Here is a 57,088-nt window from a genome sequence, read left to right as displayed (position 1 = left end):
CTTGCCAGAGTACTGGTAAGTATAAGGTTTGGTGTTCAAAGCTATGACGCAAAACCAACCCGACGTTCTCTACGATTTTTTGGCAGTAGTCTGCGCCTTTTCTGCCTTCCCAATTGGTTTGCCAAAATCCTAAGAGGATCTCTAGATGAAGATCTAAATTCTCTGCGTTGACCTGAGTCAGGTGGAACTCGTTGGAGCTTTCAACTTTTCTCAAGAGGCGTCTGATTTTCTGTCGAGTGTTGGAGCTGACGACGGTTTGCAGGTACTGTTCCCAGTCGTCTGGCAAAGCGATGTACGGAACAATGCTATTATCGATTTGATCTACTAAATCGCTCAACTGTTCCTGTTGTGCCAATTCAAAGGCTTCTGTGGAGAACTGATCCAGGAACCGACTCATTCGACCTTTGCTCGTTTGAATATTTTCGACTTCAAAAATAGACCAAGTTTCCTGCTGTTGCTGAAAGAATTGGGCAAAGGCAGAAGTGACTGCTGCTTCGTATTCTGGCAAGCAAATAAACCCAAGATGCTCTGAATCTGCAACTCCCATCATCGACAGACGACTCTGGAGCCAGCCTTCGGGATGTTCTGCGATCCCAATTTCTAGCGGAAAAAATGCCACATACTCTGAAGTCGGGGCAGTTGATTTTGCCGCTAATATAAACCACGCGGCACGGGAATGGCTGCGCAATTTTTTCATCAGCACACCAGATAGCCAAGTCCAAGACAAGAAAAATTGAGCTTCAGAATCGGTTTTGTATACGGAGTCCCAATGGTTTCTGATCGTTTGAAACGTTTCAAAATTATCAATGATCTCAATTTCGATGTCTTTCATACTGAACTCTTTGGCAGATGTAAGGTGACGCAGTTGCAAAAAATCTCCTGGGTGAAAGCGGCCAAGTATCGCTTTCAAGAGCCAGGAGATTTGTGAACTATCAAAAGCTAAAGTGGAAGAACCCAGGTTTGCAAGTATGAGGTTGCGGCGATTCCGAAATGGTAGAAAACGTAAGCTCCAGCACGCTGAGAAGGTTACACAACCATTTGGGTTCCACAACACTCACTCAATTTCTAGTCTTTGCCATAGCCCTTGCCATAGTCTTTGCCATAGACCTTGCCGTAGTCTTTGCCATAGACCTTGCCGTAGTCTTTGCCATAGACCTTGCTATAGACCTTGACGTAGACCTTGCCGTAGTCTTTGCCATAGCCCTTGCCGTAGTTACTTCCGCCTACTAAAGTGTTTGCGGATTCAGCTTGCTCTAAGTAGTTCAAGTCGTTAATAATCATTTAGATTTCTCTCCCGAATCAAAAGTGATTTTTGTTAACTGCTTTAGTCTTGACGCGTCGAACTATACTTGGACTTTGGACAAAAAATTTCTTTTCTTAAAGTGTAGAAAAAACCTGGATTGTTGCGGCGGCGACCGCGCTTACACGAATGATGTGCTAAAATTTCTTGCCCTCAGGCGCCTGTTCTCTAACAACTACCAATAATTAAGCATGTAATACAATCTATCTAAAGAAGTATAAAAATTTTGGTTCTTCAGTATATGGGATACCAAATACGTCTGTAAATCAGCTTGAAACCATTGCTGGGCAATAATAAAAGTCTTATTCTTAGCGTTTTTGGCTTGATTATGAATTGATGTTAAAACTGCCTGTAAGTCCTGATTATCAATGTATTTTACGGACTTTAGACATCGTAATGTTTTAAATTTAATTGTCAAGTTAATTGCGGGTTTGACTGCTTATACTTATTTGTTTTAACAACCATTTCTTGATATCTACCCCCAAGACTTACCTGCTCAACATCCTGCTATTTTTAGTTAGTCGAACTTACATTTATTTATTAAATCCAAAATCCAATATTCGGTCATTAGTCATTTTCGCTTATCACGAAAGACAAAGGACAATAGACAAATGACGGTGGACAGAGGACAAAGGAAAAATGAGCAATGTATTTCGGGAATTTCTGCAAAAAGTAGGCAGCGGAAACCACACAGCCGAGAATTTAACTCGCGCCCAAGCAGCCACCGCTATTAAAATGATGCTGCTGGGTGAAGCGACACCAGCCCAAATTGGAGCCTTTTTGATTGCTCACCGAATCAAGCGTCCTACGGGAGAAGAGTTAGCTGGAATGTTGGATGCTTATGAAGAACTGGGGCCAAAACTGCAACCCATAGCCTCTGGGCGACCAGTGATCGCTCTTGGCATCCCCTATGATGGTAGGACACGCACAGCACCAATTAGTCCGGTAACAGCTTTACTACTCGCCGCAGTGGGACAACCAGTGGTAATGCATGGTAGCGATCGCCTACCAACTAAGTATGGCTTACCTCTGATAGATATTTGGCAGGGTTTAGGAGTCGATTGGACTACCTTACCCCTAGCAAAAACTCAACAAGTATTTGAGCAAACGGGAATCGGCTTTATCTATCTACCTCAGCATTTTCCCTTAACTACAAGTATTTGGGAGTACCGCGACCAACTTGGCAAACGTCCGCCGTTGGCGACAATGGAGCTAATTTGGTGTCCTTATGCTGGGCATGCTCACGTAATTGCAGGGTTTGTCCATCCGCCGACAGAAGGAATGTTTCAGATAGCTTTAGGACTGCGGGGAGTAACAAAATTTACATTAGTCAAAGGATTGGAAGGTAGTTGCGACTTACCACGCGATCGCACTGCAATCATCAGCTTATCCTCATCTGTAGCACCCCAAGAGGTAGAACGATTGCACCTCGTACCGCGTGATTACGGCTTTACTACCAAGAACGTACCCCTTGGAACTACTGAAGAACTGGTGGCGGATATTCAAGCGGTTTTAGCAGGTAAACCAGGTGAATTAATGCAAACAGCCTTGTGGAATGGCGGATTTTATCTCTGGCGGAGTGGTATTTGTTCAGATATGGCAGAGGGTTTAGCTAAAGCAGAAGAATTATTAACCAATGGTATAGTAGCAGCTAAACTCCAAGAACTGAGCCAGGTAGTAAATTCAGTATCAGCAGATATAGCCTTTAGGGTGTCAACGACTTCTCCAAAATAGACTTTTGTTGCAACCAATCTTTACCTACTTGGATACTGATATCCGAGCCAAGGTTGCCAGTGCTTTCCACGCGCACTTCTCCAAATCCCAAAGTGTTGCGAATTGATTCGGCACTGTCACCATCTCCTTGTTGGGCGACAATGTGAGTTACATCTAGAGGTTCACCCCATGCCTTGGCGACATAGATATTGCGATATCCAGATTTTTCCAAGGCTCTAATTAACGGTTGGAGGTTAGAGCGATCGCCACCTGTACTATCTTGAATTGCTACACGCAAAGAGCGGGGGTCGGTCGCAGTCGCCAGCTGTTCCTGTTCTGACTCCAAACCAAAGTGTTGAGCCATCAGTTTCGCAATACCATCTTTGTTGGGCAACCAATAGCTAGCATCAAACTCGCCTTTTTCGCTAAAGCGACCTGGCAGCATTAACATTTGCATATTAGAGCGATTTGTCCGCACCCCAAAACCCATTAGCGCCACTAACTCTTCAACTGTCAAGTTGGTATCAATGTGTTCTTTGACGACATCAAGAACTTTAGGTAATTGAGCAACAGTAGCTGGGTTGAGTGTTTGCTCCATCAAAGCGCGGATGACCATTTGCTGGCGCTGAATCCGACCAATATCACCGAGTTCGTCATGGCGAAAACGCAGCAATTGTAGTGCCTGATCGCCATTGAGATGCTGCTTACCCGCCTTCAAATTGATGTACAAGTGCTGAGAATCATCTTGGTATTTCATATCTTTAGGGACGTAAACAGTCACGCCACCCAAAGCATCAATCAGCTTGGCAACTCCCAAAACATTAATTCGCACATAGCGATCAATTCCCGCCCCTCCTAAGAGATTACTGACAGTTCTGGCAGTCAAAGCTGGCCCACCTTCAACATTGGCGGAATTAATTTTTTTCACTCCATACCCCTCTATTTGTGTGCGGGTATCTCTGGGAATGGAGAGCATATTTATTTTTTTCGTCTCTGGATCAAATTTGACCAAGAGCATCACATCAGAAAGACCATCAAAAGAGTTTACTTGGGGTAGGTATTTGAGATTTTTGGTATCTTCAGGAGGGTTTTGGATATCTGGGGGAAGTACACTCATTCCCATCACCAAAAGATTTACCGGACGAGTTAATTCTGAAAATCGCAGTACACCTCCAGAAATGCGATCGCTATCAAAGGCCGCCTCATCCTTGGGAGTTAGCTGGGCTTGTTGCAAAGGCGTACTGGTTAAAGATACCGCCAAAAGTGCCCCCGCAGTTGCTGACACCATTGCAATACCACTCATACCTACCCAAAACCACAGCCAACGTCCTGATGTCGATTTCTGGGAAATTTTTTTACTAGACTTTGAGGCTTTTCCCGACTGGTTTTCTTCCGCCGAACTTCTTTGAATGGTCACAGACTTCCTCACACTTACTCACTAATCAAATTCAGTAATTTTGCAGACTAAAAACACCCAAACAAATCAACCCATAATAGCTAACTCTTAATTATCAGTGCTAACTTTTTTAATGTAGTGTCAACCACAACACTTATAGCAGCATTTATTCTTTTTTTGGGACAACCTGGAGATGTTTTACTGAAGTATGGCAATAATAAACTGGATTTGACTAGATATATAAATAAATAAGCCATAATTTTTCCAAAAATCAGTAAAAACACCGACAAATTATCACCCTAAAAAATTAAGATAAATACTTGCCAAGCACTCGTTCTGCTAAATTACTAAACCCTGGTAAACGACCAGATTTGCCCTGCATTAGACGCAAAATCAACCAAACACTTACTAAAAAGTAACCTGACGTGAGAAAGCTATTGAGGATAAATAGACGTAGCGGAAAAAAATCTGAAGTTGCTGCTCCGGTAGCTAATAATAGATAACTCAACAACCAAGTAAGTGCCAAAGTAATAGACAGACGACTAATAGCAAGTTGTTCCCGACTACCCTGGCCCCGATAGAGCGTCCACAAGGATGGAAAAAAGCCGACGATCGGAACTAAATGTAAAAGCAACTGTGTTTTGGGCATTGGGGATGGTGGGGTCCCCTCTGGGGATAAGGGGTAAGGGGCATTGGGCATTGGGAATGGGGCATGATTATTCTCCCCCTGCTCCCCTGCTCCCCTGCTCCCCTGCTCCCCTGCTCCCCTGCTCCCTTGCTCCCCTGCTCCCCACTCCCCATTCTCTTTTGGTTCAAAATTCTTCATTGGGGTTAGTCTAACTCCTAAACTAGAAGGATGAATAAGACTCATATAGTTAGAGATAATAAGCTGTAAAGAAAAATTTCATTTAGTTCTATTCCGCAATCAGCTCAAAATGCAGACACGTAAGCTACTCGACTGGTGGCAAACATTCACTCCAATAGCGCGAATCGGGGCGATCGCGCTATTCGCTCCGCTGCTAGTTATCAATGGTTGGGCAATTTCGGTATTTTTCAATTATTTCCATTCTCTCATAGTCATTTTAGTCGGAGCCTCAGTGCTAGCATTTCTGCTCAACTACCCCGTGAGCTGGATGGAGCATCATGGTGCTAAGAGAGAGCAAGTTGCTATTTTAGTATTTCTCTTGGCTTTATCGATTTTATTGGCGTTGGGTGTGACACTTTTTCCCCTGGCTCTTACCCAAGCTCAACAACTGGTGGCGCGTTTACCAGAGTTAATTGACTCTGGACGCTCTCAGTTAATGATATTAAACGGAAAAGCTGAGACTTTTGGCTTACCGATTAACCTCGATGCCCTGGTGGTGCAAATCAATGATCGCGTCAAAGGACAATTACAAGCGATCGCAGGACAAGTTTTAAATCTGGCTGTACTCACAGTTACTAGTCTGCTAGATATTCTCTTGACGATGGTTTTGACTTTTTATCTTTTACAGCATGGGGGTGAACTCTGGGAAAGTTTAGTCGAATGGCTACCTAATAAATTTCGTGAGCCTTTCTCTAAAACAGTCCGCTTAAGCTTTCAAAATTTCTTCATCACCCAGTTGATTCTATCTACCTGTATGGCTTCAGCCCTTATTCCTACCTTTTTGTGGCTGAAAGTGCCGTTTGGATTGCTATTCGGACTAACTATTGGCCTGATGGCTCTCGTCCCCTTTGGCGGTTCTGTAGGCATCGCCCTGACTACACTATTGGTAGCGTTGCAAGATTTTTCAATGGGTGTGAGAGTGTTGATCGCAGCGGTAATTGTACAGCAAATTCTCGAAAACTTAATTGCTCCCCGAATTTTAGGCAGTTTTACTGGTTTAAATCCAGTTTGGATTTTAATTTCGGTCTTAACAGGGGCAAGAATTGGCGGATTGTTGGGTGTAATTGTGGCAGTACCTACAGCTGTTGTAATTAAGACTGCTTTAAGTGCCTTGCGTCCTGTTACCGGGACAAACGACAGCGCCATTGGGGAGATAACTGCATCCGTTCCAGCAAATGAGTCCTCGAAAGCTGACGCAAACAACACTTTGAGCATTTCTGAAGCAACATTGCCTTAATACAAGAAGGCAGGAACAGGAAGTGTATCATCAGTTATTTATCAGGAACGGTAAGGGGCAAGGGAAAGGGTAAAAAGCTATTGCTCCTATGGTAGGGGACTATTATCAACCTTTTACCCTTTACCCCTCTTATTTATTAAATTCTGTTGCAAGCGATTGTTTAATATAAAAATTTTCCAAATACCGTGAAAAGTCAGTCCTTGCCACAAGACATGAATGCCAATTGGTGTTTTGCTTCAATGTTCTAGATAGCTTTCAAGCTTTGTCATACCATTTCTTTGTGAGGCTGCGCCAAACTCTCTTAACTTCTTCTTTCTTTCTTTCTTTCTTTCTTTGTGTCCTTCTCTTACGAGACGCTGCGCGAATGCGTCCTTTGCGGTTCGTTTTTCTTTCTTGTATTTAAGTATGGTTTAGCGCATCTTCATACAGAATTGGTATCACTTCTGTCTCGCGACCATAAAACATTAACGCATCCATAGTATTGTCCCAATCCTGTTGGAAATTTGTCTTTCGGGTTTCTGACTCTTGACTTAACTCCAATAACTTGAGTGTTCTGAATTAAATACAAGCTGAAGAATAGAGCATAAACATCATCACTAACCCAATTACAGAAGCTTTTAATCATAGAAGCAACAACTGCCTATTATAATTTTCAAGAAACTCAATATGGGCGATCGCTTTCAAGCAGTTGTCTTTGCTCTCGATATACATAGGATTCACATGAGTACAATCACTACCAAAGACGGTACGCAGATATACTACAAGGACTGGGGAACAGGGCCCACAGTTATTCTCTCGCACGGCTGGCCGCTTAATGCTGATAGCTGGGAAATCCAAGCGCTGTTCCTGGCATCGCAGGGCTATCGCGTCATCACCCATGATCGCCGTGGGCATGGCAGATCAAGCCAGCCCTGGAATGGTAACGAGATGGACACCTATGCCGACGACCTCGCTACGCTGATCGAAACGCTTGACTTGAATGGTATTACTCTAATCGGCTTCTCCACGGGTGGTGGTGAAGTCGCTCGCTATATCGGTCGCCACGGTACAGCACGGGTAGCCAAAGCAGGGCTGATTTCCGCAGTTCCGCCACTGATGCTGAAAACAGAGTCCAATCCTGGCGGACTACCGATCGAGGTTTTCGACAACCTCCGTGCTGGTTCTATCGCCGATCGCTCGCAGCTATATAAGGATCTTGCTAGCGGCCCGTTTTTTGGCTTCAACCGCCCAGGTGCAAAAGTCTCACAAGGTCTAATCGACTCTTTCTGGTTGCAGGGGCTGCAATCAGGACACAAAAGCGCACTCGACTGTATCAAAGCGTTCTCTGAGACGGATTTCACCGAGGATCTCAAACGGTTCGATGTGCCAACCCTGATTATCCACGGTGACGATGACCAGATCGTGCCCATCGCGGCTGCGGGGCTGGCTTCAGCTAAGATCGTCAAGAATGCCCGTTTAGAAGTCTACGAGGGCGCACCCCACGGTCTCACTAATACTCATGCAGACAGGCTCAACGCCGATCTGCTGTCGTTCCTCAAGGGGTGACACCGAGCCACTGATTTAAAACATCAATGTCGAAGACCCGAACGGGTGCGTTCTCGTTTTTTCGCAACCCGTTTCGGACAACTCTTTCAAACTCAACAACTACAGCACTCATAATCATGAAAAAACTAGAAGGGAAAATTGCAATTGTTACGGGTGCATCCAAAGGAATCGGTGCCTCTATTGCCAAACATCTGGCAGCCGAAGGTGCGGCAGTTGTCGTCAATTATTCATCTAGCAAAGAAGGAGCCGATCGCATTGTCGCTGAGATTGTCAGCGAAGGCGGTAAGGCGATCGCAGTACAGGCAAATGTTGCAAAAAAGGCAGAGATCGAACATCTTTTTGCAGAGACGCAGCAGGTATTCGGCAAGCTAGATATTTTGGTCAACAATGCCGGAATTTATGAATTTTCCCCAATCGAAGACATCACCGAAGAGCATTTCCATAAGCATTTCGATCTGAATGTGCTGGGATTAATCCTCACCTCACAACAGGGAGTAAAGCACTTCGGATCGGCGGGTGGCAGCATCATCAATATCAGTTCGATCGTTAGCACGCTTGCGCCCGCGAACGGCTCGGTCTATAGCGCCACTAAAGCGGCAGTCGATGCCGTCACGAAGTCACTAGCCAAAGAACTGGGTTCACGCAACATCCGTGTTAATTCCATCAATCCTGGCATGGTGGAAACGGAGGGCACGTACACAGCAGGAATAACTGTAGCCAAGAGCGAAGACCGCCAACAAACTGAAGCACACACCCCCCTTGGCCGCATTGGACAGCCACAGGACATCGCACCTGCCGTCGTCTTTCTTGCGTCCTCCGATTCAGCATGGATCACCGGCGAAACGCTGTACATATCGGGTGGACTTCGTTAGGCATTTGGCGCAGTTCGTTTAACTCATTTGACTGTAAACAAATTTCAGAATGTGAGTCGATTCTTTCCTTGTCTGTTGCCGGAGGAGCGCTGATGGTAATCCCAGCTAACCACTTACTTTTCGCTCCTCCACACAGCAACTGCTCATGGCTTTATGTCTATCGTAGATGTAGAGCCAATTTCTTTATTAAAGATAGACTTTTCTCAGCACTTACATAATTCACGCCTTGAGAGTACAGCCTGAAATGGACTCTGCAAGAATTGCTATTTGCTGAGTAAATTGGGATATAGATGCGGAAAATTTTTCTGTGTAAACTTGACCAGCAAATGGTAATGAAAAACTATTATCAAGATTTTTTAATTCGTGATTGGGTGAAAAGCGATCGCACAAGAGCCGCTGAAGTGATCAGTTATGTATTATCAGAATACGGTCTGGGTTGGGAACCAAACGGTGCTGACCGAGATGTGCTGCGTGTAGAGGAATGTTATTTAGCTACTGGGGGAGAGTTTTGGGTAATTGAACACCAAAGTCAGTTAGTAGGTACAGGAGCATACTACCCCATACACCGAGGCGAAAAAGCTGTAGAAATCCGCAAAATGTATCTTTTGCCCAGCATCAGGGGTTTGGGATTAGGGAAATATTTGTTACAACAGCTAGAAGCAGCGATCGCAAAGCGTGGTTTTCAACAAATTTGGATTGAAACCGCCAGTGTTTTGGTGGAAGCAGTCAAGCTGTATGAAAGCAACGGCTACACTCCAGCAACAGGAGTAGAAACAACAAGATGCGATCGCGTGTATGTTAAGTCATTGGTCAATGACTAATGACTAATGACTAATGACTAATGACAAAGGACAATTCTAAATGCACGCTTGGATTAAAAATCTCACAGGCTTACTCAATCTTTTTCTCCAATCCCATTGCCCTCTATGTCAACGCGCAACTTCCCAAGAATTCTGTCAGAACTGCACCAGACAACTGCAAAAATGTCAACGTAAAGACCCGATTTCTCTATGGCAAGAGCCTATACCTGTGTTTGGCTGGGGGGAATATGGTGGCCCGGTGAAACGAGCAATTGCAGCGATGAAATACGAAAATCAACCCCAAATAGCTCGTCCTTTGGGTCAATGGTTAGGGGAAGCATGGTTGTTAAATTCACCGAGGCGAGATAGCCAGCCTGTAGTAGTTCCTATCCCACTCCACGCTAGCAAACAAAAGCAACGTAAATACAATCAAGCCGCACTGATAGCACAAAGTTTCTGCGAAATAACCGGATTAAAATTGAAACTAAACGGTTTAGCAAGAGTGCGAGAAACTGAAGCGCAGTTTGGTTTGTCGGTATCTAAACGAGAAAAAAACTTGGATAAAGCTTTTGCTATTGGGCAAGAATTTCGCCATCGTCCTCCAAATGTCCCAGTGCTGTTAGTGGACGACATTTATACTACTGGTGCTACTGCCAGGTCTGCTGTGCAAACACTTCGTCAGTATGGAATTGTGGTCTTAGGATTAGTAGCTGTAGCTACTGCCGTCAAAGACGGATAAATTAAGAAGCAATAGGCAAGCTTTGACAGATAAGTACATAAATTGACCAAATTACCCTATTTTTGTAGAAAAATTGCTTGAAATGTATGAATAAAGTTTTGGCGGCAGGTTTAAAACAACTCATCATCATTCCTGCCACATTGCTGGCAATAGGCATTAGTACCAGCGCAGCTTTTGCTCAAAATAAATTGTATAGTCCAATTCCTTTATCTAACAGTACTGAACTTTCCGATAGCCTGTCTGACAAAGACATTCCCACCGGTCAAGGTGGGTTTGCCCGTGATTACACAGTGAAGTTGCAGAAGGGTGATAATTTAGCAGTTGACCTGTCATCAGAAAACTTTGACAGCATCATTACACTGCTGGCACCTGATGGTTCAACTCTGGCAGAAAATGATGATGGCCCTGATGGTAGTAGCAATTCCTTACTCTTTACTCGCATCGTGGAGACAGGGAGTTATGTGATTCGTGTCCGGTCTTTTGGGGAAACTGGGGTTGGGGCTTTTAAACTCAAGGTGACAAAGTTGCAACCGATTAAATGAAGTGGGCATTGGGCATTGGGCTATTAGTTATTAATTCTTTTCTCCCCCTGCTTCCCCTACCTCCCCTGCTCCCTCTGCTTCCCCCTTCCCCCTTCTTCCCCACTCTCTTCATCTTAAAAAACGGTCAATACACAAAGAAATAGGGCTTCAGTCCACTCAACGACTGCGCCGTAAGTATCTCCAGTGTGTCCACCTAATTTGTGGTTGAACCATGCACCAGTTAAAGTGGCGATCGCACTTCCAACAACTATCATTGTCAGTGCGAGAAATAGCTGCTGTTTATCTATTAGCCAAAGTAAACCACTCAAACTAAACAACAACAACAATCCCGGTAACAAATCTTTGTAAGAACGAATGGCTTGTTTGTGAAATGCGCCTTTACCAGTTGCTTTCAAATAAGGATATCGCGCGATCGCTAGTTGTTGTCCCCAACGTCCCCAGCCACAAGCAGCCATCAGCAATAACCAACGGCTTTCTGGCATATCCGCTAAAGCTGTTATTTTCAGTATCACCAAGGCGATCGCAGCCATTGCCCCAAAGGCTCCTGTAGCACTATCTGCCATCACCTCCAGTCGCCGATCTGGGTCGCCCACTGCCAAACCATCGGCAGTATCCATTGCCCCATCTAAGTGCAATCCTCCAGTTATGGCAATCCAAACACTTACTACCAAAGCACTACGAGTTAGCACGGGCATCCCCAGATAATCCATCCCCGTATCCAGTAACCCTAAAATTCCCCCAATTATCAACCCAACAAGCGAAGCAAGACGTGCCACTCCCTGAAAGTCCAATCCGTTTAAATACGGTAGTGGAATACTTGTATAAAATATAATACTAGCTGCCAGCTTTAACAGCAGCTTTTTCCACCACTGTTGCTGTTTCGTCATCTGAATTACATTAATTTTTGGTAAATTGCTGGATAATAGTCATAATTTCGGTACAACCGATATCAGTAGACTTTAAAACTTTAAATAAGATTTACTTCTATTAAACATTCTCGTTGAAAATTTTGTTATGCTGGTCTAAGTGGTAAACAAATAATTTTGAGTATTTTTTTATACAGAAACGAGTAACTTAGGAAATTAAAATTCCATCAGGGAGCAAAATTTGTGTTTTGTATTCGTTAACTAAAAACTTACTCCAAATTATTAGACGATTGCCCCATAAAATTGATATTTTTTTAAATGTAGGGAGTAAACAAGCTATTCAATTATGACAGTTTAGCTATGTTGTTGCTCTCCTTAGCTCAATCGCAATTTTCCTATGAGTCACCATCTACCCGACACCAGGATACCAGCTCCGTGCATTATTAACACGGGCATCATTGTGAATAAGCTCGACATCCGGCGATTGCTGGCAGATTTAGGTCGAGTCCACTACATCTACACCCAAGAAGATAAGGTACTGAGCGAGGGTGAAGGGGATGTGATGGAAGTTTTTGCCAATCCGCAAAGGTCTACCTTAGTGGCTAACCGCGCGCTATATCTGAATGTTTGTAGTTTTGATTACTTGGAACTAAAACAGTCATCGCAACAAGAAACCTACTTCGATTTGATACAAGAAGGATTGTGTCTGCGGTTGATTCCCCGATCAACCCCTTTACAAGAGCGACGAGAGCGAAGCTTCAATGTCAGCGCTATAGAAGCGATGATGGAACAAGTACTCTCAGCTAGGTGGGATGCAGAAATTGACGATGACTGTTCTGATTCTTTCTAAATAACAATTATTTAGAGTATATACTCGTAAAGTTGGTAACTAGGTTAGTAATGAATGCTTAAGTGTTCGCTAAAACTCAATTACCAATCTTGATGTTTGTTCATAATTTAGCCAAATAATATTAATTTTGCCCTAATACCATTTGGTTTTATGGCTGCTAGTACCGCAAGGCAAAAGTCAAAAGTCAAAAGTCAAAAGTCAAAAAGCTTTCATCTTAAGCTTTCTGACTGTAATGAAATGGTAGGTTTATTTCTGCCGCGTTGTACTAGTTATGGATTTCTGAAACTCTTTACCGATTAGTGTTTCACAATCCAAAATCTAAAATCTAAAATTCCAAATGGCATGAGTGCTAATTTTTCTTTTCAATGTCTTGCTTGCTGTAGTCAGACAAAAGCTAGAGCAGGAGTGTTTTTCACCCCTCACGGTCTTGTAGAAACCCCCAGATTTATGCCAGTAGGAACGCTGGCGAATGTCAAAACTATTACTCCATCTCAGCTACGAGATACTGGGGCACAAATGATCTTATCCAATACTTATCATCTTCACCTACAACCAGGGGAAGCGATCGTGGCTGGGGGTGGTGGGTTGCACAAATTTATGGGTTGGAACGGCCCAATGCTCACAGATTCAGGTGGGTTTCAGGTCTTCAGCTTAAGCGAGATGCGAAAAATTACTGAAGAAGGCGTAACTTTTCGCTCGCCCCATGATGGACAAATTATTAATTTAACACCAGAGCGCTCCATTGAGATTCAAAATACTTTGGGGGCCGATGTGATTATGGCCTTTGATGAGTGTCCGCCCTACCCAGCGACTCGCCAAGAGGTAGAAACTGCAACTGAGCGCACTTACCGCTGGTTAGAACGCTGCATAACGGCTCATCAACGCAGCGATCAGGCGTTGTTTGGGATTGTGCAAGGGGGCGTGTATTTGGATTTGCGTTGCCGTGCGGCGGAAGCTTTGGCTAAGTTGGATTTGCCCGGATATGCCATTGGTGGCGTGAGTGTGGGAGAACCGCCAGAATTGATGGCTGAGATTGTCAAAGTGACAGCACCGCTTTTACCCCCCGAAAAGCCGCGTTACTTGATGGGTGTGGGTACTTATCGGGAAATGGCGATCGCGATCGCATCTGGTATAGACTTATTTGATTGCGTCATTCCCACCCGCTGGGCAAGACATGGTACAGCGATAGTCCAAGGCGGACGCTGGAATTTAAAAAATGCTAAGTTTCGTGAAGATTTTACGCCATTAGATGAAACTTGCACGTGCTACACTTGTCAAAATTTTAGCCGTGCTTACATATCTCATTTAGTGCGATCGCAAGAAATTTTAGCTTATACCTTGTTGAGCATTCACAACATTACCGAACTAATTCGCTTTACGCAAAAAATTAGAGAAGCAATATTGAGCGATCGCTTTGTTGCAGAATTTGGTCACTGGCTCAACTCATCTGAATCGGCATCAGATGAGAGTGAAATTACAAATGACTATTGACCAATGATCAAGACTCAAACCATGTTAAGATACTTCTCAATTATGAAAGCTGTGTTGGATAGGTGGATTTAAACAAACATGGAAGCAGCACTTTTATTAGCAAAACTGCCAGAAGCTTACCAAATCTTCGATCCTTTGGTAGACGTTCTCCCAGTTATCCCCGTATTCTTCTTGTTGCTTGCTTTTGTTTGGCAAGCAGCCGTGGGATTTAGATAAGTTAATCTATTTTTCAATTTATAGGACAGGTACTCTACCTGTCCTATTTTTTTGCAGCGCTATGTTTTCTAAAGTTAATATTTATTAATATTTTGTAATGAATTATTATAATAAATAAGATGTTAATTAGTCCATGTCAATATGAAGCCTTGAAAGCCAAGCTTACAGTCAAGGAGGAATCAGTTATGGGTAATATCAAATTCGTTAAAGAAAATAAAGAAGTAGTGGCAGCAGATGGTGCTAATCTCCGGCTCAAGGCGATACAAAATGGTATTGACATATATACATTGATTGGCAAGATGACCAATTGTGGTGGTAATGGTCAGTGTGGTACTTGTGTTGTGGAGATAGTCGAAGGACTAGAAAATCTTTCCCCCCGCACAGATGTAGAAAACCGGAAATTCAAGAAAAAGCCAGAAAATTACCGCCTTGCCTGTCAAACTTTAGTGAATGGCTCAGTCAGCGTAGTCACGAAGCCTTAAGTTCTCAAATCTGTCATGTATCCAGTCAGTAGTCAAAATACTTACCAAAATTAAGTTTCCTCTCTACGAGACGCTACGCGGACATTTTGAATTTTGAATTTTGAATTGGTATAACTCTGTCATCGTTGATGCTATCCTAATGTTGTTGACTGGAAATTTAAGAGAGGCTTTCTTGCCATGCAAGTTAATGACCTGGGGTTCATAGCGAGCATTTTGTTCGTACTAGTCCCTGCTGTGTTTTTACTAATTCTGTACATCCAAACTGCTAGCCGCGAAGGTGGAAAAGATAGTTAAGAATTTGTGTATAAAATAAATAACCCCTGCACCAATAGTGTAGGGGTTTTTATTTATCAACTATCAATTTAGTGCTGTTAGCGTAGCCTGTGCTGGGTGCTGAATAGTAAAGACAAGACAAATCTTATTTCTTGACTATTTTGTGACAACAATTATTATACTCAGCACTGTTTACTTTAAGCGATTGTCCGCGCCAACAATACTGGACAAGTGGCATTGACTCGAACATAGTCAGACAAGGAAGATCCGATGAGCCGATCTATATCAACAAAACTCTTAGCGATCGATGGACGACGATCTGGAGAACCGAGCAATAATAAGTCTATATTCAACTCTTCTGCCAATCGACAAATTTCTTCACCAGGTTTTCCACTGCTGATATAAGAACGAGATTGGATGCCTTGTTTTTCAGCTTCTGCAACAGCAGCTGCTAAAACTGGATTTTTGTCTGAGTTAACCTTGGTTATTTCCGATTTTTTACCGCCAAAATCTGTACTAATATTTGCCAAAATTAATTCGCCGCCCGGAATATCTCGGAGTAAAAACAGTGCCAATTTCAAGCAGTTTTTTGCTGAGTCAGAGTTATCTATTGCCACCATAATGCGCTTAATTCTTTTAACATAAATGTCATCTTTTACCAGCAACATGGGGCGAGAAGATAGTTGGAAAACATACTGACTGACTGAGTTCGATAAAATCGATTGCAGCCGCTTCAGTCCGCGTGAACCCATAATAATCAAGTCAGCGTCGATTTCATCAGCTACTTGGCAAACCACATCTTTGGGGTCGCCTTCACGCAAAATTGAAGAAACTTGGCTAGGATCTAAGTTCAAGGTTTGAATGGCATTCGCCAGAATTTTGCCACCATTTTCCCATTTAGCTGTCATGGTAGCGGCAGTACTTTGTGCATGAACAACATGCAAAATTGTAACTTTTGCAGATTGAATTGAAGGGATTTCTTTCAGGGTTTTGAGCATTTCCTCTGCGTGTCCCAATCCCGATACAGCCAGCAAAATTCTTCTGATCATTTTACGTAATTTTTGTGAAGTTTACTTTTGTTTTCGCTGTTGGTACTTGGCTCTGGTCGGATTTTCACCACCTTGTTTGACAGCCTAGTTAGTAAGTTGGCACAAATAAACTTTGTTTTTTAGTATTTAACACTAAAACAAATGGCAAAGGATAAAAAACTAAACAAATATTTAAGTTTATTTGCACTTAGTTACTTAAACTTTCAACTATTAAGCATACTCTCAATGTAGCCCGATGAACTTAATAAATTATAATCTTAGTTATTATTTTTAATCTATGTTAATTTTTTTAATTAAAAGTTAGTTAAGTATTGCAAAGAAATGCCAAAATAACTCTTCAGCAAAATTGATTTAGTGTAATCTTTAACAGGCGATCGCTTCCGACTTGAATAGTCTACATTCCTGCTGAATTTCCCATATTCTCTACCTTTTTTAAGTGTTTTGCAATTTTGTTAACTCAGATAGGATTGTTATATCCAAACACCCGCAAAATGCGGGATAACAACATCCGAATTCGGATATTTTAATAGTCGGAATTATATTTAAGGCTATATTGAAACCCTCCAAATATAATCTGGAGGGTTTGTTTAATTGCTTGTGAGATTTGCTTAACTTAGATGTGCTCCTGGTTGTCCGTTTTGGACTACAAAGGAAGCTAGGGTTTTGACAGAGGCATTCAAGTCAACGATGCTTGATACAACGCGGTAGTCAGTTTGCCAGCGTTTTGGAGTCAGGTTGCAGCGGACGTATCCTCGGTAAGCACCGTCAAAGAACTTAGTATGGGGATTGTTGCTTAGGGAAGCTTGAGCTGGAGCGATGAATGCCGTGGGAAAATCAGATGTAATTGAGGTTCCTACAAACTCAGTGCCTACAGTTGGTGAGTTTGGGTTATTGAAATCAAGCTTGAGGTCGTGTACCCAACTAGAATGGATGTCTCCACTAATTACCACTGGATTAGAGGGTTGGCGCTGGTTGAGAAAACTCAAAAGCCGATTACGTGCAGCCACGTAACCGTCCCACTGATCTAAATTGAAGACACCGACACCTGGACTACTATTGAAATTGTACTCGGCTAGCATGGTCTGTTGAGCAATCACATTCCAGCGCGATCGCGATTGGTCTAACCCTTTTCGTAGCCACTGCTCTTGTTCTGAGCCGGTCATGGTAGCATTTGTATCAAAAGCTTGGGGACAGCGAGGCTTAAGTCCGTCATCACAAGGTTGATTAGTGCGGTATTGCCTGGTGTCTAAGACGTTGAACTCAGCTAAATTACCAAAAGTCAACCGCCGATAAAGCAGCGCGTCTGGGCCCTTGGGCAATGAAGACTGACGTAAGGGCATGTGTTCGTAGTAAGCCTGGTAGGCATTGGCTCGGCGTTTTCTAAAAGCCTCTTGGGTTTGGTTATCTTCCGGGATTAAGTTGGCGTAGTTGTTGTCAACTTCATGATCGTCCCAAGTGACAATCCAGGGAAAAGCCGCATGAGCAGCTTGGAGATTCGGGTCAGTTTTGTATAGGGCGTGGCGATCGCGGTAGTCGGAAAGAGTAATGATTTCTGGACTATTATGCTGGCGGGGCCCACCAGATTGTGGCCCGTATTCATAGATGTAGTCACCTAAATGAACCACAAGGTCAAGGTTTTCCTCAGCTAAATGCCGATAAGCCGTATAGTAGCCATTTTGCCAGTCTTGACAGGAGACAAAAGCAAAGTTCAGTTGTTGGGTATAGCTATAAAATGCTGGTGCTGTACGAGTCCGTCCAATGGGGCTAACTTCCTTACCTGCTTGAAATTGATACCAGTACCAATGGTCAGGGTTTAGCCCACGGACATCAACGTGGACTGAGTGTGCTAACTCTGGTGTTGCTAGTACTGTTCCTCGCCGCACAACCTGTTTCATGTTTTCATCAAGGGCAACTTGCCACCGTACTGGAACATTTACCAATAGCATTCCACCTCCAGAGAGTGGATTTGGAGCCAGTCGTGTCCAGATAACAACACCATCCGGCAAAGGATCGCCAGAGGCAACACCAAGACTGAACGGATAGCTAGAAAACCTTGAATTAGCCAATACAGGATGCCATTGGCTAGCGATTGTTAATCCCGTTAAGAATCCTGCACCCAATAAAAAATTCCGCCTTCTGCAACGATTTGCTAGGAGGCGCGTACCATCCATAAGTTCCATATTCACCCGTACCCAGATGTAAATACAGTTCAGTTGGCAAACTTAAGAAGGGTCAGTTGCGAAAAGCACAAATAGTAGTTTAAATAATTCGTAATTCGTAATTCGTAATTGCATTTTGTATGGGGATTTAGACCTAAACAAAATATGGCTGCTTCTTATAGAAACAGCAGATTGTAAATCGTCTAATAATTATGAATTATGAATTAGTAATTACTAATTATGTTGATTTGACTTGTCTCCTAATAGCTGCTCAACCAACCACAAAAAACTTACCAACCCAGGATCAAGCAGAAATTAAGATTGTGTTAAGTTTAAAATTGGATTGGGGTATTGGGAGAATTTTGTAGGACATTTAGATCCCAACCGAAACAGAACTGCCGCTATAGGCACTTTTGGCAAACCTTCTTCTAATTACGAATTACGTTAGCGTTCGCGTAGCGTCTCGTAGAGAAGCGGTAGCGAGTACTCGAGCGTCCGCAGGAGCGTTATTACGAATTACGAATTATTTAAAATCTGCCATTTCCCTGAACAATGTGCTTAACGGTGGTCAAAGTTTCCAAGCTGATAAATCCCCGACGATGACCTTTTTGGTTAGACATGCCGAGAAATACTGAATCTCCCCGGGAAGGGTTGCGGGAAAAACGCGGGGAAGTGTTGATGTAGGTAGAGGCACTGTTAACTCCCAAGGCAAACTGCCGACTTTCCTGGTAAGATTCAGTCACGATGGAGTCAGCATGACCACTGCTGTATTCATTAATCCAGGCGATCGCAGCCTCTAAGCTATCCACCAGTTTAAAAGCTACTGTCCTTGTTAAATAAGGGTTTCCCCATTCGCCTTCTTTTACCAGCTGCAACTGAGGAAAGGCTTGTACTAGTTCTGCATCCCCTTTAATTTCAAAGCCTTTTTCCATCAAGCTGTTCCATAAAACGGCTATTGATGATGGCAAGGCCTGACGATGAATTAGTACCTTTTCAATGGCGTTGACTTGATCGGGTTCACTTTGATGACTATTAAGAATCATCAAGCGCACCATTTCTAAGCTGCTATTCAGCGACCAGTAAAGGTAACAGTTACCCATCGCTGACTTTAAAACTGGGCAAGTTGACTGTCGGACTACCTGCTGCACTAAGCTAGAACGTCCGTAGGGAATCACTAAATTCACGTACTGGTCTTGGGTGACTAAATCCCGAATTGAAGCACCATGTTCTGCTGTGATCAGTTCTAGACAGCCCGGAGCTAGACCAACTTCTGCGATCGCATTTTGCAGTGCCTCAGCGATGGCGGCGTTGGAATGGCTAGCTTCAGTACTGCCTTTGAGAATTATACAATTGCCAGTTTTGATACAAAAACCCGCTGCGATCGCCCCTAAATCGGGAAACGCCTCATAAATAAATCCAATTACTCCCAAGGGCATTAACTGGGTATAACTCTGGGAATCTTCCAGTTGATAATCAGCGGTTCTGACGCGTCGCAGCGGATCTGATAATTCCCCCAACCGTTGTAAAATGTCTACTGTCATCTCTAGTCGTGTGGGAGTCAGCTTCAGCCAGTCCAATATCAACTCAGGCACTGCCATTTCCCGACTGGCTTCTAAATCCAAGGTATTGGCTTCTAGAATGTCGTCAAATGAGCGCTCAATCGCCTGTGCCATCGCCAATACTGCACGACTTCGGTCTGCTCCCTTTGTGAGTCCCAACTTTAGGGAAGCTTGATAGGCTCGTTGGGCACTAGTAATTGGTTCGGGGTGGTCATCCAAAACTTCAACAGTCATTGAGTTAACGTCTGTAGGTAAGCCAGACCATTAGTGCTGGTAAGATAGCCAATAGCACCGCCACCATTGCCCAAGCAATAATGCTGGAACCATTTGCCAATCGCAGTGCTAATGGCAGCCATATAATCACTAGCACGAAAATAATGCCCAGCGCTATAGGCAGATAGCTTTCTCCTAAGCGGGGATGGACAACATGCCAACTATTTCCCATCCAACGCCAAGCCCGTTTGTAGGGATAGGTGGTAGAAAGCTGTTCTAAGACATGACCATTATCTTCTACCACAAAGATTTGCTGACAGCGATCGCAACCAAATGCTTCTGTCAGCGTAATCGGAATTAACTGACCCCGGCGACGACAGGGACAGGGGTATTCGGTATTGAAATCGATTTTTTCGGGTTTTTGAGATTGCACAAGCGTTCTAATAACTTGAGCGTGTTTTACACGAACTGCGAGAATATAATACCTTAGAGGCTTCTGTCTTTATATACATAGAAAGGCGATACAAACATTGCCCTGATTAAAAATAGTAGATGCCGCTAACTTTAAGTATACTAGTTGCCAAATTAGTACAGAGTTATCTATTTGTAGTCTTTCCCCATAGCTGGCGATCTTGTTTAAAAACTTCCTTCTCTTCATCTGTCGCTTTCAAGGTAATGTGGTTGCGTTTTTGGGGATTTATTATGCTGACACACCTGGTACAATTTCAAGCATAGGTGGCGATCGCTCCTAAAGCAAATCTTTTGGGAAGGCTACCCTCGTAAACAACACACATCAACAAACCCGCTAATTTACCTTTGGGTCACTGTCACTATATATTACTATCAGTTCTCAAGGTTAGATCGGCATTATGTCCAATATCTACGGAGTTCACAAGCGTTTCCAGAGCGGGAATTGCTAAAATATCTATTGTAGTGTGTAACTCTTTGTCCAAATATATAAGGATTGTGGCTAATGTTGACTTACTTGTCCACATTTGGATGGGTTTACAAGAGTGCAGAGCTAATCTACAAAAACTTCAATGCACCCTAAAAACACTAAACCTCTTGGAATTATTAAATTCAAGAGGTTTTAGTTGGAAGCGGGTAACGCGATTCGAACGCGCGACATTCACCTTGGCAAGGTGACGCTCTACCACTGAGCTATACCCGCGATCATCACCCAAATAATAATATCTCAGATTTATCTGTAATTGTCAACCCCTTAATTCATTATGAGTGCTGAGTTTTTTATACTCATAACTCAGCACTTATAACTGAATTTAGCCCACTTCTTCTGACTCCACTGTTAAATTGCCAACGCTGGCACTTGGAAAAGAGGCTGGCAAAGACTGACTATTACGAGAATATGGCTCTGCCAGGTTAGAACGCAGTTGCCGCATCAGGCTAGCCATTTCTAAGGCATTCAGGGCGTAATCCCAGCCATGATTACCTTTTATGCCTGCCCGTTCTAGGGCTTGCTGCATAGTATCTACTGTCAAAATGCCAAAAATTACTGGCACCCCAGTTTGAAAGCTAGCGGCGGCAATGCCTTTAGAAACCTCTGAGGATACGTAATCAAAATGGGGTGTTTGTCCTCGAATGACTGCACCAAGACAAATTACAGCATCATAACGATGGGAAAGTGCTAATTGGCGAGCTACTAAAGGTACCTCAAAACTTCCCGGAACCCAAACATAGTCCACCTGATTACCTTGGGGATTAGGGTCTACACCGTGGCGTTTTAAACAATCTTGACATCCCTCTAGCAGCTTTCCGGTAACGAGGTCATTGAATCGACCAATCACCACTGCAAACCGCAAAGGCTCCGTTTGGGTAAAAGTTCCCTCGAAAACTGCCATGACTGCCTCTTTATCAACTATACTTCTGGCCAATATACATTTCTTATTTAAATGTAGAGGAGCAGGAAAGCACGGTCAGGATGAAGTTAGTAGGAAAAAGAAAAAATCCCTTGTTTCCCTTAACCTTTGACCTTGGCTTTTCTGCCCCTCTAGTTCTTATATTATGTGCTTGCGCCAGAGCGAAGCCGTCACCTACACGACAAAAAAGTTTAACAAACCAACTAAAAATACCAAACCAATCCAGACCCCAGAACCAACCCAGAGCAGTTTTTTAGATTCACCCCAATTTTGGGGAGTGGCGTAAGCAACCGGAACGCCCACAACTAGGACAAAAGACAACAAGACTAAACCTATCAAGGCAAATTGGAATATTATGGTCATTTTTGCTTCTCCCAATACAGCGAAATACTAAGGATAGAATATCCTAAAGGGCGACACTGACACTTTCTTATTATTTTTAAGCTAACAGAAATTGCAACATTTTTGTCATTTGTCCTTTGTCTAAGTACAAGTGACTAATAACTCTTAACTATGGATTTAATTCTTTGCCACACAACAGCAGATTTTGACGCATTAGGAGCAGCAGTAGGGTTAACGCGCCTACTATCGGGAAGCAAAATTGTGCTAACTGGCGGCTCTCATCCTCCTGTACGGGATTTTTTAGCATTGCATCGGGATGAATATTCGCTGATTGAACGCCGTTCGGTGAATCCAGAAAAAATTCGCTCTCTGACTGTGGTGGATACACAACAGCGCGATCGCTTGGGTAAAGCTGCTGAGTGGTTAGATTTACTTAGTCTAAAAGAGATTATAGTTTATGACCATCACTTAGGACAAGAATCAGATATTCCCGCGACCCGATCGTATATTGACTCAGTAGGAGCCACCACAACTTTAATCGTCGAGCAATTGCAACAACAGGAAATTTCCTTGACTCCTGCCGAAGCAACTGTAATGGCTTTGGGTATCCACGTTGACACTGGCTCTTTGACATATGACCAGTCCACACCACGGGATGCCCTAGCTTTGGCTTGGTTAATGGAACAAGGGGCTAGTTTATCAGTAATTTCCACCTACCGTGACCCCGGATTATCTCCGCAATTGCAGCAGCTATTAACTGAGGCACTGGAAAGTTTAGAATATCTCTGTCTACATGGATATACGGTTGCTTGGGTAACTCTGAAAACAGATGGTTTTGTGCCGGGGCTATCGAGTCTGGCATCGGAACTTGTAGAATTAACCGAAATTGATGCCCTACTATTGGCTAACGAGTATCCTTTAGGTGAAGGGGATTCACGGTTAACTGTAATTGGGCGATCACAAATTCCCAAAACGAATCTTAACCTATTATTCCAACTCTTGGGTGGCGGCGGTCATTCGCAAGCCGCATCGTTAAATCTGAGGGGAGTTGATTCGCAGGCAATATTAAAACAACTCCTTGACGGGGTAAAAGCACAAATTCCCCATCCCCTCACTGCTAGGGATTTGATGTCTTCTCCTGTCCGCACGATTCTGCCTGAAACCACAATTGCCGAAGCCCAGCGCATTTTATTACGCTATGGACACTCTGGTTTGTTTGTAGTCGATACTCAAGGGCAACTAGTAGGTATTATTTCGCGGCGGGATATTGATATCGCCTTACACCACGGATTTAGTCATGCACCAGTCAAGGGCTACATGACTAAGAATCTCAAAACGATTACACCAGATACGACATTGCCACAAATTGAGTCGCTGATGGTGACTTATGATATCGGACGCTTACCAGTGTTGGAAAATGAGCAGTTAATGGGCATTGTCACCCGTACTGATGTCTTGCGGGAATTACATCAAGAAAGAGATGAAGACCAAGAGGGAGAGCAAAAATTCAAAATTCAAAATGACGCTCTCTACGAGACGCTGCGCGAACACGGACTCGCTAACGCTGCGCTAACAAAATTTAAAACCCCTCTCAGGACTGAATTGCAAAATCGCCTTGCTCCACAACTGTGGCAATTACTCACTACAGCATCGCAAGAGGCAGAAAAACGGGGTTGGCATCTTTATCTAGTGGGCGGTGCGGTGCGGGATTTGCTATTAACAGAAGCAGTAGCGGGCACTTTGATGATTAAAGATATCGATCTCGTGGTTGATGGCTTTCATAAATCAGCAGATGTCGGTGCTGGTGTGGAATTAGCAAAGGCACTCCAACAACTTTACCCTATGGCTCGCTTAGAAATCCACGGGGCTTTTCAAACTGCGGCTTTGTTGTGGCACAAAGACCCAGAATTAGATTCTCTATGGGTAGATATTGCCACTGCTAGAACAGAATTCTATCCTTATCCAGCCGCAAATCCAGAAGTTGAGGCGAGTTCCATTCGTCAAGATTTGTATCGCCGAGATTTTACCATCAACGCCCTTGCCTTGCGCCTGACTTCCCCTCGTACTGGTGAATTACTCGATTTTTTTGGTGGATTACTAGATTTACAAGCTAAACAAATTCGGGTTTTACACGCTAATAGCTTTATTGAAGACCCCACCCGTATTTTTCGTGGCGTGCGCTTTGCCGTGCGCTTCGGATTTCAGATAGAATCGCAAACTGAAGAGTTTATCCGCTATGCCATCAACAGTGGTGTTTACGATCGCACTGCTCAAGAGAATAGCAGAACTCCAGCCCTGCAAACTCGACTAAAAACAGAATTAAAACACATCCTAGAAGCCACCTACTGGAAATCAGCTTTACAGTTACTCGATAACTTAGAGGCATTGCAATGCATCCATCCTACCCTGAAGCTAGACGCAGAACTCCTGCGACAATTACGTTTGCTAGAACGCTGTTTGCGGCGATTTGACCCGCAACCAACCCTCATTCATTGGGAAATGCGTTTAGAAGCGTTAATCGCCCATCTAGCACCACAATATCGGACGAAAGTAGCAAAAAATCTGCAATTGCAAGAAGATGCCATTAAACGCTTACAAAACTTGGCTTTTGCTCAAACTGAAGTAATGGAATCTTTACCTAAGTGTCAAAGTCCTAGTCAAGTAATGCAGTTGTTGCGACAGTACGATTTACCAATGCTGATTTTAATCGCTGTGCAAAGTCCGCGATCGCTTAGACATCAGATTTGGGAATATTTAACTGTTTGGGCTAATGTGCAGCCACTACTGAATGGCAATGATTTAAAGAAACTTGGTTACAAACCAGGGCCCCAGTATCGAAAAATATTAGATGATATGCTTGCTGCTACCTTAGATGGAGTAATTAAAGATCACAGAGAAGCTGAAGAGTTTTTAGCCAAGCATTATCCTCATTAATTTATATTTCACACATCTGGTTTTTATGCAAACACAAACACCGAAAAAATCCTACAGTCCAGAGGAATATTTACAACTAGAGGAGACATCAGAATCCAAAAATGAATATAAAGACGGGGAAATAATTCCTATAGCTGGTGGTACGACTAATCACAATGAAATTGCACGTAATTTTTACGCCAATTTTAAATTTACGATGCGGGGTAAAAATTACAAAATCTACATAGGTGATGTCAAATTGTGGATACAGCGTTATCGTATCTACACTTATTCTGATGTCATGCTTATTCAGGGAGAACCAATATATGAGGGAACTGGTACTACTACAGTCACCAATCCCATAATGATTGTGGAAGTATTATCTAAATCGACAGAGAATCACGATCGAACTAATAAATTTAGATTTTATCGTTCTATTTCGAACTCAAAGAATATATTATGATTAATCAATATGAATATTTTGTTGAGCAGTTTAATAAAAATGCTAAAGGGCAATGGGTATTAACTGAATACGAATCAGTAGATGCTGTATTATCATTAAAATCAATAGGTTTTCAAATTTTCTTCAGCGATATTTATCAAGGAGTTAATTTTGAAATAGAAGAATAATCATAATGCGATCGCAGTAGTCTAAATTGTATCTGGATCGATATTTAATTCCCGCAGTTTTGCTGCCAAACGTTCTACTCTTTCTTGCGCTTGTGCTTTTACTATGGTTTCTTGCGCCTGCACGATGGTTTCTTCAGGTGTCAGAACTAATTGTCCATCAGGTGTGAACCGACGCAATAATTCCTGATGAATTCCCAAATATAACCCTAATTGTTTACTCCACAAATGCCCTTGTGCATTCGCTTGTAAAGGTTGATATTTTCCATCTCCTAAATGAAATCCCGCAAATTCTAATGTATATGGGTCAAACCAAAAATAATACGGTGCGCGAAAAGTATCTTGATAAATTTTTTTCTTTATACCTTTGTCTGTTTGGGCTGTTGATTCCGACATAATTTCTACAACGACATGGGGATATTTGCCATATTCTTCCCACACTACCCAACTTTTCCGGATTTTACGTTCTGTTTCTAATACTACAAAAAAGTCTGGGCTACTAAGGTGTCTTGATTTTAGTTGTTGCGTACAGTAATAGATAGTCAGGTTTCCCGCTATCTATTATAAACATCTTTCTTAACAGAAAAGTTGACAAAAGGGAGAGACTGTGAGTTTCTATAGCAAGAAACAGAGCCTTACCTTAGTCAGCAGATAGAAGAATGGATCACACAAGAACTAGAAACAATGGAATTAGGGGACAAAAGAAGAACCAAAAGGTTGATTAAAATAGTCGAAAATTTAAGTGCTAAACCAGAAGCAAGTCCTCTATGCAGCCATTCATCACCAACTCTATCCTCATACAGTACCACCGACCCTCGCTGAAATTGTCGATTGGATTGCTCGATTGGGTGGGTTTTTAGGTCGCAAAAGCGATGGCTTTCCTGGTGTGAAAGTTCTCTGGCGTGGATTGAGTCGATTACATGATCTGGTTGAGGGTTGGCTTGTTTGTCAGTCTCTCAATAGTTAATTATTGCTTCATCTTCTCGTCAGTTTGTTCTAGTGTTTTTGCTCTAACATTCCCGATAATTAGTTTTTTACGCCGAGTTAGTTATGAGATCATCATACTTTTTGAAGTTCTGTTGATTCTCATGTCCATTTTCCAGAATAACTGGTGCTTTTTTCATCTTCCTCTTCTGATATATAGCTACTTACTTCTGTCAACTTTTGTGTTAAGAAATATGCTTATAATGGATAGCTTATAAAGGGGGAAAATAAGAAATCTTGTTCCCTCCCCTTTCCAAGGGGAGGGTTAGGGTGGGGTAATTTAGACTTGTGTGTACACCGTAGGCCCGAAAGGTCGAGAGGCTTTGATTCTTGCTCCCCTTCCCTTACAGGCAAGAGCCTGGGGGTTAGGTTTGAAAGAAAGTTGCACACGGCGCTAAAAAGCATTATTTTAATTCCGCCTTGCGGTAATAGTCGCAACCCCACAGATAAGTAATTAAACAAAATTAATTACACAAATTAAATATTAAAATATACCAGGGGTAAATTACATATTAGTTAAGGGATTAAATGATTTTTTTAAGAGAAATAAATCCTCTTTCTTTGAAACTACTGGAGCGAATCTATCGCCAGAGTCGATATCATCAGGTAAGCCAAAGAGCGCATTTTTTAATTTTCGCCTCTCAGGGAGTCAATGTAGAAGAATTGCTCCAAATATTTAATGTTAGTTATAAGACAATATATAACTGGATAAATCGTTGGGAATCAGAGGGAATGCTCGGACTGTATAATAAGCGAGGAAGAGGCAGAAAACGAATATTTAAGCCAGAACAAGAATCAGAAATTAGAGAGTGGGTAAAACAAGAACCAAGGCAATTAAAAAAGACGCTACAAAAAATTAAAGCCGAATGGAATATTGAAGTCAGCACTGAAACAATTAAAAGGATATAGACCTGGGTGGAAACGTGCTTAGTACCTGTACTTAAACCAGGGCAAGTTGTGATCATGGACAATGCCACTTTTCACAAAGGTGGACATATTGAACAGTTGATTCGAGATGCTGAGTGTGAAATCTTATATTTACCACCTTATTCCCCAGACCTCAACAAAATTGAGAAATGCTGGTCGTGGTTGAAAAGTCGAATTCGCAAACAACTTCAGCACTTTGATTCTCTTCGAGAAACGATGGAATATGTCTTACGTTTAGCGTCCTAACTTATCTGGCTATTGCTATAAAACTGTAAATACAGTCAATGAATTACAGCAAATTTTGTCAACTAACTTTACATGAAACACCAAAAACATAACCCCTCTCCGCCACCGGAAAGGGGTTAATCACTGCCGAAACTCAGCACTATATTGTACAGACGCGATTCATCGCGTCTCTATTCAGCAATCTCTAATAAGCGTCTTGCAACTCATAAAAATCAGGCGAGATGTAATCCTTCCGCAAAGGCCAACCTACCCAATCTTCCGGCATCAAAAGCCGCTTGAGATTTGGGTGTCCTTCGTAGATAATGCCGAACATATCGTAAGACTCGCGCTCTTGCCAATCTGCGGTCTTCCAAATCCAGTATACAGAAGGCACTACAGGATTTTCCCGTGGTAAGAACACTTTAACTCGAACTTCTTCGGGGCGATCGCTATTATCGCCGACTTTAATCAAGTGATACACACTTACCAATTCCTGTCCTGGGCCAAGGTCAACACCACCTTGAAACTGGAGATAATTAAACCCGTAGGCATAAAGAGCTGTAGCGGTGGGAAGCAAGAAATCTGCCGCCACCTTAATTATCTCTACACCATTCTTGTCTGGTGCTAAAAACTCATGGTCAAAGCCATTTTCCGTCAACCACTGGGAAACTTTACCCGCTTGTACCAATGACTCTTCTTTCGCTGCTGGTACTGGTTTAGATTCTTCTTCAGCCACGGGTTTGTTCCTCCTTTTGCGCCTTTTCTGTCAGCAGTGCAGGTGGTATTGGCATACCGATTGCTTCCGCCAATTCCTTCGGTGGTGCAGAGCGAGTTGCTGACTGCAAATACTTACCAGTTAAGATTTCTTCTACTGGCTTCAGGTTATGAGTCGTGCTGTAATAGCGGTGAGTTTGCTTAATTTTATCCCGCTCTTGCATCGATTCATTGGAGATTTTTTTCCGCAGCTTAATGATTGCGTCGATAATTGCTTCTGGGCGAGGAGGACAACCAGGTAAGTACACATCCACAGGAATCAGTTTATCGACGCCGCGCACTGCTGTAGGGGAATCAACGCTGAACATCCCGCCAGTAATTGTACAAGCTCCCATTGCAATTACATACTTTGGCTCTGGCATTTGTTCGTAAAGACGCACCAGTTGCGGAGCCATCTTCATCGTAATAGTCCCTGCCGTAATAATTAAATCGGCTTGGCGGGGGCTAGAACGGGGAATTAGTCCAAAACGGTCAAAATCAAATCGGGAACCAATTAAAGCTGCAAACTCAATAAAGCAGCAAGCAGTACCAAACAGCAACGGCCACAAACTAGAAAGCCGCGCCCAGTCGTAGAGGTCATCAACCGTCGTCAAAATGACGTTTTCTGAAAGGTCTTGAGTGACATTGGTACGCTCAATGGGGTTGATGATTCGTTCTTTACCCTGGGTTGTTAAGTTAGAATTCAAGACCATTCCAAAGCTCCTTTACGCCATGCGTAAACTAAAGCGACTACAAGAATTGCAATAAAGACTAGCGCTTCAATAAAAGCCAATAGCCCCAAACGGTGGAAAGCTACCGCCCAAGGATACAAGAATACAGTCTCCACATCAAAGACGACGAAGACCAGAGCAAACATGTAGTAGCGGATGTTGAACTGAATCCAGGCTCCCCCGATGGGTTCCATGCCAGATTCATAAGTGGTGCGACGTTCTGGGCTGTAACCACTGGGTCGTAGGAGCTTGGAAGCTGAGAGCGCTAAGGCAGGTACTAGGCTACAGATGATGAAGAAGCCTAGAAGGTACTCGTAACCGCTGAGGACAAACACAATGAGTATCTACCGCTTATGGAGTATTTTAAGTAGTGAGTAGAGATTGGGTACTGACGACTAGAGATTAGGGATTTAGGAGTGGGGGAGCAGGGGAGTAGGGGAGCAGAGGAGAGTTCTTGTACAAGTTCTTTCCCCTCTGCCTCTCTGCCCCTTTGCACCTCTGCCTCTTGTGCCCCATACCCAATGCCCCAATGCCCAATGCCCCATGCCTAATCCCTTAACTGCGTAACTTTCTTTTACATTATATCTGTTTGGTTTTTCTGAAATCTGGGAAACAGACGCATTTCAGGTATTTGATTCGCTTTTGCTAGTGATAGAAAAGTCTAACAATTATGTCATAATTTTTAACGTATATTTAAGATTTCTCCTTTGCGAGGCTTTAGCCATGAGCGAACCAGCTGTTGAGACTACGGTGTTAGACCGCTACGAGTGTCGCGCCTGCGGTTATGTTTACGAACCCGAAAAGGGAGACGACAAAGATGATATTCCTTCAGGGACAACCTTTGCAGAACTGCCCATAAATTGGCGCTGTCCAGTTTGTAGTGCTAAGAAGACCGCTTTTGCCAACATCGGCCCTGCCGGTACTGCATCCGGCTTCAAAGAAAATCTCGGTTACGGTTTAGGTGTCAACAACCTAACGCCAACCCAAAAGAATATCCTAATTTTTGGTGCTTTGGCTCTTGGCTTCTTGTTTTTTATCAGTCTCTACGGCTTACAATAACAGCCCTTAAGCAATTCAAAATGACGCTCTCTACGAGACGCTAAAAGCGTAGCTTGCTTCTCTGTAAGAGTACGCGGACTCGCTAACGCTACGCTAACAAAATTCAAAATGAAAAACCCAGGATTGTACAGCATCCTGGCTGCCAACTCCTACAAAAATTTAGAAATAACTAAGAAATACTGATGCATTCAATTGTGAAAAGTTGGCAACGAATATTTGCCTTGTTAATAGTAGTCCTCATGTGTATCGGTTGTGGCCAAGTCCCCTCTGTTAGCTACAACCCTTGGAAAGTCATTTCTGTGCCAACAGACTCGAATTTATTGGATATTGCTTTTACTAATAACCTTGAGCATGGCTACTTAGTCGGTAGCAATGCCACCCTATTAGAAACCAATGACGGTGGTAATACCTGGAAACCAATAATACTGCAACTGGATGAGCAGAAGTATCGCTTTGACTCAGTAAGTTTTGCAGGTAAAGAAGGCTGGATTGCCGGAGAGCCTGGACTGTTATTGCATACTACTGATGAAGGTGCTTCTTGGTCGCGTATTCCTCTGAGCGAAAAGCTACCAGGTAGCCCGATCGCAGTTAAGGCGCTAGCAGACAAGACAGCTGAAATGGCTACTGATGTGGGAGCCATATATAAGACCACAGACGGCGGCAAAAACTGGAAAGCGCAGGTGGAATCAGCAGTGGGTGTGGTGCGTAACTTAGAACGTTCTGCTGATGGTAAATATGTTGCTGTTTCTGCTAAGGGTAGCTTCTACTCGACTTGGGAACCAGGGCAAGATGCTTGGGTTCCCCATAACCGCAATAGTTCTAGGCGAGTAGAAAACATGGGCTTTGCTGACAATGGGCAATTGTGGTTGCTAGCTAGAGGAGGTCAAGTTCAGTTTAGTGACCCAACTAAACCTGAAGAATGGCAAGAGGCAAAATATCCAGAGTTATCCACCAGTTGGGGTTTACTGGATTTGGCATATCGTACACCCGATGAAATTTGGGTAGGTGGCGGTAGCGGTAATTTGCTACGCAGTGGCGACGGTGGTAAAACCTGGGAAAAAGACCGTGACATAGAAGAAGTTGCGGCTAATTTGTACAAGATTGTTTTCTTAGAGCCAGAGCGGGGATTTATAATTGGCGATCGCGGCGTTTTGCTCAAATATCTACCAAATCCTGAAGCAACTTCCCCAGAGGCGGCTTAATGAGCAGGGAGCAGGGGAGCAGGGAAGCAGAGAAGAAGTTGCAGTAGGTTATTTTCCCCTCTGCCCCTCTGCCTCTTCCAATGCCCCATTCCCAACGTACAATTTCTGAGAAGAACGTTGCAACTTGTAACTCTTTCTTATCTTTGTAGGATAATAAACTCAATAACACTCTATGTATAAGGTAGGGATCTAAATGTCAGGTACCACTGGAGAACGTCCGTTTTCGGACATCATTACTAGCGTTCGTTACTGGGTAATTCACAGCATCACCATCCCGGCATTATTTATTGCTGGTTGGCTATTTGTCAGCACCGGACTGGCTTATGATGCTTTTGGTACACCCCGTCCCAACGAGTATTTCACACCAGCGCGGCAAGAAGTGCCCATTGTGAAGAACCGTTTTGAAGCTAAAAAACAAGTTGAAGAATTTATTGGAAAGTAGTTTGAAATCATGACTAGCGGAAACAACATCAATCAACCAGTTACCTATCCAATTTTTACCGTTAGATGGCTGGCAGTACATACCTTAGGTGTACCAACTGTATTCTTTTTAGGCGCGATCGCCGCAATGCAATTTATTCATCGTTAGGAGCAATTATGGCAGAAAGATCGCCCAATCCCAATAATCAGCCGGTTGAACTAAACCGGACTTCGCTATACCTGGGACTACTACTAGTTTTTGTTCTGGGTATTCTGTTTTCCAGTTACTTCTTTAACTAACTGGAAGTACTGTTGTTAATCTTTGTTTATTGAACGTGTGTTGATTTGTTGTTAAGGGAGGAGAGAAGCTGTGTCTGGAAGTGGGAGAATTCCCCTGTGGGTCGTCGCTACGATCGCGGGTTTAGGTATAATTACAGTCTTGGGCATTTTCTTTTATGGTGCCTACGCCGGACTCGGTTCTTCGATTTAACATGAGTTAGTTTGAACCGAATACTATAAGTTAGAATTTTCTAGCATTTGTTGAGAAATCAACGTTAAAAAAACCGCCTGTCTCTATGAGATAGGCGGTATTAATTTTGGTCATTTGTCATTTGTCCTTTGTCCTTTGTCATTTGTTTTTTTTGCAAATGACTAATGACTAATGACTAATGACTACATTAGTATCAGTTTATATCACTGATGTCGTCGCTTTCAATGTATAAAAACAGAAACGCGAAGACCACACCTGGCAAAACCCAACCAATTATGGGAATGAAGATAGCAGACAAGTACGAAGTACTAGCCAAGACAGTAGGCAAAAAAGAAGCTGCCATAGTAAAGGTTCCTATCAAATCACACTACAATTCAAAATGAGCTTACTGCAAATTCTGCCAAATTTTTGAAATTCTTTCATATTTTTAACACAGGGGAGATGGGGACAAGGGGACAAGGGGGAATTATTGAACAAGTCTCTTCCTTGTCTACCTTGTCTCTTCTCCATGCCCAATGCCCAATGCTTAATGCCCCTCATACCTGAGTCACATACCCAGGAGTTCATCTAGCTGCAAGTCTGGCAAGTCTGGAGGAATGACGGTTCGCACTATTGTGACTTTATGACTCTCCTGTTGGGTTGTAATATCGAGTGCGATCGCTCCTAAGCGAATTTCCAAACAGCCAAAGGGAATGTTTAATTGTGTCATCACTTCTAACTCTCCCGACGCATTAGGAAGTAAATTTGTCAATAGATGGGGGCCATCTAGTAAGTAACGAGTTTGATAATCTTCAAGCCATAACTTGACAACAACTTGCAGAGGTACTTCTGGCAGTACTACGCGCACTATGACAGACTTGCCAGCAATTAATTCGCCTTCTGGCACATACAAATGTGGAGTTGGCAAAGGCTCAGTGGCTGCTGCAATTATAGGTAAGGAAGAAGATGAATATAACAGTGGTTGCTCCTTTTCTTCAAAGGTGTAACTCCCACTTGTATCGGCTTCTAGTTCGGTATCTGTATCATCTACAACGATTTCTTGCGCCAACCAAGCTGACGCTATATTTATTTTTATTGGAGGAGGAGGGGGCGGTACTTGTGTTAACAGAGCCGATGAGATTGTTGGTTCTTCTAGTACTTTTTCTATTTCCGTATCTTCTCCAATCCCCAGTTCCACTTCCTGCGCTGTGTCTATATTTTCCCCAAAGTTTTCCAGTTCAGGAGCCAATCCTTCGACTTCTTCCCATGTCTCTTGTCCCTTGGGCGTTTCAGTCAGGAGAAGTGGTGAACTGCTCCAACCTTCGCTCAGATTATTCTCCGTCTTCCCATCTAGGTCTAACGGCAAGTTAACATCAACATTCGCATTTTCTGCACTAGGAGAAAGGGGTATCTGCTGTGCTGGAACATAGTTATTGTAATCTTGAGGTTGCAGATCGTTGATAGATTCAGGCAAGGAGTATCCTTGGCTCTGCATCCACTTCCTCAGCAGGGGAGATGAATAAAGGTTTCCTGTTGTAATTAATTGTGCATTTTGCGGAGCTACTACTTCAGCAATAGATTCTTCCTGAAATTGTGCGTTTTGCTGGGCTATTACTTCAGAAACAGATTCTTCCTGGAATTGTGTATTTTGTGGGGCTTCGACTTCAGCAACAGATTCTTCTTGAAATTGTGTATTTTGCGGGGCTTCGCCTTCAGCAACAGATTCTTCCTGGAATTGTGCATCACCTACTACTAATTCAGGTGTATTTTCATCTTCAGCCACAGTTGCGTCCAACTTTGGCAAGTCTTCAGCCACTTTAACTTCCAATGCATCTGGAGGAAGATTATTTTCTACTTTTTCTTCGGCATCACCTGGCAAAGCTTGTAGCCGTTTCAAGTATGGCAAAGTAGTCTCGATTATTGGCATTCGACGTTGCTTGATGACCAACTGCTCCAAGTTGATGGTGGCTATAGTAGCATCCTTTTCTACAAGCTCCTCCGGTGTCTGTAGTTCTGCAACAATATCTGTGGGAATGTTGGCATCACTTTGAATAGGAGGCAGTTTCGGTAATTGAGGCAACGAAATGCTTGAATTCTTGAGCTTAGATGTCCGCAGGTTCGCTTCTCGCAGAACTTGCAGGTTAATTTGCGGTGGTAGAGGTGTGTTTGGGGATGAATTAACTATCTGAGACTGGTCTGTTTTTGGAGTCTTGACCAGATTTAATAGTTTCAAATCGAGCTTAACAGGTGTCTCTGTTTCTGCGAAAACAGCAGATGAGTCCGATGTTGCTATGAGGTCATTTAAAGATGTACTGGATTTTGCTGCGGCTGTAATTGCCAGTAATTCTGTTACATCTGCTGTAATGGTGAAGGACTGGCTGGCTAACGTCATAACTTCACCAGCATCGGCGAATTTACCATACAAACTGATATCTGCCAAAATTAGCTTGGATTCACAATCAGCAGGAATATCAATTGAGGTATTGATGGTAAAGGGCAACTCCTTATCTGATAAGGGTTGCCGTATTTTGGTCAAGATTTTCGAGTTCTTGGGCGATCGCAATTCAATTTCTACTTCAAGCACCCGCAAGCTTTTTGGAGATAATGTTTCATCCCAATCTAGATTTGTCTTTTCTTGGAATTCTATGTACCCGTTGATTATAAGAGCTTGTCCCCAACGAGCAATATAATTATCCTGACTTAAAGTTAGCAGTAATGGTGGCGGTAGTTGTGTTGCCGAAGAATTTGTAACATTTTCATCTTTGGGCAGCAGTTCAGAGGCAGGTAAAGCTAAATCTATTAAATTTTGTAAAATCTGCTCTGCCGTCTCTCCTTTGAGCCACACAGGACTTACAGGCTGATCGATAACTATATCTTCATCTTCTTCCGTTTCATCTGGTGCAACAGTGGTAACAAGGTTGCTATCTGTAATAATTGCCAGTTCTTCAGCAACTGCGATCGCTTGATCTAGCTCAATTACAGTTTCTGGTGGGGCATTAGATTCCAAGTTCCCTTCATCTGGTGCAACAGTGGTAACAAGGTTACTATCTGTAGTAATTGCCAGTTCTTCGGAAACTGCGATCGCTTGATCTAGCTCAATTACAGTTTCTGGTGGGGCATTAGATTCCAAGTTCCCTTCATCTGGTGCAACAGTGGTAACAAGGTTACTATCTGTAGTAATTGCCAGTTCTTCGGAAACTGCGATCGCTTGATCTAGCTCAATTACAGTTTCTGGTGGGGCATTAGATTCCAAGTTCCCTTCATCTGGTGCAACAGTGGTAACAAGGTTACTATCTGTAGTAATTGCCAGTTCTTCGAAAACTGTGATCGCTCGATCTAGCTCAATTACAGTTTCTGGTGGGGCATTAGATTCCAAGTTTCCTTCATCAGGTGCAACAGTGGTAACAAGGTTGCTATCTGTAGTAATTGCCAGTTCTTCAGAAACTGCGATCGCTTTCTCAAAGGTAAATAACGTAATTGCAGTTTCTGCTGAGGCATTAGATTCCAAGTTTTCAGAAACAGTATCTGGGCGATCGGGTGAATTTGATTCTAAATTTTTCCTCGGCTCTCTCTCTGCTAACAGTGAGAAGACTTGCACTTGTACACTGTATTGCCAAGATTTACCGAGCAGATCCGACATCAAATCGCCGGAACACCGCAACTCCCAAACTCCCGGCTGGAAGTAGGTAAAAGGAATTACCGCCATTAAGCCTTCTGAATTAGTGCGACGCGATCGCTTGAAAATTCGCCGCGTTGGTTGAACTTCCTCGGTTGAAGAGTGAGTTACCCGCACTTCCACGTCTGTATTAAGAAGGTCAGAACGAGCCAAAACTCTATACTGCCCTTCCAAAATTTCCAAATTTGGCGATTCTAGGATATGCCACGAGCGAGCGCCTTGTTTCTGTATCAGAAATTGCCAGTGTTCCATTGTAAGTGATGCCCAGACCGACGAGCCGCTGAGTAATATTGTGGATTAACTTGCTTGCAAGTTTACCTCAGTATTTTAGAAATGCCTCACTTAAATGGCTATCAAGTTAACTCAGTTTTACTGACTTGACTTCTCACACTTTAGCTACTCACCTCAAGGGAATTTCAATAAGTCGCCGTGTTCTTTGTACGTAAAGCTTTTGTTGTTTTCTGAATATTAAGTTTGACACATCCTAGTGCTAAATTAACAGGAATGTAATGGATACCGTTAGTTGTCTTTGCTCAACTTAGTGCAAAAACTTTTGTATTATTTTTTACTAAAATTCCCACTTTGCAATAGACACAACGTACAATAAATTTAAATTCACTTGAGAATTGTTATTGAATCGTAATTGCCCACATTTTTGCTGCAAAGAGGCAGGATGTGGTTCTTAAGTGTCCTCTGCGATCGCCCAAGTTAGGCGCAAAGCCCATCGCAAATCACAACACTTAACCACGCAAAACGCATCCAATCTATCTGAAGTGGCTCTTTGAACCGCTACAAAACACGTCTTCCCCTGAGTAAAATGTGGGTTGACAATGAGGATTTACAGGAGGGATTCGATGCTAGTCATTTTAATGGACGAGCAAATCCTTGCCCCTGAGCAAGTTTGCCAGTCTTGTTTACTCGCTGACGGGAGCGGTCAACCCCGTTGGCGTGGGGGTCAACTGCGCTGTGGTCAAGCTATTCGCAAACTTACTCAACAGCAGCCAGACCAATATGAATGTATGATGGGCTTTCGCATCGCCCATATAGAATAGTTGAATTTCTCAGCAAGACCTAGCAACTGCGTTATCCTAAGCTCAAGTAACTATTAAAATTTAACGACAGGAGAACGCATAATGTCTTGGCGCGGGTCTACAACAGTTTCAGATCGGATTTTTGCTTCCTTGCCTTATTTGCTTCCTCTAATTGAAGTTTTTGTATTTGGTAGATATTTGCTCTTAGAGTTTCCACCATTACAACTACTGTTTCTACCGCTTCTGCCATTGTTGAGAATTTACTATGGCGTGCGTTATGCAGGAATGATTATTTTCTTTGCTTTATTTTTGCTGGTAGTAAGAAACGAAAAAATTAGTCACTTTATTCGTTTCAACACCATGCAAGCAATCCTTTTGGACATCATTATCTTTTTGTTTAGCATCCTAACTGATGTTGTGGGACTAGTTCCCTCTGGTGGTTTTGCCATCCAAACCCTATCTACAACCATTTTTATCGGCATAGTGGGAGCAGTCGCATATTCAGTCATCCAGTCTGTAAGTGGACGTTATGCAGAAATTCCGGCAATTTCCGATGCAGTGTATATGCAAGTGCGTTAGAAGTTAACGGGTCGCTACGGTGTTTTCCAGGCGACCGATACCTTCAATTTCTACGCGGACGCGATCGCCTGGATGCAAAGCACTTACACCCTCCGGCGTACCTGTAAGCACTAAATCACCAGGTAGTAGCGTCATCACCTGACTGATATAGGAAACTAAAATATCGGGGGAAAACACCATCCGATCAATACAGGTAGATTGAACTGGATTAGCGTCGTCATTAACAAAAGTCTGCAATCTCGCTCCTGGATTTAATTCCCGTACAATCCAAGGCCCCAAGGGACAGAAAGTATCAAAACCTTTGGCTCGCGTCCATTGACCATCCTGTTTTTGTAAATCCCGCGCTGTTACGTCATTGGCGATGGTGTAGCCCCAAATTTTGGTTTGGGCTACCTCTGGCGTACATTCAAAGGCGTAATCGCCAATCACTAGAGCTAACTCTCCTTCATAGTCAACTCTATGTGACTGGGGAGGATACTTAATTTCCCTCTCAGATGGAATGATCGACGTAGGTGGCTTAAGAAAGATTAATGGCTCAAAAGGTACTGGAGTTCCCATTTCGGCTGCATGATCTGCATAATTCTTACCCACCGCCACAATTTTTGAGGGAGCGCAGGGAGCCAGAATTTGGTAATTTTCTGGTGTCAAAGTTAAATCAGTGGGTTGTCCTTGTAACCAGGGTGGAGCATCTAGCACCTGCACATTCAGGGATAGCTGTAGTAACCCATAGTAAATCTGTCCTTCTGGATTTTGAATTCGCACGTAGCGCTGCGCCATAACCTTGATGAATATCCTTTTTTCTGCGATTAGAAGCTGTGAGCAGGTAGCAATCGTCAGTTAGCTGGGAGCAAAGCGATTGAGCCTTGAGCAAAAAAGCGATCGCTATTAAGATGCCCTTAAAGAAAGATACCTCTTAGCGAAGCTGATAGCTCGATCAATCTTGTTAAAGAAATATCAGGGTTGCCTCCCAACCTAGTTTTCATTAGGGACATCCAAAAATCCAAACTTCGGCGATTTGGCTAATGATTCAAATTGAAAACTGGTAAGATTATAGTTCCTTGTTGCTTCAGATGTTGATTAATACTGGCATTTTAAATAAAATTCAGGTATAAATTAATATCAGCAGCCACTTTTGTCCATGAGGAAACTGAAAAATATGACTACAAATTACGAAACAATGTACATCCTCCGTCCTGACCTGGGAGAGGAGCAGGTAGAGCAAGCAGTTACCAAATATCAGAATTTGCTTCGCGATCAAGGCGCCCAGGAGATCCAAATTCAAAATCGTGGTAAGCGCCGTTTGGCTTACGAAATCAAAAAACATCGGGATGGCATCTACATCCAATTAAACTACAGTGCCCCTGCAACTGCGATCGCCCCCTTTGAACGCGCCATGCGTTTGAGTGAAGAAGTGATTCGCTATTTGACAATTAAGCAGGACATTGAAGAAGAAAAACCCCCTAAAGAGGAAAAAGAAAAGCCCACTAAAGTAGCTGCAACAGCTGCAACAGTCTAAGAGACTGAGGACTGGGGACTAGGAACTAGTAACTAGGGAAGAAACTGAATGTCCAATCCCCACTCCCATTCAATAAAATTTTGTCTTTTTCTTTTTTCTTGACTTGTTTGGGAATGCTAAATTAACAAATACTTGCCAAAGGTAGTACTCCCGCAGTTATACCTAGAGTGGACAAGATTCTGAATGGGAGCTTTAAGCTACTGTGAGCCAATCTGATACACCTAATATTCAAGTTCTCTCGACGGAAGTATCGCAGCTACGCCAGGAGTTGCAACTTCGCGATCAATTAGTACAACAACTATCTCAAGAACTCTTCCGGCTGGTAAAAGGTAACACTACTTTTATGCCCCAGCAACCGGAATTTGAGCGCGATCTGACCCAGTTACACGCTTTACAAGAACAACTTCAAGCTGTGGAACAGCAGGTGGCGTTCTACCAAGAGCAAATTACAACTCGTGACTCCGAGATTTACCAATTGCGACAGTCAGTTCAAGAACTTACCGATCGCACTCGGATGTTGGAGCAAGTAGTACAAGAGTTGCCTCAAATTTACCGTCGGAAGTTTGAAGAGCGGATGACGCCAGTGAGAGAAAAGGTAGCAATGCTACAACGGGAAAACCGCCAACTGCAAGCAGAACTGCAAAGTGTGAGTTACCGTTTAGCACTAAAAACTCGCAATGCAAGTCATAGCGGTATTGATTTACCAAATTTCCCCCGCCCAGCATCCGAACAAACTAATATTTCGACTCCCCAGAATGCCTAAAGTTACTATTATGGTGGAATCATAAGAGGTAAGAAATTGGTGGATCAAAGCATGTTGGAGGCATCCAAGTACTAGATCGAGGCAAAAATAACTATAAAGTTAGAAATAACGTAAAAGCTGATATTCTAACCTTTCTTACCTCCTGCTTCTTTTCACTAGTTACGCTGCATATAAAACAATTAGCTTAGAGTAATTTGAAAAACCCTGTCTTTAAAAGGCTGGGGAGTGTCACAAACAGTTGCATTTGCTTTGACCAATTTTGGTCATTTCTGAACTTTACTGCTTTAGGTAGATGACTTCCAATAAGCAGATTCATTCATCTGTAATTTATACTACCTAGCTCAAAGCCATGAGTTTCCCTCAACATTCTTTTCTAGACAAGAAAGAAAATCAGCCTGCTAGCACCAGACTGTTATCTTAGAGAATGTGAAAAAATGCAAATATTGCTTGACTCCGCCATCCTTCTATAGGTAGATTTATTAGTTAGTCTGCTAGCACCAGACTGTTATCTTTGACGGTGGTAAAAATATCTTGGTAAGTGTGAAAAATTTCAAACACTGTATCAAGTTGGGTAAGTTCCAAAATCAACCGTACAGGAGCTTGTACGTTGCATAGAACCAAGCGGCAACCACTCTGACGTGCAGCTTTTAACCCTTTTACTAAAGGAACTAACCCAGAGCTGTCCATGAAGTTAACTTCTGCTAGGTCGATAACCCAGAGTTGATAAGCTTGAGGGACGACTCCAGCCATCTGTTCGCTCAAAGCCTTACCGCCTTCCAAATCTATGCTTCCTTGGGGTTTAAACAAAATCACTTGAAGTTCTTGTGTGAAAGCCATGAATTTAACAGGGTAATTGGAACACTTGACAAAAAATTGAAAAAGACATAAATACTTTTTCTCTTTCAACAGTGAAATGACTCTTTTACCCAGATATTTGGGCAATTGCAGTCCTACAGTTGAGAGAGATTATTTCAGTATTCATGTCGTATAATTTGTGATAACTTTCATCAATATAGGCATAAGCGCCTAACAATTTCGGTATCAACCGTATCTTTTACAAAATTTTCACAATTTAAACGGATATTTATAAATTTCCTATAAAATTTTTAATCTTTTTTCAATAAATTATGAACATGTGGTACAAATTCCAAAAATATTTGAAAGTTAACAGTTACCATAGACTATAAGCTATGGATTAGTCAGTATTAAACTAATGACTTAATGACTCTATGTATTAGTTTGATTGACACCCCACCCAAAAACAAGCAAAGATATAGTAAAAGTAAAAATTTGTAAAGACGGCGGTGCGGAATGTCTTTAGAGCTGATTTCACTAGAAAATATCCAGGAAGTTGCTCATAATTACGGATATTGGGCAATTTTTTTCGGAATTTTGCTAGAAAATTTAGGCATTCCCCTTCCTGGTGAAACCGTGACCTTAGTGGGCGGGTTTTTAGCTGGCAGCGATGAACTAAATTTCTGGCTGGTTCTCGGTGACGCAATCATGGGTGCTGTCATTGGTGGCACTTGTGGCTATTGGATTGGTAGAGTTAGCGGTTGGGCTTTTCTGGTAAAAGTTGGCAGCATATTTCGGATTTCTGAAGTGCGGCTGCTGAGTATTAAAGATCAATTTAGTCAAAATGCTGCTAAAGGGGTGTTTTTTGGGCGTTTTTTGGCATTGTTACGAGTTTTTGCTGCACCACTAGCTGGTATAGCTGAAATGCCCTTTAGAAAATTCTTTTTATACAACTTGTTAGGAGCAGTTGCTTGGGCTAGTTTGATGGTGACATTAGCTTTTTTTGCTGGCAAAATAGTCTCTTTAGAACAATTGGTTGCTTGGGTGGGTCAATTTGCGATCGCAGCGTTATTAATTCTCGCTGCCTTAATTTTTGTGCCCCTGTGGCTGGAGTCTCGCCAGGTTAAAGGTGCAGCAGAAGAGTAAGTCAACCATAAAAACTAGTGCAGTGAGGAGTGAGGAGTGAGGAGTAAAGTAAAAAGTGAATTTTTTAACTTTTACTTTTCTATTTTGCTTTTTTAACTCCTAACTCCTAACTCTTAACTCTTAACTTTTAACCCCTAATCTGCTTTGACCAAATGCGAGTCGGTAGTCCCCAAACGTAGATAAAGCCTTCAGCGGCTTTGTGGTCAAATTTGTCTTCGGCTCCGTAGGTTGCCAAATCGGGAGTATAAAGAGAATTATCGCTAGAACGCCCAACTATCGTAGAGTTACCCTTGAACAACTTCACTCGCACAGTTCCAGAAACTTGCTCTTGTGTCTTTTGAATAAAGGCATCGAGTGCAACTTTGAGTGGACTGTACCACAAACCGTTGTAAACAATTTGGCTGTAAGTTTCTTCAATCCCACGCTTGTAATGGGTAACATCTGGCGTTAAGGTCAAGCTTTCTAAATCCCTATGTGCCTGAATTAGTACCAACATCGCGGGTGATTCGTAGATTTCCCGCGATTTGATCCCCACCAGACGGTTTTCAATCATATCGATCCGGCCGATGCTATGATTTCCTACAACCTGATTGAGTTCTTCAATTAGCTCAACTGGCTTTTTGGCTATACCGTTGAGGGTTGTGGGAATACCACCGTGGAAACCAATTTCGATGTACTCTGGCTCGTTGGGAGTGTGAGTGATCGCTTTGGTCATCTCATAAATTTCTTCTGGTGGCTCAAATGATGGATCTTCGAGTAAACCAGCTTCAATACTACGACCAAGCAAATTCTTGTCAATACTATAGGGAGAAGATTTTTTGACTGGTGAGGGAATACCAAACTTTTCCCCATAAGCGATCGTTTCCTCACGACTCATTCCCCATTCTCTGGCTGGTGCAAGGATCTTCAAGTTTGGGTTTAAGGCGGTTACAGAGACATCAAAGCGAACCTGATCGTTACCTTTGCCAGTGCAACCGTGAGCGATCGCATCAGCACCATATTTTTCGGCTGTTTCTACTAATACCTTGGCAATCAGTGGACGAGCCAGGGCGGTTCCTAGAGGATAACGATTTTCATAAAGGGCGTTGGCTTGAATCGCTCCAAAAGCGTAATCTTTAACGAAGCTGTCTTTGACAGCCGCGACAAGGGATTCACTTGCACCCGATTTCAGAGCTTTTTCTCTGATTGGCTCTAATTCATCTCCCTGACCTAAATCTGCTGCTAGGGTAATTACCTCTTCTACACCCCACTCCTGCTTGAGGTAGGGGATGCAAACTGAGGTATCCACTCCGCCAGAATATGCCAGGACAACCTTTTTGGCGCGACCCATTAATTTCTCCAATTAGGACAACAAAGAATGAGTCATTATTATATCTAAACTAATCCATGTATATTTTCTTCATGCAACAACCTATAGGAGGATTTAGGAGTTAGGACTCAGAATTACGGTTCACTCTCAATACTGTTCGGTTAAACTCTAAGCAGTATTGAGTAGACCTCTTGCACAAATGTAAAATTTGCCCTTATCCCCCAACCCATTCTCCCAATGTTCCGAGAATGGGAGCCAATTTAAAAGTCCCTCTCCCAAGCTTGGGAGAGGGATTTAGGGTGAGGGCTTTTGATTCATGCAAAAAGTCTAGTTAAAGAAAATTTTTCTACAGCTTGCTACGCGTAGCATTAACCGTAGAAGAAGTCCCGATTATAAATGGCAAAAGGATTAGGGCGAGTTTACCTAAGTAAGCTCACCCTGATTTGTATTTAATATTAACTAAGTTTTGAAATACTTGTATAGGCTAAGGGTAGAGTGTAGACAAAATCTTACTGAGCTAAGATTGATATATTTAATGAGATTGCCTTACACTTTGCAACTTTTCATTCTTGCGCTTGCGTAGAAACATACCACCTACAGCCAGCATACCTAAGGTAACACTAGGCTCAGGAACAGACTTAGGGTCAAAACCTGTAAATTTGTCAGTTCCTAGATGGAAAGAATGGTTGTCGCTTTCAAATCCACCACCACCTGTTTGGGTAATGACAATCTTGTTGAAAATATCGTTGCTACTATCTGAGTAAAAGTGAAGATAGCCATTTCCTTCACCACCATGCTGTGACGCATGAATTGGAGCAACCGGGTTCACATCCTCAGTTGTAAATGATTTGATCAGATTATCGCCATTGTAGAAGGAAAAAACGTTACCAGAACTGATAGCTCCCCAGTCAATACCGAAATAATTGAGGGAACTTGCAAGTTTAATTGTGACTTGATCACCGTTGAAAACTGCCAAATACTTCCCATTATTCACCTCACCATTTGCTCCAGCAGGTGCCCATACATCTGACCTTACACTGCTGCTTCCACTGTTGTTCTCAAATGAGTACTTAGCGAAACCAGTGGTTGGTGCTTGACCATTATTGAAGTTAACAGTTGTAGTACCGGGAAGTTGAGTAAACTCAGAAAAAGCACCTTGGTCAGTTTCTCCATTAGGGCCTGCAATGCCAGTGGTTACTTGGAAGGAAATAGCCTGGGCAGAACCTGCATAGATAAATGAGGAGATTGCAGATAAAGATAGAGCCGCGATACAAGCAATTTTTGTAAGAGACATAGTTTTGAGATTTTGTATTTTTAATTGTTGAAAAATTCGCTGTGCGATTTGAGTTCATTATGTAATGTCTTTTATCAGGAAGAATAGGATGAAAATACTGGATTTATATTTACTGGAAAATTGCTATATTTGGTGAAGCACTTGCTTGATTTTGGAACAAAAATAAGTACTTTCACTTGCCGAAAAAGGGGATAGAGGATCTGTTCTTTATCTGAAGATAAAAAAGTTGTAAAGTTAGCTCGTATATATCAAGAATTGGTATTTTCGGATGTTGTTCTGATTAAGGATCAATCAAGATAACAAAGAAAACTGTTTGAAATTCCTTGTTTGCTGATAAATAGAAATAGATTCGCGGCCATTGCTATTGGTTTTGACATTCTTCCTTTGCTCTATTTACTTTTACTTCTGTAGTCAACTATGCAACCTGAGTGTTTTGACATAGCTAGTAACATGAATTAAACTAAACTATTGCAATCAACAAAAGAATCTCGATCGATGCATCCAACTGAAAAAGCTGTTGTCCCTACTCGCGTTATCGGTTTAATTAGTGGCACATCCGTAGATGGCATAGACGCTGCGTTGGTAGAGATTTCCGGTACAGAATTGGATCTCAAAGTTGAGTTGCTAGCCGGGGCAACATATCCTTATCCAGCGGAACTCAGAGAAAGAATATTAGCAGTTGGTGCAGGCGTTGCCATCTCCATGGCAGAATTAGCAGAAATAGATGATGCGATCGCTCAAGTGTTTGCTCAAGCCGCCCAAAATATTCAAATTGGTCATCAGCCAGCCACTCTCATTGGCTCCCACGGTCAGACTGTTTATCATCGACCACCTAAAGAGGGAGCAGGGGGAGCAGGGGAGCAGGGGAGCAGGGGGAGAGAAATGCTCACTACCCACGGGCTAAACTCTAGCTATCCGCTAACAGCACTGGGCATTTCCTTGGGTTACAGTCTTCAACTAGGGCGCGGTGCATTAATTGCCCATCTTACAAACATTGCAACTGTGAGCAATTTCCGTGTTGCTGATATTGCTATAGGTGGTCATGGTGCGCCTCTCGTGCCCAGAGTCGATGCTTATTTACTCAGTCATCCCCAGGAGGGGCGTTGTATTCAAAACATTGGTGGTATTGGCAATGTTGCTTATATTCCGCCTCAGCATGGAGACTGGCTCTCAAAAATTCGTGCTTGGGATACTGGCCCAGGAAATAGTCTGTTAGATATAGCAGTGGAGCATTTAAGTGCTGGTGCTAAAACTTATGATGAAGATGGCAATTGGGCAGCGAGTGGTACTCCTTGCCATCCTTTAGTAGAACAATGGCTCAACCAAGACTACTTTCATCTACCGCCACCCAAATCCACTGGACGCGAATTATTTGGTGTGACTTACCTGCATCAGTGTTTAAAAGATGCTCAAGCATACCAACTCAATCCTGCTGACGTACTGGCAACTCTTACAGAACTTACAGCTACTTCAATTGTTCACAGTTACCGCACTTTTTTGCCAGAAATGCCACAACGGGTATTATTATGTGGTGGTGGTAGTCGCAATCTCTATTTGAAACAAAGATTACAGTTATTGTTGGCATCCATACCAGTCTGGACTACAGATGAAGTCGGCTTGAGTGCAGATTTTAAAGAAGCGATCGCTTTCGCAGTTTTAGCCTACTGGCGACATTTGGGTATTCCTGGCAACCTACCTACTGCCACAGGTGCGCCTCAAGAAGTACTTTTGGGAGAAATTCACCAAGGTCAATCCTGAATGCTGAGTCAGGAACAATAAACAAGATAAAAAATTTCTTCATTCTTCACTCATAACTCAGCACTCCTGTACAGACGCGATTAATCGCGTCTCTACTCCTAACTCATTACTGCTATAACTGTAGTCTTGGCGGCACTCGAGCAAGACAGGGAATAAAAGGTGGCTCATACTTTTTTATTGGAACCAGGACGCTGGGCAATGGAAGGAAATTGGCTGGAACGCAATGGTATGCCAATTAGCGTCAAGGGTATGACCTTGGTAGCTTGGAATCGAGATAACTGGTTCACTATGGCCACAAAACTGATATTCCCAGGTAGCGATCGCTCTGAAATCTCTCTGCAATATAAGGGGCGGTTGCATGATGGAGAGCGTCAGTATACTTTTTTACTACAACATAATATTTTGGGGCAGGTTGAAGGCGAAGGCTGGATTGGTCTGGATACTATCGTACAGCGTTACTGGGTACTAGGCGATCGTCAGCGTCGTAGTGGCTTTGAAACCCTACACCGGATTTCGCAAGATACATATTACCTCAGTAGTGGGATTTTGGCTGGCCATTTTTTAACTAACACAATGGAAGCTAGCCTAGAGCGTCAGTCAACCTAAAAGCAGCATTGCCACCGCTTTGCTGTTATTCTAAGCCAAAAACCGCTGTTCAAAAAAACTCTGGCAACGTACTGGTTTCCCAACGCCTAATATCTCCTGCCCAACTTTAACCACTCATCGTTTATTCTCACTAACCTACTGAGTTGTATAGTAAAAAAGAAACGAGCAAATTATTGTCAGGATTTTAGTATTTTACCTAACCGCGTAGTCAGGAGTTCAGTTTCGTGAATCCTAAAGTCTCCGTTATTATCCCTGCTTACAATACTGAAACTTATATTGGGAAGGCAATAGAGTCAGCCTTAGAGCAAACACTCACTGACATTGAAGTTATCATGGTCGATGATGGCTCAAGTGATAAAACTGTAGAAGTCGCTAAAAGTTTCACTGATCAACGTCTCAAAGTGATAGTTAATCAGCAAAATCTTGGAGCAGCGGCTGCACGTAATCGCGCCTTTAGAGCAGCCCGAGGAGAATGGATTGCTGTACTTGATTCAGATGATTGGTATGCTCCCGAAAGATTGTCCAAGCTTGTGTCTCTGGCAAATAAAACAAATGCAGACATGATTGCTGATGATGTTTATTTTATCAAAGACGGTGCAACATCTCCTTGGAGTACATTGATTCAAGAAAGTGGAGAATGTATAGATAAAATTCTCCAAATTGATATCGTTTATTTTGTAGAAACTGATGTCTTTGGGGAACCAGGATTGCATCTTGGCTTAAGCAAGCCTCTATTCAAACGAGAATTTTTGGTTAAGCACGGCATTGAGTACGATGATGAAATCAGGATGGGTCAAGATTTTTGGCTTGATATGAAATGCTTAATTAGAGGAGCTAGGTTTTTTATTGAACCAAAACCCTATTATTTCTACCGTTCACGCCCTGGTTCTCTTGTATATCAAAGCCAATTACCACGTCTAGATCAATCTTGCAAAGCTGCTAAATATTTCATGCAACAAGACGTTGTGAAAAAAAATCCTGCTCTAATGCGTGCTCTATCTTATAATCTCTCAGTCTATAAGAAAAATCTAGCTTACCTTCAAGTTGTAGAACCTATAAAACAAGGAAAATGGTTAACAGCATTCACAGAAATCAGGGAATATCCGGGCTTCTTTTATGATTTTATGTCCCGATTTAATAGTATTGTCGAACGTCGAATTCAATACTATGTGATGAATAATAAATCAAGTTTTGATATATATCCTAACCAACAGGGAAAACGAAAAACTACCACTTAGGCTATCACAGTTTTATCAATAAATGATGCATTCTTACTATGTAAGAATGAGCCTGAAAATTAAAAATCTTTTAGGTAATCAAAAAATGTTTTAAAAGTATTGGGCGAATATAATTCGCTATTACACAAACAAAGTCTACCTCCGTACACTAATGCGAAGTTAAGGGTTTGTTAACCTACAAAGGCAGGTAGAGTTTCGTGTAGCCAAAGTGTACCGTCTTCTCCCAACACGAAGCAACGTCTCCAAGAGTTGGGGAGACACCAAGAGTGATAGCGCATTAGTCAAAATTGGGCAAACTAAAACTACACCACAATTAAAGTGCAAAATGGTACAAAGCGTCATTATAAATCTACTCTTTATGCTTGTTTGATTTAGTATGTTGCACCAGTTGCAATAACCGTCTCTGTTGCAAACGGTCAAATCGTGGTTTCAATCTTCTGAAAGAGGACTGAAAAAGCTAGTACAGCACCGCGTAAATAGACCAACGATTGGAAATCGCACAAAAGCCTAGCTTATAAGCTTTTTGCCTTTTGACTTCCATTTCTGTCTTGCAGTACGAGCATAAAAAGTCATTTCTAGGCGCAATCATCAGATATAAGTTTGAATGCACTTGTCCTCCTAAACACTTACAACCTGCTTTTGGAGTCGAATTTTCTATGTCAGACCCCAACATTGGTCGCTTACTCAGCAAACGCTACCAACTCCAAGAGTTAATCGGTACTGGAGCAATGGGTCGGGTTTATCGTGCTAAAGATACATTGTTGGGAGGTGTACCTGTTGCGGTTAAGTTTCTAGCTCTATCAATCCAAAATGAAAAGATGCGATTGCAAGACCGCTTTGAGCGAGAAGCAAAAACCTGTGCTTTACTGGGGCAAAAAAGTATCCATATTGTCCGAGTTATGGACTATGGCGTAGATGACAATAACATCCCCTTCTACGTCATGGAATACTTACAAGGACAAAGCCTGAACAATATTATTCGCAAGCAACGATTACCTTTACCAAGATTCCTCAGTATGACGCGTCAACTCAGCCTGGGGTTACAGTGTGCCCATGATGGCATCCCGGTTGATGGCACTATTTGCCCAATTATCCATCGTGATGTTAAGCCAAGCAATATGCTGGTGATTCAAGATCCGAGTTTTGGAGAATTGGTCAAGGTTCTAGATTTTGGTATTGCTAAGTTATTACAGTCAGATGGCGACCATACAAAATTTTATTTGGGGACATTGGCTTATTCTTCTCCCGAACAGATGGAGGGTAAGGAATTAGACAACCGTGCTGATATTTATAGTTTGGGCGTCATGATGTTTGAGATGCTCACAGGCAAAATGCCACTGGTGGCACCAACTCACTCTTTTGGTGCGTGGTATAAAACACATCACTATCAAAAACCACGTTCTTTTGCTGAGGTTGCTCCGGGATTGGAACTACCAAAAGAAATCGAAAATTTAGTGATGAGTTGTCTAGCTAAAGTAGCACGCGATCGCCCCCAAAGTATTACTGAAATCCTCAGAGTTTTAGCATCTTTAGAAAAGCCTGAGCATACACGCAAAATTCAGCAAGCCGGCCGTGCCCTAGTTCCCACTACTACAGCTAGCACTGAGGTTGAACAAAAGACCAAAGCCGATTTGCGGGTATCTTGGTCAAATGATGAAATTGCTCGTGCCATTTCCTGGCCCCAAAATAAACCAATTGCCGATATTGTGTTTCCCCAGCCCATTCATACCAATGGAGAGGTTTTACCAGCTTTGTGGGTGATGCTACCGCAAGAGGAAATTCAAAAACGCTTACTCTGTACCCGCTATAACCAATTTCTGTTCATCTCTATCCCTCATCCCATGCTGCTATGGATTACTGTCATCTACAATCGCAAGCATGGCGCTAAATGGTTGCCTTATTACCTCGATCTCAAAACCAGCCTTGGTCAAGAAATTGCCCGGTTGCTACAGCACACAGGTTACTACCGCCTCTTATTCTTTGCACGAGAAGCACCAAATCCCTGTACCCACATCTTACTTTCCAGCGTCGCTTCTGCCCAGCGGCAACGACTGCAAGAGTGGGTCGCAATGAGCAATACGTTGATGTCCTCTGCCGACCCGCAAATCAGTAAAAGTTTACTCAAAAACGAGTACGAAAAGATTAAGCCCCAAATTATAACAAAACTGGAAAGTATTGATACAGATTCTCCATACGATCTTTCCAGCTAGGCATAGTTTGTTAATGTTACGTGTTTTATATGGAACTAAAAGGTGGTCGCTCAAACAATGTAACGTTTTATAAACAAAATATATATAAAGATGTAAGTTCTAGTTATATGTATAAAGAGTGAAATCGCTAGCTGCTAAAGCAGTGGTATTCAAATTATCTCTGAATCTTCCTGTGCAAATATTCCAGTGGATTGTAAAGATATCCAGGTGTGATTCTCACACTAGACGAAACAACAAGAAGTTTGGCTAAAGCAAACAACGGATTTAGCCTGCAATGCTAAAGTTAGTCTAGACTCCAGCAGATATGGCGTAGACAATGTTTACTCATTCTTAGTTAATTTCGTGAATTAAACTTTTGCGCCATCTTGTGGAATTACTTATCGAAGTTGACGCCCCGACATCCCCAGCTCTTTTCCTCCTTGGAACCAAGCAAGAGAAGGAGGTCGCCCACTGCGACATTAGAACGACTCTATGCCATAGTGGAACCGGAATCTAAGCCCCACTGGTGCTTAAGAAGCTCTTGATAAGTTGCCTCGCGCACGACCATTTGCTCATAGAGCTTGACTAAAAAATCTTTAGCTTGATCGTGGCTCATATTCTGCACCTGAGTAGCAAATGAGCAGATGCTGAATTGCTGTTCCAAGGATAGTTTCATTGGTTGACTCATAATTAATTACTCCGAAAAAACAACGCGTAAAGGTGATATCGCTCACAGAAGTCCAAATGGGATAATATTTGGACTCATATCTGTCCAACATTTGTTCCTCCGTATTACGAAAGATAACAATTGTTTGACAGATTGCCCACATCCAAAGTGTGGACTTTTTCTGCTCTGATATCTTGCACCTAATCCTACTGATATACCACCCAAGTCAGCTGAACCATATTCCGGAAAATAAGCTCTATTTGGTCTTAGATAGGTATAACTACCTCCCTAGTTCCTTCATGCTTTGCACAAATCTCCTTTAAAGAGAATATTTGGTGCTATGCAAAACCCGTCTTAGTCTTTGTGTCTAAAAAGCCTAAGATGCTGTCTCCCCAAGCGTGGAGCAAGCTTCGGAGGGTGGAGATTTCTAAGGAGGTTGGAGAATTAATGGTAATAAGCGTGAATTATAGTCGCATTACCTTATTACGTGCAAGATGTCAATTTACCAATTTATACAAATTTAGTCTCTTTAGGTCATTTTAGAGGCTAAAAATATTTGTATCAAATTGTAAAAAGGAAAAATGCTCATGCTGAACAAATTACTGAGTATATTTACCGGATTAGTTATTTGTCCTACCCTGCGGGTTCGCCCTTGGCGTTCTCGAAGAGTAGCCGCTGGCGCGTCTATGTCCTTTGTCATTTGTTTACAGTTACTAAGCATTGACTAATGACTAATGACTATTTTCTTCAAGCGAGACGATGACAACTGTGATGTTATCGTGCCCTCCATGCTCTTTGGCAGCCTCAACAAGAGAGATGGCGGCTTTATCAAGCCAAGCACTAGCTTGGAGGCAGTTAGCAATCTTCTGCTCGACAAGTTCTTCTGTAAGACCATCACTACATAAGAGCAAGCGATCGCCAATTTTTACATCTAGTGGTTGCACATCAATTTGATGCAAGTCTTCGCGCCCCAAACAGCGCGATAATACATGGCGAAAAGGATGTAATCGTGCTTCATCTAAGGTGATGTCACCGATTTTGATTGCTCGTGCTACCCAAGTGTGGTCTTCCGTTACTTGTTCTAGGTGCGACTCTCGGAAGCGATACAGCCGCGAATCGCCAACATGAGCGCACCAAGGCGACTCTGGGGAGCGAAAAATCACTGCTACAACAGTTGTCCCCATATCGGCGCGTTCGGGATGATTTTGCTGATCCTGCAAAATCGCTTCATTGGCACCCCACAAAGCTTGCTCTAGTAATTCTTGAGAAGACTTAGAAGTTTCCCAATTTGCTACCAAATACGCCTGAATTTCTCCAGTGGCAATGCGACTTGCCTCTTCACCTCCGGCATGACCACCCATACCATCGGCAACAACGAAAAATCGTCCTTCTGGGTCTATATAGTAAGCATCCTGATTATTAGAACGAATAAGTCCCGGATCGCTAAAACCCGTGAAATTAAGTTTCATAATTTTTTGCAACAATTAATACGTGCGATCGTAACGGTCGAGGCGTAAAAGTAATCGGATCATGATCGCTGAAAGCGCCGCTGCAATTAAACCAGGCAGCAGTGCCAACCATACATAATCCTTAACCACTAAAATAGTAGCTGAAAGCGTGAAACCGCTGATTAACAGAGCATAGCTTATTGAGAGCTGAATACTGCTCTGTCGCCGCAGCAGGCGTTCGGTTTCTATAGACCGAACGCGCAAGCGCATATCTCCCTGCTCTAGCTTCTCTAGTGTATCCTCTAATCTACGTGGTAGACCAAAGGCGGTACTACTTACCTGAGCTGCTTGGCGACTTAATTCGTTCAGAAAGCTATTCCCCTCAGAACCATTCATATCGGTCATAAGTTGCATTGCATACGGTTTGGCAACTTCCATAAAGTTAAACTCTGGATCTAAGCCTTTGCCTACTCCTTCTAGGGTAGAAAAAGCTCGCATCACGAAAGTGAAAGTTGCTGGAAATCTAAATGGCTGATTATAAGCTATTTCGTAAAGGTCGTCACTGATTGCCGCAACTGATTGGTTCTCAAAAGGCTTATCCATAAAATTGTCCAGCATATACTGGACGGAACGCCGCACTGGCCCCATATCATCAGTTGGGGCGATCGCACCTAAATCTATCAGAGATTGCACAACGCGATCGCCATCTTTTTGAGCAATGCCAAACAGTGTTTGCATCAGTCCTTCGCGGACGTTGGACTTAATCCGCCCCATCATGCCGAAATCGTAGAATATTAGAGCACCATTTGCACTAACAGCAATATTGCCTGGGTGAGGATCGGCGTGGAAAAAGCCACTATTGAGTAATTGTAGTAAGTAGGCTTGAGCGCCTTGACGAGCGATCGCCTTTCGATCTAAACCTGCTGCTTCTAAAGCTTCGTATTGGCTAATTTTAATTCCGGGGAGATATTCTAGAGTCAACACTCTGGAAGTAGCGTAACGCCAGTATATTCTGGGGACGTTCACCCAATCGTAGCCGCGAAAGTTCCGGCGAAAAGTATCGGCGTTACGACCTTCGTTAAGATAATCAATTTCTTCCCAAAGAATGCGACAACATTCTTCATAAATACCCAACCAATCTCGTCCCCGTCCCCATTTGGGATGGCTTTGAAAGTAGCGGGTAATTCCCTTGAGAATCTGTAAATCTATTTCAAATAATTTCTTTAGTCCAGGACGTTGCACCTTGACAACAACCGATTCCCCAGTATGTAGCACAGCTTTGTGTACTTGCCCCAAGCTAGCAGCAGCTAAGGGAATAGGTTCAAAATTATGGAAGAGTTCAGGAATTTTCTTGCCTAGTTCTTTCTCAACGATCGCTTCTACTTGCTCATAACTAAATGCGGGTACTTTGTCTTGTAACTTGGCTAGTTCTTCTACATATTCACCAGGGAATATATCAGCACGGGTAGAAAACAGTTGCCCAACTTTGATGAAGGTTGGTCCTAAATCCAGTAGAGTATTGCGAATCCAAACCGCTTGGGTTTTGCGTCTTGTAGCTTGCTTTACATCAGTCACACCTCCCGGATAACTCCAAGATTTGTTGTATAGCCAAAGTTTGAACAATAAGGTCAAGACAAAAGACCAAATGTCCACAAAACGCCGTTTGCTAGAGTATTTTTCCCGATTCCAACGGTATGCCTTCTCTGAATAACCTTGTTCCATATACTTTAGTGTACCGTTGGTTTGCGACCGAATCACTTGGAAGAAAAGACACTCTGATTCCTAAACTATTTTTTTCTTAAATGTCCTTTGTCATTTGTCTTTTGTCATTTGTACATAATTTTTGACCAATGACCAATGACTAATGACTAAAATTTATGCAGAAGCTCTACGATAATGTTGCAATTCTGTTCGTAACAGGGCAATTTCGGCTCGTAATTCATCAATCTCTGCTTGCAAGTCACCTGAATCAGAACTGGTTTGCCCAGTACCTGCGGTAGCTTGACTGGCATTAGCTGCTTCTGCTGCCCGATTTGCCCGCTCTAGGACTTCTTCTGTAAACTGGCGCAACTGCTCTCTAGCTTCTGCATCAAATTTGCCCAGATCGCTCAAAGCATCGGTCAAGGCGACCTCTAAACGCTCATTAACTACTTCAGCTACTGCTCTGCCTACGAAAAAGGCTTGCACAAGGGGGTTACTCATAAATTTTTGTTACGTTGATCCGCAAGAGAATTATAACTTGCCTGTATGCTTTGCGGCTTCTGTTGTTGAGCTAGAAATTTACATAAGGCGATCGCTTTATTTATCACATTCCAGCAACTCTCGATAATATTGCTCTGGTGTACTCGGTAAATAAGTTGTCATTTGCAAAGTTTGTTCCCTCAACTTGAAACCTTGGGTAATGTTAATCCGACTGAGAAAATCGATATCGTGGGAAATTACCCAAAGCGCTCCTTGGTAATCATTGATACCTACTACCATTTGTTCAACAGTTTCAATATCCAGGTTATTAGTTGGCTCATCAAGAATTAGTAAATCGATTTCTGAGATACTGATCATAGCAATCGCTAATCTTGCCAATTCACCCCCACTCAGTATGGAAGCGCTTTTGTGAACACGATCATATTTAAAGAGGAAGTGTCCCAACTGTTGACGCAAAAGCTGATAGCTGAGATGAGGATTGGCAGCTTGCATATTTTCCAAAAGTGTGTATTGGCGATTTACCAATTCATAGGTTTGATCGAGATATACAGCTTTAATTGTGGGTGCAAGCAAAACTTCACCTGACTCCAAAACCACTGTTTGGTTTTCCATTCCCAAAATTGCTTTGACCAAACTCGATTTACCAGAACCGTTTGCGCCGATAATGGCTATGCGATCGCCAGATGATATATGCAGTTGAATATTTTGAATTAATAGACGCTCTGATATCCTAAGATTCGCACCCTCGATATTAATTAGATTTCGGCGCTTTTGATTTTTTTCTTCTAGCTGAATACTTGTTACTTTGGTAGTTTTGACCTTCGTCTCTGCAACCTTTTGATTAGTCTTTGCTACTGCTGCTTCATGTTTCTTTTTCGCTGTTCCGGTAGACACCTCAGCTTTGGTTTTAATCAGTCCTGCTGCCATTCTATCAATACTACCATTCAGAAACTTGGCGCGACCGTTGCGACTAGATTGGGCTGCGCGTTGCTGTTCTTGCATAGCTGTGGCTTGGGTACGTTTGAGTTCCTTTCTGGCGGCTTCGTGCGATCGCAATGCTGCCTCTAACTCTATTTCTTTCTGTTCTCGATAGTGCGAGAAATTACCGCCATATATTTTCACGCCAACAGGTGTAAGTTCCCACGTAACTTCTGTTACTTGGTCTAAGAAAAAAGGCTTGTGAGAGACAATTACATAAGCACCTGTGAAATTCAAAAGAAACTGTCTTAAGCTTTCTAATGCTTGCAAATCCATGTGATTAGTTGGCTCATCGAGCAATAACAAGTTTGGCTCTTGAGCTAAACCGATCGCCAAAAACAGTTTAGTAAGTTCTCCACCACTCAAGTTAGCAATTGGTAAAGATAAGTCAACTTTGGTATGGAATTGTGTTTGCAAAATATCCTCAATCTTCCACCACTCATCAGAGATAGAAATCAAAAAATTAACTATTGTATTTGCTGTAATTTCTTGTCTGATAGTGCTGATTTGTGGCAAATAATAGACAATACCATTACACCAAACTGAACCCGCACATGGGTTAATTTTACCTGCAAATATCTTGAAAAGGGTTGATTTCCCTACACCGTTGCGACCAACTAAAGCGATGCGATCGCCTGCTTCGATATTCACATGAACTCCTTGAAACAAAGTTCTATCTACGCTGAGTTCGTAGGCTAAATTCTCAGCTAACAATATTGATTTTTTCGGCATTCTTCTCAAACCTCAATTCGCAAACTTCCACCCGCGTATCTCCAAAAATTACGGGTAGATTAGACACAAAATAAACTCAGCCGCAGACAGTTAGGAAGCGGTTTAATGTAGATAGGAGTGATGACAATATATTTAGTGCATGACTTGTGAAGTAACCCTGTCAAACTAGTTGCGTTTATTCTTTGTTGACATTTGTTGCTTGGGCGCAACAGGTGCTTGGTACTACTTCATTTCAGCTATTTCATTGGAGTTGTGAAGAGGTTTGATATTGACTACAGTGTAGCACGAAGGTATTTCGGAAAGGTAGCGATCGCTTTTTCTCTTTCCACACTCACCAGCCCTACTAGAAAAACTTACAGCAGTTTTATTCTGTCTTAAATACATCTTGTGGGGTGGGCATCTTGCCATTGGTGTCAAGTTAAGAAAAATAGAAACTTGTCAAGTGGCTAAAGCTCAATAGTTAAA

At 42.6% G+C, this 57,088-nt stretch carries 56 protein-coding genes, 1 tRNA gene and 5 pseudogenes (1 of these 62 cut by a window edge); 34 read left to right on the top strand and 28 right to left on the bottom strand.

The genetic code is table 11. The features are described from left to right. On the bottom strand, positions 1-1,054 hold the beginning of the coding sequence (locus tag HWQ40_RS15275) for a GNAT family N-acetyltransferase (protein ID WP_292779106.1). Its footprint begins 1,520 nt before the window's first position; the window shows 1,054 of its 2,574 coding nt (coding positions 1-1,054); the start codon lies at positions 1,052-1,054; its stop codon lies off the left edge, out of view. An 11-nt stretch (positions 1,055-1,065) separates the two neighbouring features. Continuing rightward, on the bottom strand, positions 1,066-1,281 hold the full coding sequence (locus HWQ40_RS15270; RefSeq protein ID WP_292779104.1) for a hypothetical protein: 216 nt from the start codon (positions 1,279-1,281) through the stop codon (positions 1,066-1,068). A gap of 658 nt (positions 1,282-1,939) precedes the next feature. Between HWQ40_RS15270 and HWQ40_RS15265 the strand changes: the two genes are divergently transcribed. Beyond that, positions 1,940-3,034: an anthranilate phosphoribosyltransferase family protein gene (locus HWQ40_RS15265; protein ID WP_292779102.1), complete on the top strand. Its 1,095-nt coding sequence runs from the start codon at positions 1,940-1,942 to the stop codon at positions 3,032-3,034. Here the strand turns inward: HWQ40_RS15265 and HWQ40_RS15260 are convergent. Then, positions 3,006-4,430 carry an LCP family protein gene (locus HWQ40_RS15260; protein ID WP_292779100.1) on the bottom strand — a complete coding sequence of 475 codons (1,425 nt, stop codon included), beginning with the start codon at positions 4,428-4,430 and terminating at the stop codon, positions 3,006-3,008. The genes HWQ40_RS15265 and HWQ40_RS15260 overlap by 29 nt on opposite strands. Before the next feature lie 286 nt (positions 4,431-4,716). After that, the gene (locus tag HWQ40_RS15255) at positions 4,717-5,058 is read right to left on the bottom strand and encodes a hypothetical protein (protein ID WP_292779179.1); all 342 of its coding nucleotides are present in this window, start codon (positions 5,056-5,058) and stop codon (positions 4,717-4,719) included. A gap of 286 nt (positions 5,059-5,344) precedes the next feature. Between HWQ40_RS15255 and HWQ40_RS15250 the strand changes: the two genes are divergently transcribed. The 6 genes from HWQ40_RS15250 (at position 5,345) to HWQ40_RS15225 (ending at position 11,009) form a co-directional block, all read left to right on the top strand. Next, the gene (locus tag HWQ40_RS15250; RefSeq protein WP_292779098.1) at positions 5,345-6,511 is read left to right on the top strand and encodes an AI-2E family transporter; all 1,167 of its coding nucleotides are present in this window, start codon (positions 5,345-5,347) and stop codon (positions 6,509-6,511) included. Positions 6,512-7,231: 720 nt separating this feature from the next. Beyond that, the gene (locus HWQ40_RS15245) at positions 7,232-8,056 is read left to right on the top strand and encodes an alpha/beta hydrolase (RefSeq protein WP_292779176.1); all 825 of its coding nucleotides are present in this window, start codon (positions 7,232-7,234) and stop codon (positions 8,054-8,056) included. Positions 8,057-8,172: 116 nt separating this feature from the next. After that, positions 8,173-8,928 (top strand): glucose 1-dehydrogenase, encoded by a 756-nt coding sequence (locus tag HWQ40_RS15240; RefSeq protein ID WP_292779096.1) that lies wholly within the window; start codon positions 8,173-8,175, stop codon positions 8,926-8,928. A 332-nt stretch (positions 8,929-9,260) separates the two neighbouring features. After that, a complete protein-coding gene (locus HWQ40_RS15235; protein WP_292779173.1) occupies positions 9,261-9,749 on the top strand; it encodes a GNAT family N-acetyltransferase in 489 nt (162 codons plus the stop codon). A 40-nt stretch (positions 9,750-9,789) separates the two neighbouring features. Next, a complete protein-coding gene (locus HWQ40_RS15230) occupies positions 9,790-10,467 on the top strand; it encodes a ComF family protein (RefSeq protein ID WP_104908223.1) in 678 nt (225 codons plus the stop codon). Positions 10,468-10,553: 86 nt separating this feature from the next. Then, positions 10,554-11,009, top strand: a complete 456-nt coding sequence (locus HWQ40_RS15225) for a PPC domain-containing protein (RefSeq protein WP_094347993.1) — start codon at positions 10,554-10,556, stop codon at positions 11,007-11,009. A 113-nt stretch (positions 11,010-11,122) separates the two neighbouring features. Here the strand turns inward: HWQ40_RS15225 and cobS are convergent, their stop codons facing one another. Next, positions 11,123-11,896 carry an adenosylcobinamide-GDP ribazoletransferase gene (gene cobS, locus HWQ40_RS15220; protein ID WP_292779089.1) on the bottom strand — a complete coding sequence of 258 codons (774 nt, stop codon included), beginning with the start codon at positions 11,894-11,896 and terminating at the stop codon, positions 11,123-11,125. A gap of 376 nt (positions 11,897-12,272) precedes the next feature. On the opposite strand from cobS, the gene HWQ40_RS15215 reads away from it, so the two are divergent. The 5 genes from HWQ40_RS15215 to psbM all read left to right on the top strand — a co-directional run bounded on the left by HWQ40_RS15215 (position 12,273) and on the right by psbM (position 15,208). Continuing rightward, positions 12,273-12,725 carry a hypothetical protein gene (locus HWQ40_RS15215; protein WP_292779087.1) on the top strand — a complete coding sequence of 151 codons (453 nt, stop codon included), beginning with the start codon at positions 12,273-12,275 and terminating at the stop codon, positions 12,723-12,725. Between the two features lie 342 nt (positions 12,726-13,067). Beyond that, a complete protein-coding gene (gene tgt, locus HWQ40_RS15210; RefSeq protein WP_292779085.1) occupies positions 13,068-14,216 on the top strand; it encodes a tRNA guanosine(34) transglycosylase Tgt in 1,149 nt (382 codons plus the stop codon). Positions 14,217-14,294: 78 nt separating this feature from the next. Next, complete coding sequence (locus tag HWQ40_RS15205; protein WP_006195022.1) at positions 14,295-14,432, top strand: photosystem II reaction center protein K; 138 nt, start codon at positions 14,295-14,297, stop codon at positions 14,430-14,432. Positions 14,433-14,617: 185 nt separating this feature from the next. Beyond that, complete coding sequence (locus HWQ40_RS15200; RefSeq protein ID WP_292779083.1) at positions 14,618-14,914, top strand: 2Fe-2S iron-sulfur cluster-binding protein; 297 nt, start codon at positions 14,618-14,620, stop codon at positions 14,912-14,914. Positions 14,915-15,091: 177 nt separating this feature from the next. Beyond that, entirely contained in the window at positions 15,092-15,208 is a 117-nt protein-coding gene (psbM, locus tag HWQ40_RS15195) for a photosystem II reaction center protein PsbM (RefSeq protein ID WP_084227279.1), read from the top strand. A 176-nt stretch (positions 15,209-15,384) separates the two neighbouring features. Here psbM and HWQ40_RS15190 read toward each other — a convergent pair whose 3' ends face one another. The 7 genes from HWQ40_RS15190 to psbZ form a co-directional block, all read right to left on the bottom strand. Next, positions 15,385-16,236: a universal stress protein gene (locus tag HWQ40_RS15190; protein ID WP_292779080.1), complete on the bottom strand. Its 852-nt coding sequence runs from the start codon at positions 16,234-16,236 to the stop codon at positions 15,385-15,387. A 608-nt stretch (positions 16,237-16,844) separates the two neighbouring features. Then, on the bottom strand, positions 16,845-18,416 hold the full coding sequence (locus tag HWQ40_RS15185; protein WP_292779170.1) for an alkaline phosphatase: 1,572 nt from the start codon (positions 18,414-18,416) through the stop codon (positions 16,845-16,847). Positions 18,417-18,922: 506 nt separating this feature from the next. After that, the gene (locus HWQ40_RS15180; protein WP_292779077.1) at positions 18,923-20,188 is read right to left on the bottom strand and encodes a glutamate-5-semialdehyde dehydrogenase; all 1,266 of its coding nucleotides are present in this window, start codon (positions 20,186-20,188) and stop codon (positions 18,923-18,925) included. Positions 20,189-20,192: 4 nt separating this feature from the next. Continuing rightward, complete coding sequence (locus HWQ40_RS15175) at positions 20,193-20,600, bottom strand: hypothetical protein (RefSeq protein ID WP_094348002.1); 408 nt, start codon at positions 20,598-20,600, stop codon at positions 20,193-20,195. 666 nt (positions 20,601-21,266) lie between these two features. Then, positions 21,267-21,338 (bottom strand) — tRNA-Gly (locus HWQ40_RS15170). A 109-nt stretch (positions 21,339-21,447) separates the two neighbouring features. Continuing rightward, the gene (ribH, locus tag HWQ40_RS15165; RefSeq protein WP_292779074.1) at positions 21,448-22,026 is read right to left on the bottom strand and encodes a 6,7-dimethyl-8-ribityllumazine synthase; all 579 of its coding nucleotides are present in this window, start codon (positions 22,024-22,026) and stop codon (positions 21,448-21,450) included. Positions 22,027-22,218: 192 nt separating this feature from the next. Then, entirely contained in the window at positions 22,219-22,407 is a 189-nt protein-coding gene (gene psbZ, locus HWQ40_RS15160; RefSeq protein ID WP_179068007.1) for a photosystem II reaction center protein PsbZ, read from the bottom strand. A gap of 150 nt (positions 22,408-22,557) precedes the next feature. Between psbZ and HWQ40_RS15155 the strand changes: the two genes are divergently transcribed. Further along, positions 22,558-25,320 carry a CBS domain-containing protein gene (locus HWQ40_RS15155; protein ID WP_292779072.1) on the top strand — a complete coding sequence of 921 codons (2,763 nt, stop codon included), beginning with the start codon at positions 22,558-22,560 and terminating at the stop codon, positions 25,318-25,320. A 25-nt stretch (positions 25,321-25,345) separates the two neighbouring features. Next, positions 25,346-25,929: pseudogene (locus tag HWQ40_RS15150) on the top strand (Uma2 family endonuclease). 21 nt (positions 25,930-25,950) lie between these two features. Here the strand turns inward: HWQ40_RS15150 and HWQ40_RS15145 are convergent. Then, a pseudogene (locus HWQ40_RS15145) lies at positions 25,951-26,481 on the bottom strand (Uma2 family endonuclease); the annotation flags it as partial. A 129-nt stretch (positions 26,482-26,610) separates the two neighbouring features. Here HWQ40_RS15145 and HWQ40_RS35640 point away from each other — a divergent pair. The 4 genes and pseudogenes from HWQ40_RS35640 to HWQ40_RS15130 all read left to right on the top strand — a co-directional run. Then, positions 26,611-26,748 carry a transposase DNA-binding-containing protein gene (locus tag HWQ40_RS35640; RefSeq protein WP_366933997.1) on the top strand — a complete coding sequence of 46 codons (138 nt, stop codon included), beginning with the start codon at positions 26,611-26,613 and terminating at the stop codon, positions 26,746-26,748. Further along, positions 26,729-26,893 (top strand): annotated as a pseudogene (locus HWQ40_RS15140) (IS4 family transposase); the annotation flags it as partial. The gene HWQ40_RS35640 and the pseudogene HWQ40_RS15140, both read left to right, overlap by 20 nt. Before the next feature lie 545 nt (positions 26,894-27,438). Further along, positions 27,439-27,819, top strand: coding sequence for a helix-turn-helix domain-containing protein (locus HWQ40_RS15135; RefSeq protein ID WP_292779069.1), 381 nt, complete (start codon positions 27,439-27,441; stop codon positions 27,817-27,819). A 3-nt stretch (positions 27,820-27,822) separates the two neighbouring features. Beyond that, positions 27,823-28,083, top strand: a pseudogene (locus HWQ40_RS15130) (transposase); the annotation flags it as partial. 184 nt (positions 28,084-28,267) lie between these two features. Here HWQ40_RS15130 and HWQ40_RS15125 read toward each other — a convergent pair. The 3 genes from HWQ40_RS15125 to ndhC are packed head-to-tail and all read right to left on the bottom strand — an operon-like array spanning position 28,268 to position 29,881. After that, positions 28,268-28,798 carry an NAD(P)H-quinone oxidoreductase subunit J gene (locus HWQ40_RS15125; protein WP_292779066.1) on the bottom strand — a complete coding sequence of 177 codons (531 nt, stop codon included), beginning with the start codon at positions 28,796-28,798 and terminating at the stop codon, positions 28,268-28,270. Next, a complete protein-coding gene (ndhK, locus tag HWQ40_RS15120) occupies positions 28,791-29,528 on the bottom strand; it encodes a photosynthetic/respiratory NAD(P)H-quinone oxidoreductase subunit K (protein ID WP_292779064.1) in 738 nt (245 codons plus the stop codon). Before ndhK ends, HWQ40_RS15125 begins: the two co-directional genes overlap by 8 nt. Beyond that, positions 29,519-29,881, bottom strand: coding sequence for a photosynthetic/respiratory NAD(P)H-quinone oxidoreductase subunit C (ndhC, locus tag HWQ40_RS15115; protein ID WP_094333328.1), 363 nt, complete (start codon positions 29,879-29,881; stop codon positions 29,519-29,521). The genes ndhK and ndhC overlap by 10 nt, the downstream gene beginning before the upstream one ends. Positions 29,882-30,269: 388 nt before the next feature. On the opposite strand from ndhC, the gene HWQ40_RS15110 reads away from it, so the two are divergent. From HWQ40_RS15110 to HWQ40_RS15085, 6 genes are all read left to right on the top strand, one after another. Further along, positions 30,270-30,605 (top strand): rubredoxin, encoded by a 336-nt coding sequence (locus tag HWQ40_RS15110; RefSeq protein WP_104908258.1) that lies wholly within the window; start codon positions 30,270-30,272, stop codon positions 30,603-30,605. A gap of 182 nt (positions 30,606-30,787) precedes the next feature. Next, positions 30,788-31,807: a photosynthesis system II assembly factor Ycf48 gene (locus HWQ40_RS15105; protein ID WP_292779062.1), complete on the top strand. Its 1,020-nt coding sequence runs from the start codon at positions 30,788-30,790 to the stop codon at positions 31,805-31,807. A 193-nt stretch (positions 31,808-32,000) separates the two neighbouring features. Next, positions 32,001-32,249, top strand: coding sequence for a cytochrome b559 subunit alpha (gene psbE, locus HWQ40_RS15100; RefSeq protein ID WP_094348030.1), 249 nt, complete (start codon positions 32,001-32,003; stop codon positions 32,247-32,249). Positions 32,250-32,258: 9 nt separating this feature from the next. Then, entirely contained in the window at positions 32,259-32,396 is a 138-nt protein-coding gene (gene psbF / locus HWQ40_RS15095) for a cytochrome b559 subunit beta (protein ID WP_012411801.1), read from the top strand. 8 nt (positions 32,397-32,404) lie between these two features. Then, a complete protein-coding gene (locus tag HWQ40_RS15090) occupies positions 32,405-32,527 on the top strand; it encodes a photosystem II reaction center protein L (RefSeq protein ID WP_094332364.1) in 123 nt (40 codons plus the stop codon). 70 nt (positions 32,528-32,597) lie between these two features. Next, on the top strand, positions 32,598-32,717 hold the full coding sequence (locus HWQ40_RS15085) for a photosystem II reaction center protein J (RefSeq protein WP_012411803.1): 120 nt from the start codon (positions 32,598-32,600) through the stop codon (positions 32,715-32,717). A gap of 193 nt (positions 32,718-32,910) precedes the next feature. On the opposite strand, the gene psaI is transcribed toward HWQ40_RS15085, so the two are convergent. From psaI to HWQ40_RS15070, 3 genes and pseudogenes are all read right to left on the bottom strand, one after another. Further along, positions 32,911-33,060 carry a photosystem I reaction center subunit VIII gene (psaI, locus tag HWQ40_RS15080; RefSeq protein ID WP_292779059.1) on the bottom strand — a complete coding sequence of 50 codons (150 nt, stop codon included), beginning with the start codon at positions 33,058-33,060 and terminating at the stop codon, positions 32,911-32,913. Positions 33,061-33,264: 204 nt separating this feature from the next. Then, on the bottom strand, positions 33,265-36,294 hold the full coding sequence (locus HWQ40_RS15075) for a hypothetical protein (protein ID WP_292779167.1): 3,030 nt from the start codon (positions 36,292-36,294) through the stop codon (positions 33,265-33,267). Further along, a pseudogene (locus tag HWQ40_RS15070) lies at positions 36,286-36,624 on the bottom strand (hypothetical protein); the annotation flags it as partial. The gene HWQ40_RS15075 and the pseudogene HWQ40_RS15070, both read right to left, overlap by 9 nt. A gap of 602 nt (positions 36,625-37,226) precedes the next feature. Here HWQ40_RS15070 and HWQ40_RS15065 point away from each other — a divergent pair. Together HWQ40_RS15065 and HWQ40_RS15060 are read left to right on the top strand one after the other, a co-directional pair. Continuing rightward, a complete protein-coding gene (locus HWQ40_RS15065; protein WP_094348028.1) occupies positions 37,227-37,424 on the top strand; it encodes a hypothetical protein in 198 nt (65 codons plus the stop codon). A gap of 81 nt (positions 37,425-37,505) precedes the next feature. Further along, a complete protein-coding gene (locus tag HWQ40_RS15060; protein WP_292779056.1) occupies positions 37,506-37,982 on the top strand; it encodes a Tic20 family protein in 477 nt (158 codons plus the stop codon). Between the two features lie 3 nt (positions 37,983-37,985). Here HWQ40_RS15060 and HWQ40_RS15055 read toward each other — a convergent pair whose 3' ends face one another. Then, positions 37,986-38,759 (bottom strand): fumarylacetoacetate hydrolase family protein, encoded by a 774-nt coding sequence (locus HWQ40_RS15055; protein WP_292779054.1) that lies wholly within the window; start codon positions 38,757-38,759, stop codon positions 37,986-37,988. Positions 38,760-39,138: 379 nt separating this feature from the next. On the opposite strand from HWQ40_RS15055, the gene rpsF reads away from it, so the two are divergent. Together rpsF and HWQ40_RS15045 are read left to right on the top strand one after the other, a co-directional pair. Continuing rightward, complete coding sequence (gene rpsF / locus HWQ40_RS15050; RefSeq protein WP_104908252.1) at positions 39,139-39,498, top strand: 30S ribosomal protein S6; 360 nt, start codon at positions 39,139-39,141, stop codon at positions 39,496-39,498. Between the two features lie 202 nt (positions 39,499-39,700). Next, entirely contained in the window at positions 39,701-40,261 is a 561-nt protein-coding gene (locus HWQ40_RS15045) for an Npun_F5560 family protein (protein ID WP_292779050.1), read from the top strand. A 483-nt stretch (positions 40,262-40,744) separates the two neighbouring features. Here the strand turns inward: HWQ40_RS15045 and HWQ40_RS15040 are convergent, their stop codons facing one another. Continuing rightward, positions 40,745-41,098 carry an STAS domain-containing protein gene (locus HWQ40_RS15040; RefSeq protein ID WP_094348023.1) on the bottom strand — a complete coding sequence of 118 codons (354 nt, stop codon included), beginning with the start codon at positions 41,096-41,098 and terminating at the stop codon, positions 40,745-40,747. A 474-nt stretch (positions 41,099-41,572) separates the two neighbouring features. On the opposite strand from HWQ40_RS15040, the gene HWQ40_RS15035 reads away from it, so the two are divergent. Next, complete coding sequence (locus tag HWQ40_RS15035) at positions 41,573-42,202, top strand: DedA family protein (protein WP_292779047.1); 630 nt, start codon at positions 41,573-41,575, stop codon at positions 42,200-42,202. A 127-nt stretch (positions 42,203-42,329) separates the two neighbouring features. Here HWQ40_RS15035 and HWQ40_RS15030 read toward each other — a convergent pair whose 3' ends face one another. Together HWQ40_RS15030 and HWQ40_RS15025 are read right to left on the bottom strand one after the other, a co-directional pair. Continuing rightward, positions 42,330-43,532, bottom strand: coding sequence for an argininosuccinate synthase (locus HWQ40_RS15030; RefSeq protein WP_292779044.1), 1,203 nt, complete (start codon positions 43,530-43,532; stop codon positions 42,330-42,332). Between the two features lie 511 nt (positions 43,533-44,043). After that, positions 44,044-44,805, bottom strand: coding sequence for a PEP-CTERM sorting domain-containing protein (locus HWQ40_RS15025; RefSeq protein ID WP_292779041.1), 762 nt, complete (start codon positions 44,803-44,805; stop codon positions 44,044-44,046). 495 nt (positions 44,806-45,300) lie between these two features. Between HWQ40_RS15025 and HWQ40_RS15020 the strand changes: the two genes are divergently transcribed. The 4 genes from HWQ40_RS15020 to HWQ40_RS15005 all read left to right on the top strand — a co-directional run bounded on the left by HWQ40_RS15020 (position 45,301) and on the right by HWQ40_RS15005 (position 50,617). Continuing rightward, positions 45,301-46,563: an anhydro-N-acetylmuramic acid kinase gene (locus HWQ40_RS15020; RefSeq protein ID WP_292779038.1), complete on the top strand. Its 1,263-nt coding sequence runs from the start codon at positions 45,301-45,303 to the stop codon at positions 46,561-46,563. Between the two features lie 159 nt (positions 46,564-46,722). Further along, positions 46,723-47,169, top strand: a complete 447-nt coding sequence (locus tag HWQ40_RS15015) for a hypothetical protein (RefSeq protein ID WP_194046678.1) — start codon at positions 46,723-46,725, stop codon at positions 47,167-47,169. A gap of 224 nt (positions 47,170-47,393) precedes the next feature. Then, positions 47,394-48,407 (top strand): glycosyltransferase family 2 protein, encoded by a 1,014-nt coding sequence (locus HWQ40_RS15010; RefSeq protein ID WP_292779032.1) that lies wholly within the window; start codon positions 47,394-47,396, stop codon positions 48,405-48,407. A gap of 656 nt (positions 48,408-49,063) precedes the next feature. After that, positions 49,064-50,617, top strand: a complete 1,554-nt coding sequence (locus HWQ40_RS15005; RefSeq protein WP_292779029.1) for a serine/threonine-protein kinase — start codon at positions 49,064-49,066, stop codon at positions 50,615-50,617. 469 nt (positions 50,618-51,086) lie between these two features. Here the strand turns inward: HWQ40_RS15005 and HWQ40_RS15000 are convergent, their stop codons facing one another. Next, the gene (locus HWQ40_RS15000; RefSeq protein ID WP_292779026.1) at positions 51,087-51,284 is read right to left on the bottom strand and encodes an NblA/ycf18 family protein; all 198 of its coding nucleotides are present in this window, start codon (positions 51,282-51,284) and stop codon (positions 51,087-51,089) included. Positions 51,285-51,850: 566 nt separating this feature from the next. On the opposite strand from HWQ40_RS15000, the gene HWQ40_RS14995 reads away from it, so the two are divergent. After that, on the top strand, positions 51,851-51,991 hold the full coding sequence (locus tag HWQ40_RS14995; RefSeq protein WP_292779023.1) for a hypothetical protein: 141 nt from the start codon (positions 51,851-51,853) through the stop codon (positions 51,989-51,991). A gap of 3 nt (positions 51,992-51,994) precedes the next feature. On the opposite strand, the gene HWQ40_RS14990 is transcribed toward HWQ40_RS14995, so the two are convergent. The 4 genes from HWQ40_RS14990 to abc-f form a co-directional block, all read right to left on the bottom strand. Then, entirely contained in the window at positions 51,995-52,732 is a 738-nt protein-coding gene (locus HWQ40_RS14990) for a Stp1/IreP family PP2C-type Ser/Thr phosphatase (protein ID WP_292779020.1), read from the bottom strand. A 15-nt stretch (positions 52,733-52,747) separates the two neighbouring features. Further along, a complete protein-coding gene (locus HWQ40_RS14985) occupies positions 52,748-54,433 on the bottom strand; it encodes an AarF/ABC1/UbiB kinase family protein (protein ID WP_292779164.1) in 1,686 nt (561 codons plus the stop codon). A 153-nt stretch (positions 54,434-54,586) separates the two neighbouring features. Beyond that, complete coding sequence (locus HWQ40_RS14980; protein WP_292779017.1) at positions 54,587-54,913, bottom strand: DUF6825 family protein; 327 nt, start codon at positions 54,911-54,913, stop codon at positions 54,587-54,589. A 96-nt stretch (positions 54,914-55,009) separates the two neighbouring features. Continuing rightward, complete coding sequence (gene abc-f / locus HWQ40_RS14975; protein WP_292779014.1) at positions 55,010-56,623, bottom strand: ribosomal protection-like ABC-F family protein; 1,614 nt, start codon at positions 56,621-56,623, stop codon at positions 55,010-55,012. Positions 56,624-57,088: the final 465 nt, after the last annotated feature.

This window comes from Nostoc sp. NMS9, assembly GCF_017114995.1.
Taxonomy (GTDB): domain Bacteria; phylum Cyanobacteriota; class Cyanobacteriia; order Cyanobacteriales; family Nostocaceae; genus Nostoc.
Note: the sequence above shows the minus strand (reverse complement) of the source record. Positions and strands in the feature narration are given on the sequence as shown.

Excerpts from the sequence above, each read along its gene's own strand:
- HWQ40_RS15200 (WP_292779083.1), top strand. The coding sequence starts at position 14,618 with ATGGGTAATATCAAATTCGTTAAAGAAAATAAAGAAGTAGTGGCAGCA.
- HWQ40_RS15190 (WP_292779080.1), bottom strand. The coding sequence starts at position 16,236 with ATGATCAGAAGAATTTTGCTGGCTGTATCGGGATTGGGACACGCAGAG.
- HWQ40_RS15270 (WP_292779104.1), bottom strand. The coding sequence starts at position 1,281 with ATGATTATTAACGACTTGAACTACTTAGAGCAAGCTGAATCCGCAAAC.
- HWQ40_RS15230 (WP_104908223.1), top strand. The coding sequence starts at position 9,790 with ATGCACGCTTGGATTAAAAATCTCACAGGCTTACTCAATCTTTTTCTC.
- psbM (WP_084227279.1), top strand. The coding sequence starts at position 15,092 with ATGCAAGTTAATGACCTGGGGTTCATAGCGAGCATTTTGTTCGTACTA.
- HWQ40_RS15005 (WP_292779029.1), top strand. The coding sequence starts at position 49,064 with ATGTCAGACCCCAACATTGGTCGCTTACTCAGCAAACGCTACCAACTC.
- abc-f (WP_292779014.1), bottom strand. The coding sequence starts at position 56,623 with ATGCCGAAAAAATCAATATTGTTAGCTGAGAATTTAGCCTACGAACTC.
- HWQ40_RS15255 (WP_292779179.1), bottom strand. The coding sequence starts at position 5,058 with ATGCCCAAAACACAGTTGCTTTTACATTTAGTTCCGATCGTCGGCTTT.
- cobS (WP_292779089.1), bottom strand. The coding sequence starts at position 11,896 with ATGACGAAACAGCAACAGTGGTGGAAAAAGCTGCTGTTAAAGCTGGCA.
- HWQ40_RS15025 (WP_292779041.1), bottom strand. The coding sequence starts at position 44,805 with ATGTCTCTTACAAAAATTGCTTGTATCGCGGCTCTATCTTTATCTGCA.
- HWQ40_RS14980 (WP_292779017.1), bottom strand. The coding sequence starts at position 54,913 with ATGAGTAACCCCCTTGTGCAAGCCTTTTTCGTAGGCAGAGCAGTAGCT.
- HWQ40_RS14995 (WP_292779023.1), top strand. The coding sequence starts at position 51,851 with ATGCTGAACAAATTACTGAGTATATTTACCGGATTAGTTATTTGTCCT.
- HWQ40_RS15135 (WP_292779069.1), top strand. The coding sequence starts at position 27,439 with ATGATTTTTTTAAGAGAAATAAATCCTCTTTCTTTGAAACTACTGGAG.
- HWQ40_RS15020 (WP_292779038.1), top strand. The coding sequence starts at position 45,301 with ATGCATCCAACTGAAAAAGCTGTTGTCCCTACTCGCGTTATCGGTTTA.
- psbZ (WP_179068007.1), bottom strand. The coding sequence starts at position 22,407 with ATGACCATAATATTCCAATTTGCCTTGATAGGTTTAGTCTTGTTGTCT.
- HWQ40_RS15155 (WP_292779072.1), top strand. The coding sequence starts at position 22,558 with ATGGATTTAATTCTTTGCCACACAACAGCAGATTTTGACGCATTAGGA.
- HWQ40_RS35640 (WP_366933997.1), top strand. The coding sequence starts at position 26,611 with ATGGAATTAGGGGACAAAAGAAGAACCAAAAGGTTGATTAAAATAGTC.
- HWQ40_RS15240 (WP_292779096.1), top strand. The coding sequence starts at position 8,173 with ATGAAAAAACTAGAAGGGAAAATTGCAATTGTTACGGGTGCATCCAAA.
- HWQ40_RS15000 (WP_292779026.1), bottom strand. The coding sequence starts at position 51,284 with ATGAGTCAACCAATGAAACTATCCTTGGAACAGCAATTCAGCATCTGC.
- HWQ40_RS14990 (WP_292779020.1), bottom strand. The coding sequence starts at position 52,732 with ATGAAACTTAATTTCACGGGTTTTAGCGATCCGGGACTTATTCGTTCT.
- HWQ40_RS15105 (WP_292779062.1), top strand. The coding sequence starts at position 30,788 with ATGCATTCAATTGTGAAAAGTTGGCAACGAATATTTGCCTTGTTAATA.
- psbE (WP_094348030.1), top strand. The coding sequence starts at position 32,001 with ATGTCAGGTACCACTGGAGAACGTCCGTTTTCGGACATCATTACTAGC.
- HWQ40_RS15055 (WP_292779054.1), bottom strand. The coding sequence starts at position 38,759 with ATGGCGCAGCGCTACGTGCGAATTCAAAATCCAGAAGGACAGATTTAC.
- HWQ40_RS15040 (WP_094348023.1), bottom strand. The coding sequence starts at position 41,098 with ATGGCTTTCACACAAGAACTTCAAGTGATTTTGTTTAAACCCCAAGGA.
- HWQ40_RS15185 (WP_292779170.1), bottom strand. The coding sequence starts at position 18,416 with ATGGAACTTATGGATGGTACGCGCCTCCTAGCAAATCGTTGCAGAAGG.
- HWQ40_RS15265 (WP_292779102.1), top strand. The coding sequence starts at position 1,940 with ATGAGCAATGTATTTCGGGAATTTCTGCAAAAAGTAGGCAGCGGAAAC.
- HWQ40_RS15245 (WP_292779176.1), top strand. The coding sequence starts at position 7,232 with ATGAGTACAATCACTACCAAAGACGGTACGCAGATATACTACAAGGAC.
- tgt (WP_292779085.1), top strand. The coding sequence starts at position 13,068 with ATGAGTGCTAATTTTTCTTTTCAATGTCTTGCTTGCTGTAGTCAGACA.
- HWQ40_RS15205 (WP_006195022.1), top strand. The coding sequence starts at position 14,295 with ATGGAAGCAGCACTTTTATTAGCAAAACTGCCAGAAGCTTACCAAATC.
- HWQ40_RS15250 (WP_292779098.1), top strand. The coding sequence starts at position 5,345 with ATGCAGACACGTAAGCTACTCGACTGGTGGCAAACATTCACTCCAATA.
- HWQ40_RS15215 (WP_292779087.1), top strand. The coding sequence starts at position 12,273 with ATGAGTCACCATCTACCCGACACCAGGATACCAGCTCCGTGCATTATT.
- HWQ40_RS15090 (WP_094332364.1), top strand. The coding sequence starts at position 32,405 with ATGGCAGAAAGATCGCCCAATCCCAATAATCAGCCGGTTGAACTAAAC.
- HWQ40_RS15235 (WP_292779173.1), top strand. The coding sequence starts at position 9,261 with ATGAAAAACTATTATCAAGATTTTTTAATTCGTGATTGGGTGAAAAGC.
- HWQ40_RS15110 (WP_104908258.1), top strand. The coding sequence starts at position 30,270 with ATGAGCGAACCAGCTGTTGAGACTACGGTGTTAGACCGCTACGAGTGT.
- rpsF (WP_104908252.1), top strand. The coding sequence starts at position 39,139 with ATGACTACAAATTACGAAACAATGTACATCCTCCGTCCTGACCTGGGA.
- HWQ40_RS15065 (WP_094348028.1), top strand. The coding sequence starts at position 37,227 with ATGCTAGTCATTTTAATGGACGAGCAAATCCTTGCCCCTGAGCAAGTT.
- HWQ40_RS15060 (WP_292779056.1), top strand. The coding sequence starts at position 37,506 with ATGTCTTGGCGCGGGTCTACAACAGTTTCAGATCGGATTTTTGCTTCC.
- psbF (WP_012411801.1), top strand. The coding sequence starts at position 32,259 with ATGACTAGCGGAAACAACATCAATCAACCAGTTACCTATCCAATTTTT.
- HWQ40_RS15030 (WP_292779044.1), bottom strand. The coding sequence starts at position 43,532 with ATGGGTCGCGCCAAAAAGGTTGTCCTGGCATATTCTGGCGGAGTGGAT.
- HWQ40_RS14985 (WP_292779164.1), bottom strand. The coding sequence starts at position 54,433 with ATGGAACAAGGTTATTCAGAGAAGGCATACCGTTGGAATCGGGAAAAA.
- HWQ40_RS15035 (WP_292779047.1), top strand. The coding sequence starts at position 41,573 with ATGTCTTTAGAGCTGATTTCACTAGAAAATATCCAGGAAGTTGCTCAT.
- HWQ40_RS15180 (WP_292779077.1), bottom strand. The coding sequence starts at position 20,188 with ATGACTGTTGAAGTTTTGGATGACCACCCCGAACCAATTACTAGTGCC.
- psaI (WP_292779059.1), bottom strand. The coding sequence starts at position 33,060 with ATGGCAGCTTCTTTTTTGCCTACTGTCTTGGCTAGTACTTCGTACTTG.
- ndhK (WP_292779064.1), bottom strand. The coding sequence starts at position 29,528 with ATGGTCTTGAATTCTAACTTAACAACCCAGGGTAAAGAACGAATCATC.
- ribH (WP_292779074.1), bottom strand. The coding sequence starts at position 22,026 with ATGGCAGTTTTCGAGGGAACTTTTACCCAAACGGAGCCTTTGCGGTTT.
- HWQ40_RS15225 (WP_094347993.1), top strand. The coding sequence starts at position 10,554 with ATGAATAAAGTTTTGGCGGCAGGTTTAAAACAACTCATCATCATTCCT.